Below are 57671 nucleotides of genomic sequence, written 5' to 3'. Positions count from 1 at the left end.
CATGTTCGTGCTGCTGGCTGCGCTGGCGTTCTTCCCGCAACTGGCCCTGTGGCTGCCGAATCTGTTCGGCTGATGCCGCTTCCCTTTACATTTTTTGAGGTTGTTTAGTCATGAAAGTTAGTTTCCAGCTTGATCTGGCCCAGGCATCCGAGCGGCTCGACGTCGATATCCAGACCTTGATCGTGGCCGGCTGGGCCGGCCGCGACATCGCCGCCATCGAGCATCACATCGAGGAATTACTGGCCTTGGGCGTGCCGCGCCCGAGCGCGGTGCCGCTGTACTACCGCATCGCCGACAATCAGTTGACCCAGTCCGAGCGGGTACAGATGGTCGGCCCCGCCTCGTCCGGCGAAGTCGAAACCTTCGTCTTTGCCGCCGGCGGCGAGCTGTATGTCAGCGTCGCTTCCGACCACACCGACCGCAAACTCGAAACCCATAGCGTGGCGCTGTCCAAGCAGGTGTGCGCCAAGCCGGTGGCAACCGTGGCCTGGCGCTTCGCCGACGTCGCCGACTATTGGGACGAGCTGGTGATCCGCGCCACCATCGAGGAAAACGGCGCCACCGTGCTGTATCAGGAAGGCACGCTGGCTTCGCTGCGCACGCCGCTCGACCTGATCGCCGGCTATGCCAACGGCGCCGCCATCCTGCCGGACGGTACCGGCATGACCGGCGGCACGGTGGCCGCGATCGGCGGCATCCGGCCAGCGACATCGTTTACGATGGAGTTGTTCGATCCGCGCCGCCAGCGCAGCATCCGCCATCGCTACGAGGTCGAGGTGTTGCCGGAAGTTGCCTGAGCGCGCGACAGGCAAGCGCGCATTTGCCATCATTGTCGTTTCAGCGGCGCGGGCGCAAGGATTGCCCCGCGCCGTATTTCTTCAGGGGATTCAAGCATGCAAACCATACGTGAACTCGCCGCCGACCTCGACGCCGGCCACACGACCAGCGTCAAACTGGTGGAACAGGCATTGACTCGCATCCGCGCCCACCGCGCGGCTGGCGGCGTCGCCTACGTCAGCGTCGATGAAGAGCAGGCGCTGGCGGGCGCCCGCGCCGCCGACGCCGCACGCCAGGCCGGTTATGTGCCTTCGCCGCTGGCCGGCTTGCCGGTATCGATCAAGGACTTGTTCGACGTCAAGGGACAGGTCACCGCCGCCGGCTCTAAGGCACTGGCCGATGCAGCGCCGGCCACCACCGACGCGCCTGCGGTCGCCCGCCTGCGCGCCGCCGGCGCCGTGCTGCTGGGCCGCACCAATATGAGCGAGTTCGCCTTTTCTGGCCTGGGCCTGAATCCGCACTACGGCACGCCGCAGAACCCCTTCGACGGCGCACGCGTGGCCGGCGGCTCGACCTCGGGCGGCGCCGTTTCGGTGGCGCTGGACATGGCGGCGGTTGCGCTTGGCACCGATACCGGCGGCTCGATCCGCATCCCCTCCGCGTTTTGCGGTCTGACCGGCTTCAAGCCGACCGCGCGCCGCGTGTCGCTGGCCGGCGCAGTGCCACTGTCGCGCACGCTCGACTCGGCCGGGCCGCTGGCGCGCTCGGTCGATTGCTGCGCCATCGTCGATGCCATCCTGTCGGGCGAAACTCTGGACACTCAGGCCTTGCCGCTGGCCGGATTGCGCTTCGGTGTGACCGAGGATTATGTCGGCGCGAACATGGATGACGCCGTGCGCACTGCCTTTGAACGCGCCTTGGACGCGCTGCAGGCGGCGGGCGCCCGCATTGAGCGCTTCTCCTTCCCCGAATTGCTGGAACTGCCCGGGATCAACAGCCGCGGCGGTTTCGCCGCTGGCGAATCCCATGCCTGGCACCGCAAGCTGATGGAACAAAAGGAAGCGCAATACGATCCGCGCGTCGCCAGCCGCATCCGCCGCGGCCTGGAACAGCATGCCGCCGATTACATTGACTTGCTGGATGCACGCCAGCGCGTGATTGCCGGCACCCGCCAACGCCTGCGCGGCTTCGACGCCTGGCTGATGCCCACGGTGCCGGTCATCGCGCCGCTGGTTGCGCCGCTGGAACAGGACGATGCCGCCTTCTTCTCGACCAACGGGCTGGTGCTGCGCAATCCCTCCGTCATCAACTTCCTTAACGGCTGCGCCTTATCCCTGCCCTGTCACCTCAGTGGCGAAGCCGCAGTCGGCTTGAGCGTCTGCGGCCTGGCGGGGCAGGATGCCAAGATGTTGCAGATCGGACGCTCGGTGGAATCGTTGTTGCGAAAAAAGCTAAGTTAACCTGAGAGTATTGGAGCCCCCTGGTTGCGCTTATTTCATCTGCGATATCCGGAATACTCCCACGTGTTAACGCAGGTCTCGCGAACGCGAGTATGCTCATCAGAGGCCGCCACCCCCGTGTCCGGCCCCCGTCATTGTCCAAGCTGAAGACGTCCGATGAAAACACTGCTCGCTCTCAACATCCTGTTGCTCGCCACGTCAGCCGCCTTTGGCGAAACCATCGGCGACGTCAGCACCACCTTCAAGTTGCTCAGTCCGAACGACAAGATCGTGGTCGACGTGTTCGACGATCCCGAAGTGGCCGGCATTTCCTGCTACCTGTCGCATGCCCGCACCGGCGGCTACAAGGGCGCCATGGGCCTGGCCGAGGATACGTCGGACGCCGCGGTCGCCTGCCGCCAGGTCGGGCCGATCTCGTTCAAGGGCAAGATCAAGGCGCAGGAGGAAGTCTTCAACGCCCGCTCGTCCTTTCTGTTCAAGCACGTGCGCGTGGTGCGGATGGCCGATACCAAGCGCAATACGCTGGTCTACCTCGTGTATTCCGACAGGATCATCGAAGGCAGCCCGAAGAACAGCGTGACCGCGGTGCCGGTCCCGGCCGACCAGCCGATTCCCCTCAAGTAATTCCGTCGATGCGTGGCTCCTATACGGAGCAAGGACGGGGTTGGCACGTCGATAGGGCGGCCGCTCTAAACAATTTAGAGTATGTGGAAATATCGACGATTTCCGCACGATTTACGACCGTCTTGAAAAATACTCCCTATCAATAAAGGGCCCATACCAGTTGCCGGCGCGAGAAGAAGGTGCGGCGCAGGCCGACGTCGGCGCGCAAGACCGTCATCCGCATGTCGAAGTCGCGACACGTTGAAGTACAAGGTCGGCGCCGACGCTGCGCGGACAAGGCTGCAGCGGGAGCGGCGACTTCAGGTACAGCACGCCGTCGCCGCTCTCGGTGACGGAGACTTGTGGCTGTGCAAACAGCCGCGCCGGATCGCGCAAAACATCGTCCTTCGCCCTCATCGCCCGCTCCTTCGCCCTGGTTGGCCTTATTTGGCGTCGATCAGTTTCCAGTCGCCCTTCTCGATCCTTACCAGCACCCGCGCCCGCGCGTCATGGCCGTAATGGTCGCTCGGGCTCATGTTGAAGACGCCGTGCGCACCCACCGTTTCCTGGCCGCTTTCGATGGCGTCGCGCAGCGCCTGACGGAATTCCGGCGTGCCCGGCTTGGCTTTCTTCAAGGCCGTCGGCACCGCCGCGGCAAACAGCTTGTAGGCATCCAGCATATGCGCGCCGAACGAGGACACGGTACCGGCACCGTATTTCTCTTCGTACTGGCGGGTGTACTCGATGCCGACCGCTTTCGAGGGATGGCTGTCCGGCAGTTGGCTGGCGACCACCACCGGCCCGACCGGCAACACCGCGCCTTCGATCGCCTTGCCGCCGACCCGGATGAACTCCTTGTTGGCGGCGCCGTGGGTCTGGTAGATGCGGCCCTTGTAGCCGCGCTCGACCAGCGCGGTTTGCGGTAGCGCCGCCGGCGTGCCAGAGCCGGCGATCAGGATTGCCGTCGGATTGGCCGCCACCAGTTTCACGACCTGGCCGGTGACGCTGGTATCGGTGCGGTTGTAGCGCTCGATGTCGCTCATCTTGATGCCGGCCGCTTCCGCCGCCTTGGTCATTTCGCGCAGCCAGCCCTCACCGTAGCCGTCGGCATAGCCGATGAAACCGAGGCTTTTGACGCCGTTTGCCTTCATGTGCTCGGCCAGCGCATGCGCCATCAGCGCATTGTGTTGCGGCGCGCTGAAGGTCCACACGCCCTTGGCCGGCGGCAGTTCAAGCGGCGCCAGGGCAATCTGCGGCGTCTTGGTTTCGCTGGCGACTTCGGCAATGGCCAGCGCGGTCGGAACGGCGGAGGAGCCGAAGAAAATGTCGGCGCGGTTTTCCGTGGAGGCCTTGCGCGCGTTCTTGTTGGCTTCGGTCGGGTTGGTGGCGTCGTCCAGCACGATGTAGTTGATCTTTTCGCCGGCGACGCTGGTGGGCAAAAGCGCCACCGTGTTTTTTTCCGGGATGCCGAGCGACGCTGCCGGACCGGTGGCCGAGACCGAGATGCCGACATTGATGTCGGCCCAGGCCGGCAATGCGCAGGCGCCGAACAGGGCAACGGCGACAACGCTAATATGGAACGGATGATTCATGCTTGTCTCCTTGAAGGATGGATGCGCTTTTTACCGGGAACGGTGGCGCTGTTTTGTCATGATGAAACCTTGCCAAACCTACTATGCACTTCCTTGGACTTTCCTTGAAGTACCTGCCGCCGGTGGCGGTTTAAAACGGGACGCGCTTGTTCGGTACCTCCTTTCCTTGCTAGTCACATCTGCACTCCCGCCGTCCCAGGCGGCGGCAGACCGGTTCAACCGTCAATCCTGGCCAGCTTGCGCAACAGCCGCAGGAGCGTTTTCCGCTCGCGCGCACTGAGATGCGACGACATCCTGGCATCGTGCTCCTGCACCAGCGCGCTGATCTGCGCCAGCGTCGTCAGCCCATCGGCCGTCAGGTTCAAGCCATAGGCCCGCTTGTCGCTCGGCGACGGCCGGCGCTCCACCAGCGCCATCCGTTCCAGTGCGTCGATCAGCAGCACGGCACCGGAACGCGCGATGCCGAGAACACTCGCCAGGTCGGTCAGCCGCAGGCCGGGATTTTTGCCGATGATCGTCAAAGCCGAAAAGCGCGGCGGCGTCATGTCCCACTCTCCCAGCGTGCGGATGAAGTCGTCGTAGATCGTGATCTGCGCGCGCCGGATGCCATAGCCGATCAGGCGGTCGAGCACGTCGTAGTCGACGCCCGCCACATGCGGATTGAAGCGGGCCGAGCCGTCGTCGCCTGGAAAAATGTCGGCCAGCCGATATTTGCGCATCGAAGTCATGCCGGGCGCCGGCCGCTTGGCTGCGGCCGCCGGCGCTTAGCGCCGCTCGACATGACTGGCCTGCAGCGATTGGCGGTCGAAGCCGGCCAGGCGCTTGTAGCGCAGTGCGATTTCTTCGCGCTCCGCCAGCGGAATCACCGCTTCGATGTCGGCAAATCCCTGTGGCGCGCGCTGCTCGGCGATCTGCATTACTTGCTCCGGCCCGTTCATGCGGTTGCGCAGCACGATGCCGGCGGTGCGCGGCAGGCGCTCCGCTTCGTACTCGCGCAATTCGTAACTGATTTCGCCGGTACCAGCCACGCAACGCGCCAGGCAGTCTGTCAGGTAGCGCGCGTCGAGAATGGCCTGCGCGCTGCCGTTGGAGCCGATCGGATACATCGGATGGGCGGCATCGCCCAGCAGGGTGACGCGGCCGAAGGTCCAGCGCGGCAGCGGGTCGCGGTCCACCAGCGGAAATTCGTAAATCGCCCGGGCGCCGTCGATCAGCGCCGGGATATCGATCCAGTCCCATTTCCAGTCGGCAAAGGCGGCGGCGAACAGCGACTTGTCGACCTTGCGGTTCCAGTCGGTGCTCGGCATGGCGCCGTCGCCGACGCGCAATTCGGCAATCCAGTTGATCAGCGAGCGGCCTGTGCGCCGCAACGGTTCCGAAATCGGGTAAGCAACAAATTTCTGGTCCTGATGTCCGGCCATGAACATGCTGCGACCATCCAGGTAAGGCGGTGCTTCGGTCGTCGCGCGCCACAGCATGCGTCCGGAAAAACGCGGCTCGTCGCCGATCGGATGCAGAAAGCGCCGCAGGGCGGAATGTATACCGTCGGCTCCGACCAGCACGTCGGCCGCGGCGGCGACCGCTTGGCCGTCACGGCGACGGCGCAACGTATATCGCACCTGCCGCTCGTCCTGCTCGAACGATTCGAAGGCATGGCCGGCATGGATCTTGTCGGCACCCAGGCGCTGCTGGGCGATGCGGTACAAGATCATGTGCAGTTCGCCGCGATGGACCGAGAACTGCGGCCAGTCGTAGCCGGCGGCACGGCCGCGCGGCTCGCTCCAGATCGGCTGGCCGAACTTGTTGTAATAGGCCAGCGTCGAGGTTTCGATGGCGCTGCCGGCCAGGTGTTCCTGCAGCCCGAGTTCCGTCAATTCCTTGACCGCGTGCGGCAGTAGATTGATACCGACTCCGAGCGGTTTGATTTGCTCTACCGCTTCACAGACTTCGACATCGATGCCGCGCTGATGCAGCATCAAGGCCAGGGTGAGGCCGCCGATTCCGGCGCCGGCCACTGCGACTTTCATGCGCTCCCTTTCCACGATTACGCCGCCGGATGGCGGCCCTGCCCGCCCCTGCTTCCTCTCGCGCCACCTTGATGGGCAAATGAAGCATGGATAATTGCTTACACTCTATAACAATTTAATGCGCAAGGGAATCTTGCCGGAAGAAGCCGCGAAAAGGACGCCTGCCACCGACGCCGCGAACATGCAGGCCGATGCATGCGGGCTTGCGCCTTGTGCCGCTGCAGCGCTTCGATGAAGCGCGTGCATAATTCGTCGCGCAGCGGCGGCTCCATCCTCGAGGCATGGGTGCCGCCGATATGCACCACGCTCAACGACTTGCGCAGTGCACCCCAGCCATAATCTTGGGGCGCCGAACAATCTGTCGCCCGACAAAAAACAGCGTGGTCGGCACGTCCAGCGGTGCCAGCTTCCACTGCCGCAGCGCCCCCAGGCGCAGCTTGTCGTTCAGGTGCCGGTGGAAGATAAAAGAGAATGCGGTCGGCCGCGCCATCACCATCGGCGCCATTGCGCCCAGCGGTGTGAATCACTGCCTGCGCATGAACAGCACCAGCATCCGGCGCAGCAGCGCGACCGGAATCAGCCCGGGATCGGCTAGCAGCGCGCGGTAGCGCTGGCTGGAGCGCGCCATGTTCTAGCGCCGGCTATCGAGCAAGCCGAGAAAACATACCTTGCGCCCGGTCGCCGTTCCTGTTCAAGCACGTGCGCGTGGTGCGGATGGCCGACACCAAGCGCAACACGCTGGTCTACCTCGTATATTCCGACAGGGTTATCGAAGGCAGTCCGAAAAACAGCGTGACCGCGGTGCCGGTCCCGGCCGGCCAGCCGATACCGCTCAAATAGGCAATGAGGAGAATTCTGCCGGCGATACCGCAAAAATTACCGGGTGGCCGCATCCAGCACCGTGTTGGCCGGTTTCATGCCGCCCTGGCTTCTTTCAGATAGTGGCGGGCGTAGCGCTGGTCCAGTTTCGCCAGCGGCAGCATGACGAAAAAATCGGCGCTATGGAAATCCGGATCCCAGGCCGGCTCGCCGCAGATCCAGGCCCCGCTGCGCAGATAGCCTTTCAGCAGCGGTGGCATTTTCGTCAATTGGCCGGTAGCGCGCTCATCCAGCGGAAACCGCAAATGCGGGATAACCCGGTATTCCGGCGGCGCCAGGTTGGCGGGCTCCAGTCCACGGTACAGCGCCGCCGCGTTGTGGCCGCCATCGGCCAGGCTGACGCTGGCGCAACCCATCAGGTAATCGCAGCGCTCCTTCTTCATCCAGCCGGCGAGACCAGCCCATAGCAGCATAATGACGCCGCCGCTGCGGTAATTCGGATGGATGCAAGCGCGCCCCGCTTCGGCAATGCGATCACGCAGGTTATCCAGCCGCCCGAGGTCAAATTCCTGCTCGGAATAAAAACGGCCGAGCTTGCGTGCTCCCTGCGGGCTCAGCAGGCGATAGGTGCCGACCACCTTCAGCGTATCGGCGTCACGCACGATCAGATGATCGCAATGGGCGTCGAACTCATCCTGGTCCAGCCGCTCGGGATTGGCCAGCGCCGCCAAACCCAGGCCTTCGATAAACACCTTGTAGCGCAGGCGCTGCACCTCGCGCAATTCCCTCGCTGTGCTGGCCAGCGACAGCGCCAGCCTGGGCGCGCGCGTGTCGTTGGCGTGGGCGACAGAGTCGGCACTGGCGGTAGCTATTCTCATGCTTCGTCCTTTTTCACGTAAAGACGAGCACATGCTGGCACCGTATTGCTGCCGGAAAATGACAGCGGCATGTCGATTTCATGACAGACTGCACTTCGCATCGCCCAATCTGCGCGCGCGCAATTCATCAACGGGTAACAATTCGGCAGCAAACTCCGCGCACAACCACTGTCGAGCGCATATACATGATCCGATTCCTGTCACCGCTATGGCCCCAGGCTTTTCTGAGCCTGATGCTGCTGCTCTCGCCGACCATCGCGGCCGGCAACTCGATCGTGATCGGCCAGGCAATCGACCTCTCCGGGCCCAACGCCAGCATCGGCCGCGATTACGTGGCCGGCATCAAGACCAGTTTCGATGCACTGAACGCCGCCGGCGGCATCAACGGCCGCCGCGTCCAGTACATCGTGCGTGACGACCGCGGCCTGCCGCAAACTGCGGCGCGGGCGGTGGCGGAACTGATCGAACGCGACCAGGTCGAGTATCTGTTCGGCGGCATCGGCGACGACGTGCTGCAAGCCGTGCTGCAGGATGCCGTATTCCGGCGCAGCGGACTGACGCTGTTTGCGCCGCTAGCCGGCGCCGCGATGCCGGCGGCCCCGGTACTGTTCTGGCGCCCCGGCTACCAGCGGGAAATTCGCCACCTATTCGCTCATTTCGCCAAGCTTGGCGCGATGGACGTCGGCATCGTCTATCAGCCCACCGCTTCGAACCGGGATACCTACAACAGCCTGTCGGCTGAAATCCACGAGCGCAAGATGAAGCTGAGCGCCACCCTCCAGATCGGAGCAGACACGGGGCAATCTGTGACGCAATTCGCCGCCGGGGCCGGCCGCATGGCAGCCGCCAAACCCGGCTTCGTGCTGGTGATTGCCGACACCATCAGCACCGCCTTGTTCCTGAAGGAATTCCGCAAGCACAGCCCACAGACTTTCGTCGCCGGCACGTCATTGGTCAATCTGGAAACGCTGCGCGAGCTGGCCGGCGCCCGCGCCGTCGAATGGACCGTGTTTTCCCAGGTCGTACCGAACCCGAACGCCGGCACTTCGCTGCTGCAGATCGAACATTTGAACATGATGAAGAAGTACCGCGACGAAAGCGTATCGTCGCTGACACTGGAAGGATTTGCCGCCGGGCGTTCATTGGCGCGCGCGATCCAGTCAGCACGGCAACCGGGGCGCGCAGCACTGCAGGAATGGTTCGCACAAAAACGCGAAATCGATCTCGGCGGCCTGACGATCCGCAGTTCCGGCGCTGACGAACCCTTGTCGACATATCTGGATGTCGCGCTGTTCCGCAAAGGCGGCGGGCTGGTTTTCTAGCGGCTTGACTTACTCGACCGAGTTGCTCAACCGAGGCGTACCGTGAAGTCGATATCGACCTCATCCCACGATTCCTGCTCTTTCTGCACCCACCAGGAAAAAGTCGGATGAAGGGCGACCCAGTCGCGCCGGATTTCGAGTTCGATACGGCTCTTCATTTTCAGGCGCAGCACAGCCGGATCGAGTTCGAGGCGCGCATGCTGGAGCATCACCGCCAGTCGCAGCGCCAGCACTGCCTTGGCGAAATCGGGCTCGGATAAGGCCTGCCCGATTTTGCGCAGGTTGCCCTTCTGCCCTAGCGCCAACAGGCTCATGGTGCGCTGCTCACGCGTGGTGAAGCCGGGGATGTCGGCATGCTCGATGAGGTACGCCGCGTGCTTGTGTTGCCCGCTCTGCGATACCGCAAGGCCGACCTCATGCAGCAATGCACCCCAATACAGCGGCCTTTGATAGGTGTCATCGGCCGGTTTCAGCAACCGGTAAAGCGCGCCGGCGGTTTGCGCCACCCGCTCAGCCCGGTCTTGATCGACGCCGAAGCGCTGCAGGAAATCGCGTGCCGCCTGCTCGCGGCGGTCGCGCCGCGTCGCGCGCAGTTGCAAATCCCACAGCACACCCATACGCAAACCGGCATCGACTGGCTGCAGCATTTCGATCCCCAATTCCTGCGCCAAGCCGATCAGGATCGCCAGACCGCCAACCAGCACCGCCATCCGTTCCGGCTTGATTCCAATCAGGCCGATCGTATCGATCCGGCCATGCTCGATCAGTTTCGATTTCAGGTGCAGCAGATTTTGATAATTGAGTTCACCGTTACCGATACTGTTCTTGGCGATTACCTCGCCAATCGCGCGCATGGTGCCGGAAGAACCGTAGGCGCGACTCCAGTATTCCGGTGCGAACAGTGCGGCGGCCTCCTCGAACTGCGAGCGGGCCGACAAAATCGCGGCGTCGAACGACGCCGCATCGATGCGGCCGCCGGCAAAGAAGGACAGACTTTGCCGGACGGTACCGATGCCGAACGATTCGACGCGTTCCACCTCGAGGCCGCAGCCGAGGATCAGTTCGGTCGAGCCACCGCCGATGTCCACCACCAGTCGCCGCTCCGCCGCGAGCGCCACCGAGCTGGCGACGCCGAGATAGATCAGACGCCCCTCTTCCTCACCGGAAATGATCTCGATCGGGTAGCCGATGGATTTTTCAGCGGCCGGCAAGAAGGCTTCGGCATTTTTTGCAATGCGAAGCGTATTGGTGGCGACCACGCGCACCGCCTGCAACTGATATGCGCTCAGTATGGCGGCGAACCGGTGCAGCGACTCCAAGCCAAGCTGCATTGCCGCTTCGCTCAAATAGCCGCGCTGGTCCAGCCCGGCCGCCAGCCGGATCGAATCGCGCGCGCTCTTGACCACGCGCATGCCATCCCGATCCTGCAGCCCGACGTGCAGGCGGAAACTGTTGGAGCCCAAATCGACTGCGGCAAACATGCATTCCCCTTGTTTTTCCGTAACCATTCGGAATATGCCAAACCGGCTTCGCCCCTGCAACGGAGCAGCAACCGCCGCACTGGCGGCCCGCATCGAGGCCGGCTTGCTGCAAGGCAGGAAAAACGGGGCGCTTGCGAACGGCAGACGGTTACATTAACGCGTAAGTATGACAGCACCATGACCGCTACCGCAGGACTCAATCCGGCGTCAGTCTGCGCAGCGACTGGCAAAGGAATTGTGTGTATGGCAATGCTGGGCTGACGAATTTGAAAGCAAGCAGCGGAGTGCGTTCGCCCCGAACGCTCGCTACACTGTCTTTACCATCATGAAATCGGGCAGGAACATCAGATGAACGCACGGGACAGAAAGACGAGCCTGGCGGCGGCAACGCTGACCGATCCGCGCTGGCGCCTGGTGGCGGAGAAAAACCCGCAGGCAGACGGCAGCTTTTACTATTCGGTGAAAACCACCGGCGTGTATTGCAAGCCTTCTTGCGGGGCACGCCTGCCGCGTCCGGAAAACATTGGTTTCCACGCCACTCGCGAGGATGCCGAACGGGCCGGTTTTCGGCCCTGCAAACGCTGCAAGCCGGACCAGCCGGCCCAGGCCGAGCGGTACGCAGCCATGGTTGCCGCGTCCTGCCGAATGATCGAAAAGGCGGAAACCATGCCCAACCTGGAACAACTGGCGAAGCATGCCGGCGTCAGCGCATACCACTTTCATCGGCTGTTCAAGCAAACCACCGGATTGACGCCGCGCCAGTATGCCATGGCGCAGCGGGAGACGCGGCTACGCGGCCAGCTCCACGCCAGCGGTACGGTAACCGAGGCCATCTTCGACGCCGGCTACAATTCAAACAGCCGTTTCTATGAAAACTCGAACCAGGTCTTGGGCATGACGCCCACCAGCTACCGCGCCGGCGGCGCCGATACGGAAATCCGGTTTGCCGTCGGCGAATGCGGACTGGGGTCGATTCTGGTTGCCCAAAGCGTGCGCGGTATCTGCGCGATTCTCCTGGGCGATGATCCGGATCAACTCGCGCGTGATCTGCAGGACCGCTTCCCGCACGCCAGATTGCTTGGCGGCGATCCCGAGTTCGAACAATTGGTGGCCAGGGTGATCGGCTTTGTGGAAGCCCCAGCCATCGGGCTGGATCTGCCGCTGGACGTGCGCGGGACCGCTTTCCAGCAGCGTGTCTGGCAGGTTCTGCGGACAATTCCTGCCGGACAGACCATCAGTTATACCGAACTGGCCAAACGCATCGGCGCGCCGCGTGCCGCGCGGGCCGTGGCCCAGGCATGCGGCGCCAACGCGCTGGCAGTCGCCATTCCATGCCATCGGGTCGTGCGCAACGACGGCGGCCTGTCCGGCTATCGCTGGGGCGTCGAGCGCAAACGCTCCTTGCTTGACACCGAAGCGCAGGCCGTGGCGAAAGAGAAAGAACCCGCATGAGCGTGAGCGACGGACGAAACGCCGCCGGGCCCACATGCGCGCCGCGCGGCACGACATCCAGCTTGTTCGATGAGGCGGAAAACAACCCTGCATGGGAGGAGCCGATATGCCCCGGCGCCGTCGTGTTGCGCCGGTTTGCGCTGGCGGACGAGGCAGCGATCCTGGCAGCGCTGCAAGCTATCCTGACGCTGGCACCATTGCGCCATATGGTGACGCCTGGAGGTTTTCGCATGTCGGTGGCGATGGCCAACTGCGGGACCCATGGCTGGGTTACGAATCGCAGTGGCTACCGCTACGATGCCGTCGACCCGGAAACCGGTTGGCCGTGGCCGCCCATGCCGGACATATTCCATGACCTCGCATGTCGGGCTGCCGCGCGCGCCGGCTTCGGCGGATTCGACCCCGATGCCTGTCTCATCAACCGTTACATTCCGGGCGCTCGCCTGTCGCTGCACCAGGACCGCAACGAACGGGATTTTGCACAACCCATTGTCTCGCTATCCCTCGGCATTCCAGCGGTCTTTCTGTTTGGCGGCCTGCGCCGTGAGGAAAAGCCGTCACGCATACCGCTTACGCATGGCGACATTGCCGTATGGGGCGGCCCCGCAAGGCTCCGCTATCACGGCGTGGCGCCGCTCAAAGACGCCCATCACCCGCTGATGGGCGCGCAACGCATCAATCTGACATTTCGAAAAGCCGCCTGATTTCCAGTGTGGCAATCTGCTGACAACCGTTGCGCCACAAGCGGAGCAATCTGCCCCACCGCACCAAACATCTGTGAACCCCTATCCCGAGTTTTTCCGCCGCTGCCGTTACGTCTTCAGCAACTTGGCGTACCGGTCGTGGTCTGCTTGAGCGGCCTCAACGATTCATTGATATCCGGTTTTCGGCGGCTGAATCCTGCGTAGTATGAGCCGCATGGATAGCGCAGACGAGCAGAGAATTGGATGTCATATGCAAAGCGTGATCGGCAAAAATTCTTCCCAGCTTGAACTGTTGCTGCGCCTGCTCGATGTGCTGGCGATCGTGGTGGCAAGCCAGTTGGCGAGCTTTCTGCATTTCAATGCGCCGTTGGTGGAAACCATGCCGATTCAAACCGGTCTGGTTTTTCTCTGTTGCGCGCTGGCATTTCTGATGCTGCCGCAATTGGGCCTGTACGATTCCTGGCGCGGCCGCTCGATGGGTGTCATGTTCGGGCGCATCGCCGCTTCCTGGGCCCTGGTCTTGCTGATCGGCCTGTTCTTCAGTTTCCTGATTCACCATGTCGGCTATGTCTCGCGGCTGTGGATTTTCTACTGGTACGGAATCGCCCTCTGCCTGCTGGTGGCAACGCGCATCGTCGTCTATTCGACGCTGCATTATCTGCGTAAAAAAGGCTGGAACAGCAAGCGCGTGGTGATTGTCGGCTACGGCCGCATCGGCCAGGAAATGCATCGCCGCGCTGTGCAGCAGGACTGGCTGGGCTACGAAGTCAAGGCAGTGCATGCCAGCGCCGAGAATGCGGCTTGTCTGACCGACCCCTCGATCCTGGAAATCGACACGCTGGAGAATATTCATGATTATGTGCAGGCCCAGCAGGTGGATGAAATCTGGATCACCCTGCCAGTCAGCGCATCCGACAAGCTGCAGTACCTGCAATACCTGCTGCGCAACGAACTGGTCGATATCCGCTGGATACCGGACACGCTCAGCATGCAGATCCTGAGCAACACGATGGTCGATTTCCTCGGCTTCCCGGCGGTTGACCTGAACCGGCCGATCTCCAGCGGGCTGAATGGCCTCATCAAGGATTCGTTCGACAAGGTGTTTTCGCTGGTGATGCTGATATTGATGACGCCGCTGTTCATCGTCATCGCGATCGGCATCAAATGGTCGTCGCCAGGCCCGGTGTTTTTTCGCCAACCGCGACACGGCCTGAACGGCAGGAAATTCAATGTCTACAAATTCCGCACCATGAAGCTGCATGATGAGCAGGGAACCGTTACCCAGGCGACCCAGCATGATACGCGCGTCACTCCACTCGGGCATTTCCTGCGCCGCACCAGTCTGGACGAACTGCCGCAGTTTTTCAATGTACTGATCGGCGACATGTCGGTGGTCGGCCCGCGCCCGCATGCGCTGCAGCACAACGAGCTGTACAAGGACCAGGTCGAGACCTACATGCTGCGCCACCGCGTCAAGCCCGGCATTACCGGCTGGGCGCAAATTCACGGCTATCGCGGCGAAACCGACACTCTGGAAAAAATGGCCAAGCGGGTGCAGTTCGACCTGTATTACATCAGGAACTGGTCGCTCTGGATGGACTTGCAGATCATCCTGTGGACTGCGTTTCGCGGCTGGACCGGAAGTAATGCCTACTAAACCGGGCCATCCGCAAGCCGGCTTTATCGCCGAATCGAGGTTGCAATGAGCATGTCATTGATTCCAGTGGTGCTGTGCGGCGGTTCTGGCACGCGGCTGTGGCCGCTGTCGCGTGAGAACTACCCGAAGCAGTTCCTACGCCTGCAAGGCGAGCACAGCCTGCTGCAGCAAACCCTGCAGCGCCTGCACGGCATCGACGATCTTGGCCGCCCGCTGCTGGTATGCAATGAATCGTCGCGCTTCATCGCCGCCGAGCAATTGCTGCAGATCGGTGTTGACGATGCACGCATCCTGCTTGAACCGATGCGCCGCAACACCGCGCCGGCGATTGCCGCTGCCGCCCTGCATGCGCAGGCCGATGGCGACGATCCGCTGCTGCTGGTGCTGCCGTCGGACCATGTGATCCTTGATCATGCAGCCTTCTGCGCCGCCGTTGCCAGCGCGCGGGCGGCGGCGCTGGAGGGGGATCTGGTGACCTTCGGCATTACGCCAGCCGGCCCGGAAACCGGGTATGGCTATATCCGGGTCGAGGGCGATGCCTGTGGCGCGCGTCCGATACGCGAGTTCGTCGAAAAACCAACGCTGGCGAAGGCCGCCGAATACGTCGCCAGTGGCGACTATTACTGGAACAGCGGCATGTTCCTGTTCCGAGCCAGTCGCTATTTGCAAGAGTTGGAAGAGCTGGAGCCGGCCATGTTGGCGGCCTGCCGCGAGGCGGTGGCGCGCGCGCGCGCCGATCTCGACTTCATCCGCCTCGACCGCGACAGTTACGCCGCCAGCCCCGACAAGGCGGTCGACTATGCGGTCATGGAGCATACCCGGCGCGCCTCGATGGTGATGCTGGATGCCGGCTGGAACGACATAGGCTCCTGGGCCTCGGTATGGCAGGCCGCGGTCAAGGATGGCGGCCTTAACGCCACCCAAGGCGACGTGGTGCTGCAGGACTGCGCGGGCTGCCTGGTGCATGGCACCAGCCGCCTGATCACCGCGGTCGGCTTGCGCAATACGGTGGTGATCGAAACCGCCGACGCGCTTCTCATCCTGGACGCCGAACGGGCCCAGGACACCAAAAAACTGGTCGAGGGCCTCACGCTCCAACAACGCGAGGAAACCATCCATCATCGGGAAGTGTTCCGACCGTGGGGCTCCTATGATTCGATCGGCGCCGGCGGGCGCTTTCACGTCAAGCGCATTACCGTCAAGCAGGGTGCCAAGCTATCGTTGCAGATGCATCATCATCGCGCCGAGCACTGGGTGGTGGTGTCCGGTACCGCCAGGATTACCAACGGCGACCGGGAATATCTACTGACCGAGAATCAGTCCACCTACATTCCGCTGGGCGTGGTTCATTCACTGGAAAACCCCGGCAAGATCCCACTCGAACTGATTGAAATCCAGTCTGGCGCCTATCTGGGGGAGGACGACATCGTGCGCCTGCAGGACCGCTACGGCCGACTCGACCTGCAGCCAAGGGAAACGGCTGCAACCGAGCGGGCAAAAACTTGACCCCAGCCAGGAACAAAAAACGCTAGCGCCGCCAAACTCCGAGGAGCTTGATCATGAAAAACGATTCCGTATCCGAAAATGACTCCTCCATATCGCCAACGATGCGCGTGGATTGGGTCGATTACGCCAAAGGCATTTGCATTTTCGCCGTGGTCACGTTTTACTCGTCCGGCTACGTCGAAGAAATGATGAACGCGCGCGGCTGGATGCACTACCTGGTGGATTTTGCCCAGCCGTTCCGCATGCCCGATTTTTTCATGTTATCCGGCCTGTTCATGGCGCGGGTCCTGGACCGGCCCTTGCGCTCCTACCTGAACACCAAGGTGGTCCATTTCTTTTATTTCTACGCACTGTGGGCCACGATCAAATTCGTGCTGGTCGATCTGCGCGGACAACTCGACCTCGGCGCATATCAAATCCTGCTCAACTACCTATACCTGTATATCCAGCCCGAAAGCCAGTTATGGTTCATCTACATGCTGCCGCTTTTCTTCATCGCCGTGCGGCTGGTCAGGCGCGTGCCGGCGGTACTGGTGTATGCCGCCGCCATCGCCTTCAAACTGTACGCACCTGACACGGGCTGGAAAATGATCGACCGCTTTGCGCTGTATTTCGTCTTTTTCTATACAGGCTATGTGTTCGCGCCGCAGTTGTTCCGCCTGGCCGCCTGGGCGCATTCGCATGTGCGCGCGACGCTCGGGATCCTGGCGGCTTGGGCGCTTGCCAACGGGCTACTGGTGCTGATGGAGGTCAACTGGATTCCGGCGGGCCACCTGGTCATGGGCCACTTCGGGGCATTCGCCATCTTCCTGCTCTCGGTGACGCTGGCCCGCCTGTCCTGGATGCGCTGGCTGGCTTACCTGGGCGAGCATTCGATCGTCGCCTATCTGGGGTTTGTCGTGCCGCTGTTCGCCATGCGCAAGCTGCTGTTGATTCATCAGCCCCAGATGGACATCGGCACGATTTCGCTGCTGGTTGGCATACTTTCGATTATTGGCGCCTTCCTGATTTACTGGTCGGTACGCAACACGCCGTTCCGCTTTTTGTTCAGCCGCCCGGCATGGGCATCCATCATGCCGCGTCGAAAGCTGATTCTGAAACCCGAAATCTAAAGGCGATCAGCACCGTCAGCGGGAACGTCGGTGGGCCGATTCCGCCACGCACAGGGCCTCTCGTCTCATTTTCCGGCCTGCGCAATGGCAACTTCCTCGCGCAGACCGAATACCTTGTCGTAGGCGGCCAACAGCTTCGGCGCTTCGTACTTCCACTCCAGTTCGTTTTGCACCCGCTTGCGGCCAAATTCACCCATGGCGCGGCGCCGCTGCGGGTCATCCAGCAGTTCCACGATCTTGCATGCCAGATCGACCGCATCGTTGCGCCTGGCATACAAGGAAGCGCCCTGCGCCGAAACCCGGCCCTCGACCAGGTCGAACTGGACGATCGGCTTTGCCAGCGCCATGTACTCCATGATCTTGTTCATGGTCGACTTGTCGTTCATGTCATTGGCGATATCCGGATTGACGCAGACATCGGCAGTATTCAGCATGTCCAGCAAGTCCGCATCCGGGACGCGCCCGGTGAAGGTGACGTAATCGGCGATGTCCAGGTCGGCCGCCAGTTGCCGCATTCGGCCGAGCGAGGTGCCCCCGCCCACCAGTCCGAAATGCACGTCCGAGCGTCCCATGACCCGGATGATGTGCCGCGCAGCCTGCAGCAGCAAGTCGATTCCTTCCTGGGCGCCCATCACGCCGACGTAGCCGACCAGGTAGTTCCGGCCGCATTTGAGTTCCGGCCTGGGCGGCGTGATGCGCATGCGCTCCAGCTGCGGGCCACTGCGCACCACGAATACCTTGCCGGGGTCCATGCCGCCACGTTCGATCGCGATCCGCCGATACGATTCGTTGGTGGCGATCGACACGTCCGCAGTCTGGAAAGTCCAGCGCTCGAAACGCACCATCAAGCGATAGAAGAAATCGCGCCGGCCGAACTTCGCCTCGTATAGCTCGGGATTGATATCGTGATGATCAAAGATGAATTTCTTGCGGAAGAAGAGCTTGAAGAAGCCGCCGATCAGAAACAGCAGGTCGGGCGGATTGCATGCCTGGATGACATCGAAGCCGCGCGTCAGCAACACGCGCCAGGCCAGGATGAAGGTCGACGACAGCGCCGCGCCGTATTCCAGCAGGTAGCCGCCGGCTCCCTGCGCCTCGACTGGCAGGCGATAACGGTAGATGTGGATGCCGCCCAGGCACTCATATTTTTTCTCGCAACCTTTGCCGGTCGGGCAGATGATCGACACCTGATAGCCATTTGCCGCGAGGGTGGTGGCCTCCTGCCACACGCGCCGGTCGAATGGAGATGGCAGGTTTTCGACCAGAATCAGTATCCGCTTTTCCGTGACTCCCTTCGGGTGCGGCAGGCCAGGCATCAGCGTATCCCGTAAAAATAGATGGCAGGAAACAGTATCCGCCCCAAGCCGCTGCGGCACAGCAGGGCAACCAGCCGTCGGTGCGCCGCATACAGGCGCAGGTAATACTCGGATGTGATGCTTTCGGCGGCGGTAAACACGCGCTGGAGTTCGGCCTGCAATTCATCCAGCGTATAACCGGCATGCGCGCCCAGCTCATTGCGAAATTCGCCGCGCCATTTGGCAACCCAGTCCGCGACGTTGAATTGCAGCTTCTCGGCCACAGACGTATTTCTGCTTCCAAGATACCCGATCAGGCGGTCGCGATTGGGAGTACCGATCAAATATCCGCCTCCGGGCTTGAGAACGCGATGCATTTCACGCAGCGCCGCCCGATGATCGGCGATGTGCTCCAGTGCGTGAAAGGAATAGACGAAATCAAAACTCTCATCGTCGAAATCCAGTTGCATCGCATCCCCTGCGCGCAAATCCGCAAGCGACGCCGCCCGCGGGTCGAAACTGGAAACAATGTCGATTCCGATGATTTCCGATCCGAGGCGCTGGGCCAGCACGGCAGCCTCGGTACCGTCGCCACACCCCACGACCAGCAAGCGCGCGGGTGCCACCTGCTGTCGTGCGAGAAGCATGTCCGCCAGCAACGACGTCTTCGGATCGTTAAAATCCACGGCCGGAAAATCACCAGCAAATGCCGTCATAATTCGCTCCGCTTGGCATACCGACGATGCGCACCAGGTCCACCACCACCTGCCCCACCTTTAGCCGCGCCGGCACTGCGCCGAATTCCGGCGCGCTATTGCCAATGACGATGGTCTCTGCAAAATCCAGGACTTCATCCAGCGAGTCCACCATCAGGCGCGAGATGTGTGGAATCCGGTTCAGGATGTAATCCTGGTTGGCTCCGGTCAGCGCGGCCAGGCTGACGTTGCGGTCATACAGCTTCAACTGGTAGCCCTTGCCAAGTAGATGCTCGATCACCGAAACCAGCGGCGATTCGCGCAGATCGTCGGTCCCGGCCTTGAATGAAAACCCCAGCACACCGATCCTGCTTTTTCCCTTATCGACGATCATCTTGATGCCGTTCCTCACCTGCCGCTCGTTGGACGGCAGGATCGCATTCAAGAGCGGCACTTCCAGATCGAGGTTTCTTGCCTTGTAGGTCAGCGCCCGCACATCCTTGGGCAGGCAGGAGCCGCCAAAGGCGAAGCCGGGTTTCATGTAGTACGGCGACAGGTTCAGTTTGGTGTCCTGGCAAAATATTTCCATCACCCTGTGGCCATCGATGCCGACCGCCTTGCAGATGGTTCCGATCTCATTGGCAAATGCCACCTTCAGCGCGTGCCAGGCGTTGTCGGAATATTTCACCATCTCCGCGGTTTCGACATCGGTGCGGATCAGCGGCGCCTGCATGTCCTGGTACAAGGCCAGCAGCAGGTCGCCGGAGCGGCTGTCGGTCTCGCCGATCACGGTTTTCGGCGGATGGCGGTAATCGAATACTGCCGTGCCTTCGCGCAGGAATTCCGGATTGGCGCAGACGCCGAAATCGACCCCGGCCTTTTTCCCCGAAAAGGCTTCCAGCGCCGGAATCACGGTCGCCCGCATGGAGCCGGGCAGCATGGTGCTGCGAATCACGACCACATGAAACTGCGCCTTATCCTTGAGTGCGCCGCCGATTTCCTGACACACCCGAGCGACATAAGTCAGGTCGAGATTGCCGTTCAGTTGCGATGGCGTACCGACGCATACCAGCGAAAGATCGGTTTGCATGACGGCATCGCGCGCATCCACGCTGGCGCGCAGCAGGTGTTTTTTCACCGCGCCTGCGATCATGTCGCCGATGCCCTCCTCGATGATCGGCGCCCTCCCCTGGTTGATCAGATCGACCTTGGTGCAATTCGGGTCGACCCCGATCACCACATGCCCGTCCGCCGCCAGGCACCCGGCCGAAACCGCCCCGACGTAGCCCAAGCCGAAAATACTGATGTCCATACAACCTCGCTTCCTGTCTGTCGGCATACCTTAGACCGATAGAAAAGAGCGTCTTTGATTTCCAGCAAGGGAGGCCGGATATTGGCTGGATGAGTGTCGCGCTGGATTTACGAAACTTTCACATACTCATCATACATAAATCTTATTTCGCCCATTAGCACTCGGTTTTATTTATATACTCCATTAATCATCGAATCTGGATTGGAGTCGCGCGTGTCGGTTTCGCTGGATTCCGGCTTCAATCCGATGTAACGGAAAATCGCCTCGCCTCAATCGCAGAGCAGCCTGAAACCGCGCGCGCCTGCGAGGGTCGCGGCGGCCGCCTCATCGGTCGGCGCAATTCCGATCCAAAAGCAGGTCACACGCGTGGCGCCGTGCTCGATCGCGCCGCGCCAGACGATCGATGGCGACGGCTGCCTCTCATCCAAGCGCTGCGAGATCCACCCCAGCGGCGGCGTTTCCTGGCCGCGCGCCACCTGCGGCGCATAGTCGCAATCCGGCATCGCCATCCAGACTTGCGCATCGCCGCACGACACGCAGGCGGTGCGCCCGCTCAATCGCACCTCGCAGCCGGCGGCGAAATGCCAACTGAATTCCAATTGGTGAGCGCCCCCGCATTCGAAGCTGTCTTCCACGCGCAACAATCGCCGGTGCTTGTCGAAACTGATTTTCCGCCGATGCAGAACCGGGTCCGGCAGGCGCAAGTAGCCATCATGGCTGCCGACGAAAACGTCTTCCCCCTCGCCGCTGGACCATTGCTCGCAGCGTGCCTGCGCCTGGCGCAACCACATGAAGTTGCCGCCCTGTTCCGATTGATCACGCCCATCGATGCGCACCGTGTTGTGCGCCGCGGTCCCGCGGAAGTAGGCGCGCCAGCGTGGATGCGTGTGATAGGCATAGGTACCGGGATCGATCAGCAACGGCGCGCCGGCCACCGACATGGTGAACGCCAGCGCATCGGCATGGCCGTGCGCGGCGATGGATAGATAGCCGAGCGGGCCGGCGTCGGCGACGATCCGAATTTCGCTCGGGGTATCGAAGTCGCAACCCAGCAAGTAGTAGCCGCCGTCGGGAAACGCCCGCCGTGGCGGCGCCGCCAATGCAACGGCCGGCAGCGCGTCGAACGCGCGCGCTCCGGCCTGGCCCAGCAGCCAGTGGCTCTTGTTGTCGAAGGTGCCGGCCTTGGCCTTGAAATCGCCACGATCGAACAGCACCGCGCCGCTCGCCAGCAGCGAACGGTAGGCATCGAACCGCGGCCATGGCGACAGCCGCAGCAGCAACGCGTCGTCGGCGTCGCCGATCATTGGCACGTTGCCGCCGGCGTCCATCAGCGCGCAAATGAATTCCAGCATCGCCTGCAGCCGATCCCAGTAGCCGCCGGAGAACTCCACGCCGTTGGCGCGCCCGCACAAGGCACACAGCAGCATCATGTCGGCCACTTCGTGCTGATACCAGATCGCCTGTTCGCGGTTGACTCCATCCGGCGCGTTCTGCAGCAGCGCCTGCCGTTCCAGGCCGCGCCGGGCCGATTCGCGCCAGGTCGCGCTGGCCGGCCACAACGGCCAGACCACGGCACCGATGAACAGGCCCATGTATTCGCCGAACAGGTGGTTGTTGGCCGATGAGTGCAGCGACAGATGGCCGTCGATGAAATGGCAATGCTGATAGATCGAATCCAGCCAGCGCCGCTTGAAGTCGCGCCCTTCAGCATCCATGAACAAGCCGGCATGTTCGCCGCCCAGCAGATGCCAGGCCACCGTCCAGTTCAGCAGCCGAATTGCATTTTCCAGCGAGCTGGCCCAGTTCTGACCATCCGGGTAGTGCGTCTGTTCCAGCCAGGATTCCAGCAACCGGCGACAGCCGAGGGCATAGCGCTGCTCGCCGGACAGATGAAAGGCCTGGGCCAGCGTCACCAGTTCGTAGTGGCGATTGATCTCCCACAAATACTTGATGTCGCCCACCAGATGCTCATCGCGATAGTCCAGGCTCTTGCCAAAGCCCTGTGGCGCAGCGATGCCGCTCTTCGGATCGCGGTTCCACGACGGCGGGAAACCAAGCGCAACATCGCGCAAGGCAAATACTGTAAAAAGACCGGATAAGATGCGGTCCGCCGCTTGCCGGTATGCACCCACATCGAAGCCGGCCGGCGAGCCCTCGATCCACGGCTGGCCGCAGTTCCCGTGCGGTGTCGGCGGCCGCCGCGCCAGTCCGATCCCATGGCGCTCGAGCCTTGCCTGCAGCGCCTGGCGCAGGCGCCAGAGGACTTCGGCTGCGGTCATGGTGCGCAGCCGGTTGATCTTCCATGACAGCTTCACCCGATATCCTCCGCCGCCGCTTGCCGTGCGCCGCCAGTGCGCTTCATCCTGCTCGCCGCAGCACCACTTCGTACAGGCCGGAAAAATCCCGTGCCAGCCGGGCCAACGTGTATTGCTCCAACACCCTGGCGCGAGCCGCATGCGCCATCCGCTCCAGCAACGCGCGGTCATCATCCATGGCCGCGATCGCCGCCGCCAGCGCAACGGCGTCGCGCGGCGGCACGAATAATCCGTGCACTCCGTGCCGGATCACATCCGGAATCGCGCCGACGGCGCAGGTGATGGCGGGCGTCCCGGCCGCCATCGCCTCCAGCAGCGAATACGGCAGCCCTTCGCTATAGCTGGGAAACACCAGCAGGTCCGCGGCACGCCATAATTCGTTTTTCTGGTTTCCAAAAAGCGGGCCGCGGAACACGACGCTATCTTCCAAGCCCAACTCGGCGCTGCGCGCGCGCAGCGCCGGCTCGTCCGCACCGCTGCCGGCAATTTCCAGATGCAGGCGACGCCCGGCACGACGCAGGCTGGCAAGCGCATCCAGCGTTTCAAACAGGCCCTTCGCGCGCACCAGCCGGCCGACGTACACCAGCCGCAACGGCCGCCGAGGGTCGGGCGGCTGTATCGTCCCCAGGAGCCCGGAGGGGTCGATCGCATTCGGGATGTGCGCCAGCCGGATACCGGGAGCAAACGCTGCGTAAGCCCTATATTCGGCCAGCGACAGTACCGACACCGCATCGCTGGCGCCCAACACCCGGCGCAGCAGCCAGGTCAGCGCGGCGCTATGCGGAAAGAACTGGTCCGGCGTCGGCCCGCCGTGGATCTGGCTGACGACCTTGGCGCGCAACAGCTTGGCTACCGCCAGATAGAGCATGTCGCGCCAATACGCCTTGTGATCCAGGCCGGTATTGATATGCAGGATGTCGGGCCGCTGGCGAAAACCCAGGTACAACAACGCAAACGGCGACACCGCAAGACGGGTCAGTTTTTGCAGGCTGCTTTCGACCCTGCCTTCGCTGCCGACGCAGAAATGCAGCAACTCGTACTTCTGCGCCAAGCCGGAACCCAGCAGCAGGTTTGCGTGCGTGCTGAAGCCGCTGACCGCACTCAGCGGCGGACTCAGGATGACGATCTTCGGCTTGTCCATGGGGTACCCTTCACGCCCGCGACAATTGTGCCAACTCGGCTCCGAGCCGCTCCGAAGCGGCGGCGCTGCCATCGTCATCGACGAAGATACGGTGCCACAATTCCAGCGTCAGCAACAACCAGATGCCCTGTTCCCGATCGACCTTCCGCTCGAGGTGCTCGCGCACGACCTTCCTGACCATCTCGGGCTGGAAGTAGCCACGCTCGAAAAACCGCTCTGAGAGCAGCACCTGTGAAATCAGGCCGGCCAGCGGGCCGCCGAACCAGCGCCCCAGCGGCACCGTAAAACCGACCTTGCGGCGATAAATCGTCTCGCGCGGCAGGTAGCGTTCCGCCAGTTTTTTCAACAGTATTTTTTTTTGCAGTCCAGCCACCTTGTAGCGCGCCGGCAAACCGGCAGCGAATTCTGCCACCCGGTGATCCAGGAAAGGCACCCTGGCTTCGATTCCCGCCGCCATGCTCATGCGATCGCCCTTGACCAGGATATCGTCCACCAACCGGCTGTGAATGTCGCAATACAGGAAGCGGTTCAATGCGCTCTGTCGGTCGTTGCAACCGGTCATGATGGCCGAGAACCTGCTCTCCAGACCGCCGTCGCCAACCTCCTTCAGAAAATCCGGATGCAGCAATTGCCGTTGCAAGCTGGTATCGAAGCCGCCGAACCAGGAGGCGAAGCGCTGCGTTTCCGAAGACAATCCCAGAATTTCGAGAATGCTACGCAGGCGCCGTCCCTGGAACGGCATGGCGGCACCCGCGCTGCGCAGGCCCGCATGGCGCATGCTGACCGGCAGCCATTCCAGCAGCCCGGCAAAGGAGTCGAATACGTATTTGGAATACCCGCCGAATTGCTCATCGGCACCTTCGCCGGTCAGCATCACGCTGACATGCTGTTTTGCCGCCTGGCACATGTAATAGGTGGGGATCGCCGGCGGCTCCCCCATCGGCTCGTCGTACAGCCAGCACAGGCGCGCAAAATCGGCGATGAAATCGTCGGATCCAACCACCACCTCATGATGCTCCGTGCCGTAGCGTTCGGCGATTTTCCGCGCGTGATGCAGTTCGCTGAATTCGGCAATATCGAAACCGACGGCGAAGGTCTTGATCGGCTCGCGCTGGCCGTTCTCACGCCGCATGGTCTCCATCAGCGCCACCACCATGCTGGAATCGACGCCGCCCGACAATTGCACCCCAAGCGGCACATCCGACATCAATTGCATGTCGACCGTGCGCCGCAACAGGGCATCGAGCTCCGCCAGCGCCTGGCTTTCGGGCAGATCGCGCGCTTCGTAGCGCACATCCCAGTAACGAACCGGCTGCGGTTCCGGCTCGCCGCAAAAAAACTCCAATAGACAGCCTTCCGGCAGCTTTTGAATTTTTTCGAACAGCGTGTCCGGGCGCGAGGCGTAGCGGGTGACGACATATTGCGCAATCGCCGGCCGATATACTTTCTTGCTGGCACTGATCTCGGGAAAGCACAGCAATGCCTTGATCTCGCTGGCAAAAACCAGGGTTCTGCCATCGCTCCACCAATACAAAGGCTTGACACCCATATGGTCGCGGCACAGCATCAGCGCGTGCTTTACGCAGTCGTACACGCCGAACGCGAACAAGCCTTGCAACCGCCGCGCCAGCCCGGCACCGCCCCAGACTTGATAGCCGTGCACCAGCACTTCGGTGTCGCTGTGCGTCTTGAAGCGGCAGCCGGCTCTCTCCAGTTCTGCCCGCAATTCCCGGTAGTTGTAAATCTCGCCGTTGAAGGTGACCCAGACGCTGCCATCGCCATTCGACATCGGCTGCTGTCCGGTCGCCAGGTCGATGATGGCCAGCCGCCGGTGTCCCAGCCAGCATGCATCGTCACTGGCGCGCCACTCCCCGCTGCCATCCGGTCCGCGATGCGCCAGCGCCAGCAGCGCCCGCCGTGCGGTTTCCGGACTCAAGCGCGGCGCGGCGCTGTCGAGGCGTACATGCCCGGCGATTCCGCACATAACGATCCTTTCCGACCGGCCCGATATCCGCCGGCTAACGATGAAATGAAAATTCCGGTGGCCGGCTGCCAGGAAACCGCCTCCGCTATGGCTGATATTTGGCTTCGCTCGCACCGAGGTACCGGCTGATATCCAGGTGCTGCACCAGCATCTGGTGCTTGCCGCGCCGGGTACGCGGAATCTCGTCCACCTCAGCCACCTCCGCCGTGCAGCCGCCCTGCGTTTTCGCTTCCAGCGCCCGGGCAATCCGCTGCCGGCGCCCGGCCGATAGTGGTAGCACGGTGACCACTTTGATCAGAAAATGGCCCGGCCTGGTCTGTTCGTACTGCATGGCGTCCACCCCGGCCAGCGCCAGATCGCCGATATGGGCAGCGCTCAGGGAATTGATGGAAATCAGCCGATGATCGCGGCAGACGATAAACTCCTGCCGCCGGCCTTCGATCCGCTCGACCACCGGGTATCCGGGAAGCAGCGGGTTGGGCCGCGCGCTCAAGACCGCCATGTCGCCTGTGCGATAGCGCACGAACGGCATCACCTGGTTGTCAAATCCGGTACCGACGATTTCACCCAGCACCCCTGGTTTGGTAATCGGCCTGCCATCGTTGTCGGCCAACTCGAAATATCCGTATTGGGGCCAGAAGAAGCAGCGATCATCATCCGGCAGCGAAGCCGCCATCAGCACCCGCTCCGAATGCCCATAGTGCCGCAGCACCGGACAGGAAAACACGCTGCGGATCAGCGCCATGTGATGATCGAATACATTTTCGGAAAACAGCATGATGCCCTTGATCCGGGCCGATACATCCGGCGCCGGCTGCTCTTTCAGCCAGCGCGCCAGCGGATAGATGGTGGATGGGAAGGCCTGGATGTAAGTCGGTTTCCAGACACGCATGGCGTCGATGTATTCCGGCATGTAGGCTCGTTCCAGGTGGTCGGAACTGAGGATCAATTGCCGCTTGATCGGTTCGTACATCCAGAGTCGGCCGCCAGGCTTGCCGGCGCCGGGCACGCCACGCCCGCGCAGCGCCAGCACGACGTCACCTTCCTCCAGGCCGACGCGCCGGTGGAAGCTGTCCATGAAAGCATATTCCTTGGCACGCGAAACGCCCTTGTGCAGGTAGAACATCATCGGCACAGCGGTCGAGCCGCCGGTAAACGTCTTCAGGGCAGCGCGTGCGGAGATTCCGCCGGACATGAAATGTGGCAGGTCATGCACCAGTTCATGCTTGGAAAGCATCGGCAATTCATGCAGGACCGCAAGCGGTTGGTCGAGCTGCCCCAGGAGATAGCGATATTGCCGGTACGCCGGTACGGTCGTCAGCGCCCAGCGCAAGGTCGCTATCAGCTTGCGGATGCCGAGCCGCTCGAGTTGTGCCGGATCCTGTATCTGCGCCTCGCAAAAAAAACGCTGATAATTCGGCCCCCGGCGCAACGCCGGCGGAATCCACGAATACGCCCGGCCAATCGAGCTCTTGACCCACTGCGGAGAAGCAATGTAGGGAGCCAGCAGCGGATGTAGAAAATCTTCCAGCGTCATTTCTTGTCAATTCCGGAATCAACCAGTTGCCATTTGCAGGCGCGCGACAAGGAACCAGGAACCACGCCGGCTGATGCTGCAACATGCGCCGCCAGTGCACCGATTTCGACGTTCCGGCGGCTCCCCCCTGCACTGCTGCGATATGCGCGATGTTTCATGACTTTTCCGGCGCCCCCAGATAGTTGGAAATGTCCAGATGCTGCACCAGCAAACGGTGCTTGCCGCGCAGAGTGCGGGGAATCTCTGCCACTTCCACCACCTCGGCGGTGCAGCCGCCCTGGGTCTTGGCTTCCATTGCCAGCACGATCCTGCTGCGCGCCTCGGCCGACAACGGCTGCGAGGTAGTCACCTTGATCAGAAAGTGACCGGGTACGGACTGCTCGAACTGCATCGTATCGACCGCGGCCAGATCCGCCGAATGGGCCGCCCCCATGCCGCACACTGCAATCAGACGATTGTTCTTGCACACCAGGAATTCCTGCCTCCTGCCTTCGACGCTGTCGACCACCGGGTAGCCGGGCAATGATGGATGCGGCTGGTCGCCCAGGATCGCCATATCGCCGGTCCGATAGCGGATGAACGGCATGACCTGATTGTCAAAGCCGGTACCGACGATTTCTCCCATTACACCCGGCGTCGTAATTGTTCGGCCGTCCTCATCCACCAGTTCGAAATGGCCGTACTGCGGCCAGAAAAAGCAGCGCTCGTCATCCGGCATGGAGGACGCCATCAGCACCCGTTCCGAATGGCCGTAATGCTTCAGTACCGGGCAGAAAAATACATCCTTCAGCAGCTTGATGTGGTGGTCGAATACATTTTCGGAGTACAGCATGATGCCTTTGATCCGGCCAGTGACGTCGGGGGCCGGGTTTTCCTTCAGCCAGCGCGCCAACGGGTAAATCGTCGACGGGTAGGCCTGGATATAGGTCGGCCGCCAGATCCGCATCGCCTCGATGTACTGGTTCATGTAGCGCCGTTCCAGGTGATCCGAACTCAGGATCAATTGGCGCTTGATCGGCTCGTACATCCAGATGCTTCCGCCGGCGCGCTTCGCTGTCGGCACGCTGCGCCCGCGCAACGCCAGGATCACGTCCGACCCGGACAGTCCTACATAATCATGGAACATCTTCATGAATGCATATTCCTTGGGTCGCGACACACCCATCTGCAGATAGAACACCATCGGCGTCGATGTCGAGCCGCCGGTCGCGGTCTTCAGCCGCAAACCGGGAGAAATAGCGTCCGACAAAAAACTTCCCAGGTCATGCTTGATATCTTCCTTGGAGATCAGCGGCAGTTCGCGCAAGACCTCGTACGGCGAATCGAGATCGTGTCTCAGATAGCGGTATTGCCGATACGCCGGAACGGACTCCAGCGCCCAATGCAAGGTCGCACCCAGTTTGCGCGCCGCCAGCCTGCGAATCTCCCCTTCATCCCGCAGCGCCGCCTCGGCCAGGAAAAGCTTGTAGCGCGGCCCGCGGGCCAGTGAAACCGAAAAGAGCGAGTAGACCCGACCCACAGAGCTTTTAACCCATTGGGGCGACGCGAAATACGACCCCAGCAGTGGATACAGGAAATCTTCAAACGCCATGATTCGCACCCTGAAACCCCGGACAGATCTCGTACATCCGGTGCTTCAAGCGTATCCGCCGTGGGGCCGCCTGTCTTGGATTTTGATCAAGCAAGCAACAGATACCGAAACCCCAGGAATCGGATCAAACGGTTTTCGGCCGGATGCGGCGAACCCTGGCGACCTGCTGTGGCGGCATGCAACACTAGAGCACGAAGGAACGGGATACATGATCGAACACCGTTACCTGACCAGTGGTCGAGAGATGATGGACTCCCAGCAGCCCTTTCTTGAAGAAGGGATTGATCTCAGAAAACAATTTTTCGGAATAAATAGATTCGGATAGTTCGGTGATTTCATACATCAACAACCCCTGTCCGTACTGATCGTAGCCTTGGCGCTGCGCCAGCCGGAAAATCTTGCCGTCATCGAACAGCATGCCGGCGTTCCGCCCTCCCTCTGAGTCAATTCGTACCGGGTTCTGCGGATGGGTTTTCCATTCCGTCGCCAGCGGTGAACTGGCCGAAAACAGATAGAGTTCCGAGCAATAATCGTTCAAGCCGGATTTATCTATGCTGGTCAGCATCCACCATATTCCTGCGCGCTCGAAAATCATCGTATCGGCGGCCGAGACGTTGTCCATGGCGATCGATGCCAGCTCCCATTGCAATGGGAATCCGGTGCAGCGATACACTCTGATCTGTCGTGACCCGCTGCATTCCGGGCACATGTACAGGGAGCCGGCGTAATTGAACAGGAATGGGAAAGACAGATGAAACGGCTCGCGGATACATTCGCCGATCTTATGCGCTTTGGCTTCGGATACTTCCAGCACGGAGATATGCGCGCGATCGGTCTTGTAAACATAATCCTCGACAAAACAATAGGTTTTGCCGTCATGCACATACAGAAATGGATCGGCCCAAAAATGCCCCCGCGGCGCCTTGGCGCTGATGCTGTTCCATAAAACCGCCTTTTTCCAGCCGGACGAGATAAACGAAATCTCCCATTTCTTGCGGTAATTCGCGATTCGAAACACTGTTCGCGTACCTATTCGACCGGCAATTTTGAACAGATAGTGCAGGCTCTGGAAAAAAGCCGGTAAACGAAATACGGCACCGGAATACGGTTGGTGCACCTCAATTTCCGGCAACTGTCCGCTGGCGGCTATTCGCTTCAGCAACTGTTGCAGGTGTGGGTTTATCTTCCGGTACAAGCTGGCCTGGTTCAAGGAAAATAGAAATTTGGTGGAAAAAAATCCGCTCAGCAGGACGTTCCTGACCTTCTCTCCGGTCAGGTTTTGAATCACGAAACCGGTTTTCGGATGCTTGTAATAGCACTCCCAAAAGCCGGCCGGACCGCCGCGATAACTCTCGTTTCCTGCGCTGGAAATCGAAATAATTCCGAGCCGGCTGGCGTGCAATATCTCGCCTTGCATGAGTTCCGAACCATAGGTGATCAGCAAATCCAGATCGAGATCCCTGACGCGCCTAACCTGTTCCGAAGAAAATTGGTGAACAAACCACGATCGGCAAAAATCCGATTCAATGGTGATTTGCCGATCGATTTTCTTGCTTAGGTCAAAGGTATCGAAATGCGCCCGATGCAATGAGTTGAAGTGCAGGATCACTTTCTCGACCATCACGATTAGTCGAAACAGAAGTACCGAAGCCAAATAGCCCGCGTTCTTGAATCGGGTCAAACTGCGCAGCTTTTCCATGAGCGGGGCTGAGCGCGCTTTGAACACAACCAGATGGGAGATTTGCACATCGGACTGTTGCTGAGCCCAGCAAACCAGTTCATGAATATATTTGTTGCAAAACCTGTCATCGAGAAGCAGACCTACCTTTAGCGCACGCATGGAATCGTCCCGGCAATAACCTGATCTGAAGAATCATCGGCCAGCGTCAACCCAAAAAATCCCCCTGGCGATCCGATGGCTACCTATTGTCCGCCTGCGGAAAAAAGTTTAGGCAGATTCAGGTTCCAAAATTTGCGTGAAATCAATCTCAACGCAATTGTCATCGGCGCAGCCACAAACCTGTGATGAGCTCCTGCTCCAGTCGCGACCACCGGACTGTTTCAATGTCCCGACAAGCACCGCAGGGCGTGTCCACTGAAAGCTTCGTAGATTGGCACTCACGAACCAAGCCGAGCGCGATTGAGATGAATCAATTCCCGCATGGCGGGCTTGTATAGAGTCGTAGTTCTGATTTGCCTTGGGTAAGGCTTCGCCGATGCAGCAGCCTGCGGTCCGCTCTGCTTCTCGGCAAATGCGATTGAGGCAGACTTCAAATCAATGCCAGAAATACAACGATCTGTTGAAAATGGTATCTCCGCACCGTGACACACAACAGCGATAACCGATCCGTGCTCCTTTTTACAGGAGCCATCGCACTGGCGATCCTTGTCGGAATCGTCGCCGCAGCCGCTGGCGAAATGCCCGCCGTGCTGTCGCTGGTACTGCTGTTCGTTCTGGCGGCTTCCGTCAGCAACTACAAGACGGGAATCCTGATTGCCATCGTGCTCCTTCCGCTCACCGCGACCCAGGAAATTCCACGCGAACTGTTCGGGGTCAAGGGCCTGAATCCCCTGAATGGCACGCTGGCCTTGTCGATCCTGTCGCTGATGATGGCCAAGACCGTGCTGCGTGGGGCCATCCTCATTCCGGCATGGCCGCGGCATTTCTGGTGGTATGTGGGCACGATGACGCTGGCGGGAATTTACGGGGCCATGCACGCGTCCTCGATTCCCCCCTACTACACGCTGCTGAAAGTGATCGACTTCAATTCCGCTTCCGGCTACTTTCGGGATGCCCTGTTCAAGCCGGCCATCATCCTGCTGACGGCCTTCATGCTGTCGGTCGCGGTGGCCAATACGCGCCGCGCCCGCGGATACATGATCCCGCTGTTCCTCTCGATGCTCTCGCTGCCGTTGATGGTCATCGGCTACGTATTGATTTCCGGCGTATCCCTCGCCACGCTGGCGGCCAGCGAACACAGGAATTTCCTTTCCGCACTAGGCATCCACGCCAACGAACTCGGCTTTCTGTTCAACATGGTGTTTGCGCTGGTGCTGTTTTCCTTTTTCAGCGTCACCAACCGCCTGGCCAGATGGCTACTCGGGGCAATGGCGATCATGGTGCTGATCGCCATCATGTTGACCTTTTCCCGCGGGGCGTTTCTTGGCGTGATCACGGTCGTCAGTTACCTTTTGTTTACGCAAAGGCGCTTCCGTACGGCGCTGGCGATTTTGATGCTGGTCGCCATGAGCACTTTCGTCATGCCCGAAGCGGTTGTCGAGCGCGCATCGACGGGTGTCCATAGCGGCGACGTCAAGGGTATCAGCGCCGGACGGGTAGACCAAATCTGGGGTCCGCTGCTGCCGGAGGTGTTATCCAGCCCCCTGATCGGACATGGGCTGAGTTCCATCTTGTGGTCCGACGCCGCGATACACCGCCGGATTTTGCCCGTCGGCCATCCTCACAGCGCCTATCTGGGGGCGCTGCTGGATTTCGGCATTCTCGGATCTATCGTGATTTTTCTTTTCTTCCGGCATATGTGGCGGCTTTTCGCACGCATCGGAAAATTTCACCCCGATCCGGTCTGGCGCGGGTTTTTCAGGGGAGCGACCGCCTGCATTCTCGTCATGCTGGTTCAGGGGCTGACCGACGACCGCTTCACGCCCACCTTGCCGCAGACTTTTCTCTGGTTGTCCTACGGCATCGGCGTCGGCTTGGCCGCGCGCGCGAGGAAGGATGCGCGGGATGCGGCCAGGCTGAGACAGGGGCTCGACAACATCCCGTTCCGTTTCCCGATAACGCCATGAAAATCTGCTTCGTCGGACTGGAAAACCTGCCGGTTCTTGCGCCGGAGTTCAACCGGCACGGAATCGGCGGCGAACAAGTCCAGCATACCCTGCTGGCGCGCGCCCTGGCGCAACGCGGACATAGGGTCAGCATGGTGGTCTATGACTACGGCCAGGACGAAGGCGCTGTCTGGAATGGCGTGACGACGCACAAGGCCTATCGGCAGGGTGCCGGCATTCCGGTTTTCCGTTTCATCCACCCGCGCTGGAGCGGCCTCTGGTCGGCGCTTCTCCGGGCCGACGCGGATGTCTACTACCTCAGTTGCGCCGGCATGCAGTTGGGGCTGGCCGCCCTGTTTTGCCAGCGCTACCGGCGCAAGCTAGTGTTTCGGGTCGCCCACGATACCGATTGCGAGCCGCAGCATCTTCTGATTCCGTATTGGCGCGACAAAAAGCTGTACGAATATGGCTTGCGGCATGCGAACGGCATCCTGGTCCAGAGCGTCACGCAGCAGCAGGCCATGCTGCGCAATTACGGCCTGCGCAGCGAAGTGGCGGAGATGCTGGTCGATGCTCCCGAAAAATCATTCAGCCGCGACATCAACGTGCTGTGGGTCAATAACCTGCGCCAGTTCAAGAGGCCGGATCTTTTCCTGGCGCTAGCGGGACGGCTTCCGCAGTTCCAGTTTCATATGGTCGGCGGGCCGCAGCCGGGCTTCGACGGCCTGTTTCAAGCAATCCGGCACGAGGCTGTGAAATTGGCCAATTTCACTTTCCACGGCCGTGTCCCCTACCACGAAATGGACGCAAAATATGGTCGTGCGCACGTATTCGTTAATACCTCCGATAGCGAGGGGTTTCCCAATTCCTATCTCCAGGCGTGGATTCGTGGCACCCCGGTAGTCGCATTTTTTGATCCAGACAATGTCATCAAAAGGGAAAGCCTGGGCGCCGCCGTATCAAGCTTGGACGAGATGGAAAAGGCGGTGACGGAACTGGTGAGCAACCCCATTGCCTGGTCCAGCGTGAGTACCCGCTGTCGGACATATATGGCGCGCGTTTACGACGAAAGCCGCATTCTTTCACCATACAACGCAATGTTTCAACGGATTGGTTAAATGGAAAACAAGCGCATCAACCTGCTGTTCATAGTCAATTCACTTTGCGTTGGCGGCGCAGAGAAACATCTGGTCACATTGCTCAATAATTTGGACACCCAACGATTTCGGATGTCTCTAGCCTATCTAAAGAACGATTCGACTCAATTACCGCAGATTGATCTTCAGAAACTGGAAGGGCGAGTAATTGGCTGTGACGCGTCAAGAAAAATCGACCTGTCGGTAGCCCGCCGTCTCGCGAGACAGGTGGAGGAGGAAAAGACAGACATTATTGTTTGCGTGAACACCTATTCATTACTCTACGGCTGGCTTGCGCGTAGCGGTTCGACATTGCGTCCACGGGTGGTCGATATTTTTCACACCACTGACATGGGTACATTGAAAAACAAGCTGCAAATGCTGTTTTATCGGCCACTATTCGGCATCAGCGATATGCTGATTTACGTATGTGAAAACCAGAGAAGATACTGGAGAACCAGAATATTGAGAGCCAGGAACGATACCGTTATTCACAATGGCATCGACGTCAGCTACTTTGAAGATCATTACAGCGCGGAGCAAAAACATCAGGTTCGAAGCACCTATGGGTTTTCCGATAGCGCCTGTATCGTGGGTCTATGCGCTGCCATGCGGCCGGAGAAAGCACATGGCGACATGTTGCAGGCGGTCGCCGCCCTCAGGGCGGCCAACGTCGACATCAAATGCCTGTTGATCGGCGACGGGCCGGAGCGCCTCAATATAGAAAGGCAAATCGACGCAATGGGGCTCGCCGAGCACGTCCGGATTACCGGATATCTGGCCGATGTCCGGCTCGCGGTCTCGGCTTGCGACATCATGGCCATCGTCTCTCATTACATTGAAACATTCTCCCTGGCGACGCTGGAGGCGATGGCCTTGGGAAAGCCAGTGATCATGACCAGAATTGGCGGCGCATCAGAACAGGTCACCCATGGCAAAAATGGCTATCTTTATGAGCCAGGCGATATCGCAGGTCTCACGAAAGGATTGAAGCTGCTGATGGATTCAAGCCGGCGCCGCGAGATGGGCGGTCACGCGCGTTCAAGCGTTTCCGACCGATTTGCGCTTTCGACCATGATTGCCGCGTACGACCGGCTGTTTTTCGGCATGGCACACCCGAGACACCCGCGCATCCAGACTGAGGCCCCGGATGCCGCGTAACGAAAGCCTGCGCAGAAGTGCGGTCACGCTGGCGCTGGCGGGGGGAATCGAGTATGGACTGCAACTGGCCATGCCGATTATCCTGGTACGCTTTCTCGACATTAACGGGTTTGCCCAGTATCGCCTGCTCTGGTTGCTTGCCGGGACGGTGCTGGGAATCGCGCCGGCCTTCATGCCGCAAGCCCTGTTCTATTTCCTGCCGAGGACGCCGCACGAAGAAAAAGGTCAGATTATCGGCAATACACTGGCCTATCTGTTCGCCGCCGGCGGCATCGTAGCCATTGCGACCAGCGGCTGGAGCCCCTTGCTGCCGCCCTTGGCAATCGAATTATTCTTTCAGACTCACGGCCTCTCCGCGCTATTCCTGGGATTGTGGGTAATGGCCTCGGTGCTCGATGTATTGCCAACCGCCGACGGACGGGCACCATGGCAAGCCAGCTCGACCATCGCTTTATCCCTCCTCAGGACCTTGCTGCTCGCAGCCGCCGCGCTTCTTGGCGCCGGCATCGTATGGATTGTGATAGCGCTGACGGCAGTCGCGATTGTGAAACTGCTACTGCTTGGCTGGTACGTTCGTGCCAATCATCGGGAAGAAAAAATTACCTGGAGCATAGGCTCCCTGAGAAAGCAATTGGCATACTCGCTGCCATTTGCCTTCGGCAATGCCTTATTCCTGATGCGGCTGCAAGCCGACCAATGGGTGGTGGCCAGCATGCTGAGCGCCGCGCTATATGCAATGTTTTCGATTGCTTCCGTGGTTACGCCGGTGGCGACCCTGGTTCGCATGCCGGTATACAACGCCATGATGCCGCGCCTGAACAGCGCACATGCGCTTGGCAACCTGCCTGAAATTGCCCGCCTGATTGCAAAGAGCAATGGCGCCACTGCCATGCTGCTGATACCAATTGCAGGTGGGCTGTTCGCGACCGCGCCGGAATTGATCCGGCTGGTGTACACCAGCCGCTATCAGGACGCGGCGCCGATCATGCAGGTGTATCTGGTTGGCATGATGATGAATGCATTCGCGGTCGGCCACGTGCTGCCAGCCATTGAAAGGGGCCGCTTCGCAGTGCTCAACAATGGCTGCTGCCTGATCATTTCGGTCGCCCTGAGCATCATCGGCGTCAACCGATGGGGCCCGATCGGGGCTGCGTTCGGCAGCGTGTTTACCTTCTCCATCAGCGAACTGTGGTCGGTACATGTTGTCGCGCATTCCCTCGGCATGCGCATGCATCAATTGCTCGACTGGGGCGCACTGTGGCCGACCGTGCTGGCCACCGGCTTCGCCATGACGGGAGTGGCCGTTCTGGACGGCCGCATCAACGGCAATCTCGTCTTGGTGCTATTGACCAAGGGCGGGATTTATCTTGCTCTATGTGCTTCCTGTTTCTTTCTGGCAGGTGGGAAAAAGCATATTGGATTATTGAGCGGCCAGCGTCAATGAGGAGACCCAGGCTTCTCAAGAAAAGGCCACGCCTGCATGCTGCAGCGTGGCCCGATTAATTTGCAACAATGGCGATCAATGACCTATGGCAGCGCAGCTGCCAGCGGTTGGCGTGGAGTACCGCCGCCGCCGATCGAGGTCGGGCTGTTGTTGTTGACCACATACAGCGCCTGTGCCAGTTTCTGGACGTCGCGTGACCACGGGGTGTTGTCATTCACCCGCTGCTCCAGCTTGTAGCCATAGTCCGCCTGGAACTGCGTGCGCACCGATCCGTCCGGTCCGTTCTCGACGTTGAAGGCAAAGCTCGGCCCCCAGGTGTCGTCCACGATATAGGCACCGTAGTTTTGCAGGGTCCAGGCCAACTGCTTGCCCGGCTCCGTCTCCAGACCCAGGTTGCCGATGTTGGTGGAGGCTGGGATCGCCAGCAGTGCCCCCATTTTCATCGCACTGTTCGTGTTGTTGCTGGCCGTTCCGTAAAACCCGACCGCATAGCTGTCGGCGGCGATTGCCGGCCAACGGTAGCAATCCGAACGCGTGCTGCATTTGTACAGAGTTTGCTTGGCGTACACGTTGACCTTCAGCGCGTGGCGCGGACCTTGCTGACCAGGCCGCAATTCCCCTACCCGAATCGAGCCGCCAATCGCCGACATGCCGGAGCCGCCGTGCGAGCCGGTGATGCCGTCGCCATAGATGTCAACCGCAGGGAAGGTCACCAGTGCGGTCGCCGCCGCGCCAGCCGTGCAGCGCGTGAAGGGTTGAGCGTGAATCAGCGTGCGGCCATCGGCTTTCAGGAAAACCGCCGAGCCATTTGCATTGTTGTTCGGCACCACGTAATCCGAGGGAATCGGCACCTGCGTCAGTGCCCCGCCAGTGGCGCCGCAGCGGTTGGCACCGCTCCAACCGGCGCTGCTGTAATTGATCGTGGTATTCGGCGCAGACGGCTTCAGGACAATGATCTCGTCATCAATCTGCGGCATCGGCGCCCACACATCGTTGCCCGGAACCGCCGGCAAATTCGCCGCCACATACTGCGCCCCGCTGCCAATCGGCATGTTCCAGATGCTGTTGACTGCAAACGGCTGCTTCAGTACGTCACGATTCCCGGATGGCGTTGGAGAGGTAGGCGTGGTTGGACTTGAAGCGTTTCCGGTGTTGACCTGTTCTTGGGCGCTCACATTCGGATTCGTTGTTGATGTCCCCGCCGTAGTGCCGTCGCCCCCGCCTCCACAGGCGGCGAGAAATACGGTAGTACTGGCAGCTAGCAAAATGTGCCGCCGCAATAGAATCGTTGATTTAGTCAAAACTGTTTCCCCACAAAAAATTTGGATGAAAGCCAAACGCTTTAAAAAGCACGACGTTGGTCACGCTCCGAGCAAGTCTGACTTTGATGTGGGGCAACGGTTCCGGGTGAAAACGATTTTTGCGGGAAATAATTCCTTATAAAAAAATCTATGGATAAACTAATAATCGAGCGGACATTGCCGCTCGACCAAGAAATTTACCGGTATTTGGTTGAATACCGGTCACGGTGAGATTGGCATCTTGTTTATATCGGTAGCGTTACTCGTAATAATTTACGGCAATCAATTCCCACCGCAGCGACAAGCGCCGTCAAACAAGTACCAGCCTGATTACTGCAGCGCAGCTGCCAGCGGTTGGCGTGGAGTACCGCCGCCGCCGATCGAGGTCGGGCTGTTGTTGTTGACCACATACAGCGCCTGTGCCAGTTTCTGGACGTCGCGTGACCACGGGGTGTTGTCATTCACCCGCTGCTCCAGCTTGTAGCCATAGTCCGCCTGGAACTGCGTGCGCACCGATCCGTCCGGTCCGTTCTCGACGTTGAAGGCAAAGCTCGGCCCCCAGGTGTCGTCCACGATATAGGCACCGTAGTTTTGCAGGGTCCAGGCCAACTGCTTGCCCGGCTCCGTCTCCAGACCCAGGTTGCCGATGTTGGTGGAGGCTGGGATCGCCAGCAGTGCCCCCATTTTCATCGCACTGTTCGTGTTGTTGCTGGCCGTTCCGTAAAACCCGACCGCATAGCTGTCGGCGGCGATTGCCGGCCAACGGTAGCAATCCGAACGCGTGCTGCATTTGTACAGAGTTTGCTTGGCGTACACGTTGACCTTCAGCGCGTGGCGCGGACCTTGCTGACCAGGCCGCAATTCCCCTACCCGAATCGAGCCGCCAATCGCCGACATGCCGGAGCCGCCGTGCGAGCCGGTGATGCCGTCGCCATAGATGTCAACCGCAGGGAAGGTCACCAGTGCGGTCGCCGCCGCGCCAGCCGTGCAGCGCGTGAAGGGTTGAGCGTGAATCAGCGTGCGGCCATCGGCTTTCAGGAAAACCGCCGAGCCATTTGCATTGTTGTTCGGCACCACGTAATCCGAGGGAATCGGCACCTGCGTCAGTGCCCCGCCAGTGGCGCCGCAGCGGTTGGCACCGCTCCAACCGGCGCTGCTGTAATTGATCGTGGTATTCGGCGCAGACGGCTTCAGGACAATGATCTCGTCATCAATCTGCGGCATCGGCGCCCACACATCGTTGCCCGGAACCGCCGGCAAATTCGCCGCCACATACTGCGCCCCGCTGCCAATCGGCATGTTCCAGATGCTGTTGACTGCAAACGGCTGCTTCAGTACGTCACGACTCGGGGCCGGGGCCGGAGCTGGAGCTGGAGCTGGAGCTGGTGCTGGTGCTGGTGCTGGTGCTGGTGCTGGTGCTGGTGCTGGTGCTGGTGCTGGTGCTGGTGCTGGTGCTGGTGCTGGTGCTGGTGCTGGTGCTGGTGCTGGTGCTGGTGCTGGAGTCGGGGTCGGCTTTGGTTTCCGGTTCCACGTTGTTGTCGATTTCCCATCCAGTACCGGAGTTGGCGTCGGCTGCAGGTCCGACGGCGGGGAGGACACCTGCGCAGCGGAAGAAGATGTGCTCGAATCGCTTGCCGATGCCTGGGTGTCAGCGGTGATTTGTTCTGTACCCGCCACCATCATGGTATCAGGGTATTGGGCGCTCTCAGTGCCGCCCCCGCCTCCGCAAGCAGCAAGGAGTATGGTCATGCTGGCGGCGAGCATGGAACGTGTTCGTAATTGAGTAGTTGATGTAAGCAAAACGATTCCTCAAGTTCAAAAAGGTCTGTGACGAAAGCATAATTTTGCAAAGCACAATCTTCGTTATGCCTTGTGCTCGTCTGACCTTGATGCGCGGAAACAAGTTCCAAGAGGAAAAGTTCTGTCGTTAAAAACTCCGAAAAAATGAAGAATGTGAAATGATAGGCAATTAGTAGATACGCAATATTCAATCAATCTATTAGTTGCCTGTCATTCGATCATGATTCCAAATTAGCTATAGCAATTTATTTCACAGAAACAATAGTTAACTACACGCAACAGATGTGCGTCCGGAATATTATAATAAATACCTAATTCCTGCGCTGATTGCATTTGAATAAACGCAATAAGTGATGCCTTAAAAAAACAATGAAGGCAAGCACCCTTGTCAATCTTGTCGTTATGTGCAAAAAGCCGGAATCTGGAAATCTCCGCCCGGTCGTTTTTTAAAATAGTCGCCTCGGGCGAATTCGAGCTTGCGGAATCTGAGACATTCCGAGACCACAGTGCTAGCGCAAGGATGATGAGGTTTCTATCAGCGCAGTTGCCTCCCCTCCAGCCGCAACAGCTCCATAGTTCCCATATTCGTATCCATAGTCGTAGCCGGCTGGCCTTGCTTTCAAGTCATTAAACAGGACGCCTTTGGCGACCAGACCCGATTGCCGCAAACGGTTGAGTGATTCCTTGACCTCCCCGTTTGTCGTAATTCCGGCTCGAGTAATGATATAAATCGCTCCCGCATGGGCGCCAATTATCAGACTATCGGCGGCAGCAAGAATCGGCGCGGTGTCGATCAAAATCAGATCGTAGCTGCTGGACAGGAACTGCAACATTTCTCCAAAACGCGGACGCAATAGCAGTTCGGATGGATTGGGTGGAAGGGGTCCGGTCGAAATGAAATCCATGTTTTCCATGACACTGCGATGAATTACTTGCGCCGCGCCCGCAGCCCCCGAGAGAATGTCGGACAAGCCGTTCTGCCTGGGGAGCCCAAAATACTGGTGCAGGTGGCCATCGCGCAGATCGGCATCGATCAGCAATATCCTTTTTCCGCCGGTTGCGATAATCGCCGATAGGTTGACCGACACGAAGGATTTTCCAAGACCCGGCGTAGCGCCAGTCATCAATACGATATTGTTTCTCGACTGCTGCGTGGAGAACTGCAGCGCAGTCCGAAAATTTCGCAGGCTTTCAATTGCGATATCGGTCGCAGACAGGTTCGCCAGAAGCGGTATCCTCAACGATTTACCGTTAATCCGCTTGTGCAGGATACGCTGCGTTTTACTATGAGGAATGGTGGCATAGACAGGAATTCCGAGTATTTTTTCAATTTCCTGCGGATCGTCGATCTTTCCGAAGAAGGATTTTTTCATGAAGGCGCTCAACAATCCCAGAAACAACCCGATCAGCACCGCTCCCGAAATAACCAGAGGCCGCTTCGGCTGGATCGGTTTTTCGGGCACCATGGGTGTATCGACCAGACGCACGTTGCTGACCTTGCCAACGGTGGCCAGCCGCAACTGCTGCGCGGTATTCAATAACGCGGTATAGAGATCAGTATTGACCTTGACGTCGCGCGACAGGCGTAGCGAGTTTTGCTCCAGCATCGGCAAGGTTTTGATGTGACCGGCTATGTCATTGATTTCACCGTTGATTTCCTTTAGTTGGCTATCGATCCCTTTGACTGCCGGATGATCTGGAGTAAACAGGGCCAATAGCTCGGTGCGCTTCTGCCGTAGTTCCGAGCGTTTCAGCTTGGCAGCCGAGAACTGTGTCAACGTCTGCTTGGCTTCTTCATTCAAATCAATCGTGCCATGCGCATTGCGGAACTGGTTGTATTGATTTTCCGACTGCTCAAGCTGCTGCTTGAGTTCGGGCAATTGCTTGTCCAGGAAAGCAAGCGACTTTTCGGCCTCCTCTGTCTTGCGCGCGAGATTCTGCCGCATGTATTCATTCCCGATTTCCGTCAGGACGTCGCTAACGGCTTTCGGATTCGACCCCTTGAGCGTGACCCCGATCACCCCGGACGTCTGGGCACCCAATTCTTCGACGGTCATCGCCTTCTGTATGGATTCAATGGTAGTCAACCTTGAATTTCGAGTGAGCAGGAACTGAGCGCCTGGCTCGGCCACCAGGTTTCCCAAAATCAACTGGATGTGACCAGCTTCGGTATCCATGTCCAGCGTTTCCCCAATCTTGCCCAATAGATCAATCTCCTTCTCATCCTGCGTCAGACGGTATTGACCATCATTGCCGATGGTGACCACGAATTCCTTGTTCAATAGTCCATCCGAGACGTTAAAGACACTGACCTCCATTTTTTCCTTGCCCCACACGTAGCCACCGTAGCCGAATATTCCCGGCGCGAAGGATGTCTTGGTATGCCTGGAAATCCAGCCACCTATCAACGGAAAATACTTCGGCTGGACGTTGATGTACAACCGCAACTTATCTACCGCTCGTGAAGTCACCAGACGCGAGCGCAAAAGTTCTATTTCGGAAGATGCCGCGGTTTTGGTTTCGAACATCGAAGACATTTCTCCGAGGATGTTCTTGGAGGCATTCGGGCTATCTTCCTCAACGTGAATCAGCATGTTTGCCTGGTATACCGGCTTGGCCAGAAATGCATAGCCGACCCCCAGCAAGCTGACCGTTAGCGCAATGCTCAAAATCAACCAGAGATTGTCGCGGATGATATTCAGATAGGTCGCCATTCCCACCCCGTCATCCTCCGGCAAATAGGGCTGGGCGCCTTGTTGCATATAGTTTGGCAACAGGGCTTGTTGCTGGAGCGGGAGATTGTTCATCATGGAGTTACCTGAAACCTAGATAGCGGTTTGAAGAAAAATCCGCGCCGAATACCGGCAATTGCGCATTCGCGCCGGCACGGGCGAAGCTACTCATACCGTCTCGCACGGGTTGCCGGCGAAGGCTGCGATCGGCGACATCGCAGCATGGATGCGGGCGGAGATAGACCGGGCACACAGGTTGGCACATATGGCTCCGAACACACGGAAGCGATCATCTGTTACCAATGTTATTTACCGGAGCTGATAGCGGACCCGGCAACAACAAGCTGATCACGCGATTCCAGTTCGCCAGCGGATGCGCATCCACGTACACCACATCCTTGCGCTGCAACTCGAAATTTTCCGCGAGTGCAAAGGCCACTGGCGAGCGGGCATCCAGGTGGTACACGAGCGGTTCCATGTCGGCAGCACTGCGCACCACGTACACATGACGCGCACCGGCGGTAATGGTGCTCAAGCCGCCCGCTTCGCCCAGCGCATCATTCAGCGTCAGGCGGCCGTCGTTCATCATCAGCGCGCGCGGCGCCGTAACCTCACCCAGCACAAACACCTTGCCCTCGTCACGCGGAGCCACCCGCACCACGTCGCCATTTTCGAGAACAATCGAATTGGGATCGACGCCCCTCGCGACCAGTTGCGGCAAGTTGACGTGATAGGTCTTGCCGCCACGGGTGACCTCGATGGCGCCACGATCCGCAGTTGGCAAGGTACCGCCGGAACGGCTCAGTGCTTCCGGCAAGGTCATCGAAACATCATTGATCGATTGCAGCCCCGGGCTCTTGACCTCGCCGGTAACATACACGCGCTTGCTGCGATAAGCCTGGACCCGTATCGTTATATCGGGGTTCTTGATAAAACGTGCCAACTGGCTCCCAAGCTGGCTGCGCAATTCGTCCACCGTCAGACCCTCTGCCTTCAAGGAGCCGACAAACGGAAATTGCAGCATGCCGTTCTGGTCGACCACGAAGCCGGCAGGCAAGGACGAAGTGCTGGCATTGTCGATACCGATAATTCCAGTGGCCGGCATCGACATCACCGCAGCCGCCAGCTCCGGGTGGTTCCAGACCACGATCGCCAGGATATCGCCGGCCGCCAACCGGTATGCCGCGGGCTTGCCCATCAAGCCGCTGATGTCGGCACTAGCCTCCTGCTGGCGGCGCTCCTTTTCTTCCTTCATTAATTGTGGGGTAATCGCTTGAAGGGTGGCTTTGACTTCAGGCCGCTCCGGCTCAGGCATCGTCCCGGTGTCCATGTGCATGCCGGGAGCGATGGCCGCACAGGCCCCCAGCAGCGGCAGCAGGATAACGAGGCTCCAATTTTTCAGACTGACAGTCGAAGGAAATTTCATGAGTCGCTCCTGCTGCTGGTTATTGTTGAAAGCGCGCGGGAATCCGCAACTGGGCGCCAGATGGGCTTTGCCGCAGCCGCTATATCCTGATCACAACTCTACGTGACCAGGCCGGGCCGGATTTGACCTGGATCATGCGCCATACACGTATGTCGCGCGGGAACCATTTTCATTTTGGAACTGATTGCAGCAACTGGTGGGGGAGCAGGTTGACCCGAAGCAACCGCATCATGGGTGCGGCAGGGGACGAATCCGGTTGGCAGTTTTGGAAGCGCCCGCAAAAGAAAACCCGCGCCGAAGCGCGGGTCTTTTTGATGTTCTGGTGGACGGTACTGGGATCGAACCAGTGACCCCTGCCGTGTGAAGGCAGTGCTCTACCGCTGAGCTAACCGTCCGGGGCGGTGCGCATTATCGCACAAAATGATGTTTTTCCGAAAGTCCGACGCAGCAAATTTGGATCAGGATTCCAGCAAAGTGCGCCATACGGATTTTCCTTTCACCTGAGCGTCCAGGCCGGCGAGGATGGTTTCGTGCTCCCGCACTTCGTCGGCGCTGGCGGCCAGCACGATGATCGCAGCCAGCGGCGCATCGGCCGCCGGGCCGGCACTGCCAGCCGACGAGTCGGCTGCCATCAGGTCGATCGTCAGACTGTTCTGGCCGCGCGTCATCGCCAGATAGACCTCGGCCAGCAGTTCGGCGTCCAGCAGCGCGCCGTGCAGTGTCCGGTGGGCATTGGATATGCCGTAACGGTCGCAGAGCGCATCCAGCGAATTGCGGCGGCCCGGGTGCAATTCCTTGGCCTGCAGCAAGGTATCAATGACCGGCCCGGTTTCACTGGTGAAACCGGCGTGATTCAAGCGTTCCAGTTCGGCATCCAGGAAAGCCAGATCGAACGGCGCGTTATGGATGATCAGTTCGGCGCCGCGCACGTAGTCCAGCAGCGCAGGCGCAATTTCCGGAAATTTCGGCTTGTTGGAGAGGAATTCGGTGGTTAACCCGTGCACCGCCAGCGCACCTTCTTCCGAATCGCGTTCCGGATTCAGGTAAGTATGGAAATTGTTGCCGGTCAGACGGCGGTTAATCAACTCGACACAGCCGATTTCAATGATGCGGTCGCCAGAGCGCGGATTCAGGCCGGTGGTTTCTGTGTCGAGAACAATCTGTCGCATGGTTGATGGCAAAAACAATGGTTGGCCCAGCGGCATTTTAGCTGATCGCCGATTTGCCGGCGGCGCCACGGATCGCTGCCGTGCTTGAGCAAAATCACTGCGCCGTAATCGATTTTCGGTAAGGTTGTCCATGGTCGCCAACCCAGCGCGACGACAAATGACAGGCACCCGGATCAGGCAATGCTTCCCTGGACAAAAATTACGCATCTCGGCGACACCAGCCTGATGGGGCCGGCAGCGCTCGTGATCTGCCTGTGGCTGCTGGCGGCGCACCGCCATCGGCTGCTGTACTGGTGGTGCGTGCTGCTGACGTTCGCCACCCTGCTGGTGGTCGGCAGCAAGATTGCCTTCATCGGCTGGGGCGTCGGCATTCCCGCCCTGGACTTCACCGGCATCAGCGGTCATACGACCTTCGCGATGGCGGTGTTGCCGGTGGTCGCTTTCCTGGTATTACAGCACCGTCCGGCCTCGCTGCGGGCGAGCGGCGTGCTGCTGGCATTGACGCTTGGCTTGCTGGTCGGCATCTCGCGGCTGGTACTCGAGTTCCATTCCGTTGCGGAAGTGGTTGCCGGCTACCTGCTGGGGGCGATGGTCAGTATCGGCTTCATCTGGATTTCCGGAGTGGCGCATCGGACGCCGCTAAGCCAGGTGCTGCTGGCTGCCAGCCTGGCGGCGCTACTGACGGCATCCTCGATGCAGGCGGCGCCAACACAATACTGGCTTACCCGGGCGGCGCTGTACGTCTCAGGTCATGAGCAACCGTTCGTGCGCAGTCGGCCGCTCAACTTCGCGGCCGACAATCGGCGTGCGATCCGTCTCGCGAATGTTTGCTACCAGCCGGAGATGCGTGCCGACCCGCGCCGCCAATCGGCGGGAAACTATTGAGAACGCCAGGGGCGATTTATCAACACATACTCCCTACACAATCATCAATTTCCGCTCGCAATATTTCATCATTTTTGCAATACTCCAGTATTATTACAATAACCACCAGGGAAACGCCTGTGATTTTGGTGCCTATCGGCGCACGATCGAGCAGCTCAGGAAACCGATTGCACGCCGCGATTCGCCAGCATGTCGGCACATTCGTTGCCGGCATGGCCAGTATGGCCCCGGACCCAGCGCCAGTCGATCCGGTGCCGCAGTTGCGCCGCATCCAGCGCCTGCCATAAATCGACGTTCTTGACCGGCGCCCTGGCCGCGGTTTTCCAGCCGCGCGCTTTCCAGCCGTGGATCCATTCGCTGATCCCCTTCTGCACGTACTGGCTATCGGTATACAAGACCACTTCGCACGGACGGGTCAACGCCGTCAATGCCTCGATCACCGCCTTCAGTTCCATCCGGTTATTAGTCGTATTGCGTTCGCCGCCAAACAATTCCTTCTTCAAGTCGCCAGCCACCAGCAAGGCGCCCCAGCCGCCCGGGCCGGGATTGCCCTTGCAGGCACCATCGGTGAATATCTCAATTTTTTCCATGTGGTTTCGTGTGGTCGTTCGTGTAATGGTTCATATGAGCGCTCAAGTGCTGAACGCTGTTGGCCGCCGGCACCGCATGCCGCGCCCGCGGCGCCTGGCGCGACCAGACCGGACCGATCAGCCGCATGCCTTGCACGCGCTTGATGGCCTGCACGATGTAGATCGCGCCGAAATACGGCCACCAGCGATCGCCCGCCTTTTCCATGAAGCGATAGCGGTGCAGCCACTTGTCGCTCAGGCAAGGCGGCGCATAGCAGCCGAAATGGCCGCGGTTGACTTCCATGTTCAACAGCTTCAGCCAATCCTTCAAGCGCGGCAAATGAATGAACTCGCCGTTTTGCGGCAGGAAATGGTTGCCGCTGATGCGCCCGGCGACTTGCCGCAGGCCCCACAAACTGGCGGGATTGAAGCCGCAAATGATGACTTGCCCTTCCGGAATCAATACCCGCTCGACCTCGCGCAACACCTGGTGCGGCTCGCTGGCGAATTCAAGCACGTGCGGCAAGACCACCAGATCCAGGCTTTGCGAGGCAAACGGCAACTCGGCAACGTCGTGCACCACCACGATGCGGGTACTATCCTGCGCCAGTTCGCCCGCCGGCAGATGCGTGCCGCTGACCCAGCGGTGCGGCATCCGATTGGCCTGCAAAGCGTCCAGTTGCGGCAGACCGACCTGCACCGCGTTGAAGCCGAAAATGTCGGCAGTCAGCGCATCCAGGCGTGCCTGCTCCCAGGCCTGCACGTAGGTGCCGGGCGCGGTTTTGAGCCAGGCCCCGAGCGCTATAATCGGCTTTTCGGAAGACGGATGATCCATGCCTGACTTATCGAGTACAACATTGAGCGTATTGGGAGTGCCGGCGTTCAGCGACAACTACCTGTGGCTGATCCATGACGGCGTCCAAGCGGTGGCTGTCGATCCCGGCGACGCGGCGCCGATCCTCTCCGCGCTGGACGCGCATCGGCTCTCGCTTGCCGCTATTTTACTGACACATCACCACGCTGACCATGTCGGCGGCGTGCCGGCGCTGCTGCGGCGCTTCCCGGTGCCGGTGTTCGGCCCGCGCGCGGAAGGGATTGCCGGCGTCACCCAGCCGCTGGCGGAAGGCGATCTCGTGACACTGCCCCGGCCGGCACTGCAATTCTCGGTGCTAGATGTGCCGGGCCACACCCGCGGACATATTGCCTACTTCGCCGCCGCACAGCGCTGGCTGTTCTGCGGCGACACCTTGTTCGCCGGCGGCTGCGGCCGCCTGTTCGAAGGCACACCGGCGCAAATGATTGCTTCCCTGGCCAAGCTGGCCGCGCTGCCGGACGACACCGAGGTCTATTGCGCCCACGAATATACCCTGTCCAACCTGCGCTTCGCGCAGCACGTCGACCCGCACAATGCGGCACTGAGCGCGCGCATCGCCAGCGAGCAGACCAAACGCGACCAGGGCCGGCCGACCGTCCCCTCCAGCATCGGCCTGGAAAAACAGACTAATCCATTCCTGCGCTTTCGGGAACCGGCGATCGTCGAACAACTGCTTGCCGCCGGCCGGTTGGACCATCCGGAACCCGTAGCCGCCTTCGCCGCATTGCGCGAATGGAAGAACTCCTTCCGTTGATTTCAATCAACTATTTGCACGGAATCAAGGGCTTAGCGTTGCCATCGAATTGTAATCGTGCTTGACTGCGGGAAAGTGTGTTACTTACACTCTCCCAATTCCCTTATTCCAAGCGCCGGCCGATGGCCGCCGGCCACGCGAAAAACGCCCATGTCCCAGCCGATACGACGAACACTCACCCTTGCCGGACTGCTACTCTTCAGCGCCGTCCCCTTGGCGCAAGCCAACGACATCTCCTACTTCTCTCCCGCGTTCAACATGTTCGATCCGAGCAACCCGAACACGGTAATCTTTCGCATGGAAGAAATCGACGTCTGGCAGCGGATTCGCGACGGCTTCGCCATACCCGACCTGGAAAATCCGTTGGTGACCACGCAAACCGAGTGGTACAGCTCGCGCCCCGACTATATACAGCGCACCACCACCCGTGCCTCGCTGTATCTGTTCCATGTGGTGCAGGAACTGGAAAAGCGGCACATGCCAACCGAACTGGCCTTGCTGCCGTTCATCGAATCGGCCTTCAATCCGCATGCCTACTCGAGCGCCAAGGCGGCCGGCATGTGGCAATTCATTCCCTCCACCGGGCTTGACTTCAACCTGAAGCAGAACATGTTCCGCGACGAGCGGCGCGACGTGCTGGCCTCGACCGATGCCGCCCTCACCTACCTGCAGAAGCTGTACGGCATGTTCGGCGACTGGCAACTGGCGCTGGCAGCCTACAACTGGGGCGAGGGCTCGGTGCAACGCGCGATCAACAAGAACCGCGCTGCCGGCCTGCCGACCGATTTCAACAGCTTGTCGCCGCTGATGCCGGCTGAAACCCGCAATTACGTGCCGAAGCTGCAGGCGGTGAAGAACATCATCGCCGCCCCGGCGCTGTACAACATCGCGCTGCCGAAGGTGGAAAACCAGCCTTACTTCGTCACCATCGACAAGACCCACGACATCGACCTGAAGCTGGCCGCGCAACTGGCCGAACTCTCGCTCGACGAATTCAAGGCATTGAATCCGCAGTTCAACCGGCCGCTCATTACCGGCGGCGCCGACACCCGGATTTTGCTGCCGGAGAGCAACGCCAAGAAGTTCAAGGCCAACCTTGGCAAATGGACCCAGGCGCTGTCCTCCTGGACCGCGCATACGGTACAAAGCGCGCGCGAAAGGATCGAAACCATCGCCGCCAAATTCAACACCACGCCCGAAGCATTGCGCGAAGCCAACCGCATCCCGCCCAAGATGCGGCTGAAGGCCGGCTCCACCATCCTGGTGCCGAAAACCGCCGAATCGATGAACAAGGACATCTCGGTCGAGTTGCTGGAAACCGCCAAACTGGCGATCGAACCGGACGTTCCGGACCGCCGGCGCGTTGCCGTCAAGGCCAGCAGGAAGGACACGCTTGCCGGCACCCACCGCAAAGTGGCCAGCGCCGTGCACGGCAAAAAAACCGTGGTCACCGCCCGCGCCAAAACCGGCAGCAAGACCACGGTCGCCGCCAAGGCGCCGAGCCGCAGCGTCAAGAAAGCGCCGCCACGGATCACGCTGGCGTCGGAGCGCTGAGTTCAGCCTGTCGTTCCCGCGCAGGCGCGAGTGATGGATGGCGGATCCACCAGCGCCGTTCTCGATTTCAGAGATATGCGATGACAATGGCGCCGCATTAAACCTCCACCTCCGCATACTCGGCCGCGGCCAACAAGCGGCGTGTATAAGCTTCGGTTGGATTGGAAAGCACTGCGTCGACGCTGCCGTTTTCCACCACCTTGCCATCCTTCATCACCAGCACCCGGTGCGCCATTGCCCGAATCACGGCCAGGTCATGGCTGATGAACAGATAAGCCATGCCGTATTTACGCTGCAGTGCGCCGAGCAATTGCAGTACCTGCAACTGCACCGAGACATCCAGCGACGAGGTCGGCTCGTCCAGCAGGATCAGCTCCGGCTTTAACACCAGCGCGCGCGCAATCGCGATGCGCTGCCGCTGGCCGCCCGAAAATTCGTGCGGATAGCGCGTCATCATCGCCGCCTCCAGCCCCACCTCCTCCAATGCCGCCGCCACCGCCACGCGCCGCTGGCCGGAGTCCAATTGCGGCCGATGGATTTCCAGGCCCTCGCCGACGATCTGCTCGATAGTACGGCGCGGCGACAGCGAGGCAAACGGGTCCTGGAAGACCACCTGCATGCGCGCCCGCAAGGGTCGCAGCGCCGCGCCCGGCATGTTCGCCAGGTCCTGTCCCTCAAAACTGACGCGGCCGCTGACGGTCGCCGCCGACAGCCGCAGCAAGGCCATGCCCAGTGTCGATTTGCCAGAACCGGATTCGCCGACGATGCCCAGCGTCTCGCCCCGCTTCAATTCCAGATCGACCTTGTCGACGGCGACGAATTGCGTGCGCGCCAGCCAGCCGCGCTTGATGGCAAAGGTGCAGCGCAGTTGTTCGACCGCCAGTAGTGGCGAAGCGCTCGCAGGCACCTGGCCGACGATGCGCTGCGGATGGCTGGCCAGCAACTGGCGCGTATACGCTTCCCGCGGCTGTGCAAACAATTCGGCGGTCGGCGCGATTTCGACCAGGCGGCCACGCTCCATCACGCCGACGCGGTCGGCGAAATGCCGTACCAGGTTGAGGTCGTGCGTGATCATCAGCACCGCCATGTTTTCTTGGCGCTGCAACTGGTCCAGCAGTTCCAGGATCTGCACCTGGATCGTGACGTCGAGCGCGGTGGTCGGCTCGTCGGCGATCAACAGCTTCGGTTTGCAGGCCAGCGCCATCGCGATCATCGCGCGCTGGCGTTGGCCGCCGGAGAGCTGGTGCGGATACGACTGCGCGCGCCGCGCCGGCTCCGGAATCCCGGTTTTTTCCAGCAGGTCGACCGTGCGCTGCGCCGCCGCCTTCGCGCTCAGGCCTTCATGCAGCATCAGCACTTCGGCGATCTGGTTGCCGATGGTAAACAGCGGATTCAATGCCGTCATCGGTTCCTGAAAGATCATCGCCACGTCCTTGCCGCGCAACGCGCGCAGCGCGCCTTCCGGCTGTTGCAGGACATCGGCGCCGTCCAGCAGGATGCGACCCTCATAGCGCGCATCCTGGTTCAGGCGCAGCAGCGACAGCGCGGTCACGGTCTTACCCGAGCCCGATTCGCCGACCAGCGCCAGCTTCTCGCCGGCGGCGATCGAGAAACTGACATCGTCGACCACGGTGGCCGCGCCGAACGCGACCCGCAGATGTTGAATCTCTAGCAATTGCTGCCCCCGGCTCATGCCTTCCTCCGCACATCCAGCGCATTGCGCAGCGCGTCGCCGATATTGGTCAGCAGCAGCAAGGTGACGGTCAGCACCACGAAAGTGGACAGCGCGATCCACCACGCATCGAGGTTATTCTTGCCCTGCGCCAGCAATTCGCCCAGGCTCGGCGTCGACGGCGGCACGCCGAGGCCGAGGAAATCGAGGCTGGTCAGCGCCAGGATCGCGCCGCTCATGCGGAACGGCAGAAAGGTCACAACCGAGGTCAGGCTGTTGGGCAGCACGTGGCGCCAGATGATCTGGCGATTGGTCAGGCCCAGCGCGCGCGCCGCCTGCACGTATTCGAGATTGCGGTTGCGCAGGAAATCGGCGCGCACATAATCGGACAGACCCATCCAGCCGAACAGCGACAGCAGCACCAGCAAGAGCAGGATGCTGGGCTCGAAGATCGAGGCGAAGATGATCAGCAGGTACAACTCCGGCATCGAACCCCAGATTTCCATGAAGCGCTGGAAGAACAGGTCGGTCTTGCCGGCGAAATAGCCTTGCACCGCGCCGGTGACGATGCCCAGCGCCACGCCGGTGATGGTCAGCGCCAGGCCGAACAGGATCGAGATGCGGAAGCCATACAGCAGCCGGGCCACCACATCGCGGCCGCGGTCGTCGGTGCCGAGCCAGTTGTCGGCCGAAGGGGGCGCCGGATTCGGCTCCTTGGCGAAGTAATTCAGCGTGTTGTAGGAATAACGGTTGGGCGGATAAATCGCCCAGTTGCCATCGCGCTTGAACTGATCCTGGATGAAGGGATCGAGGTAATCGGCCGGCGAATCGAAATCGCCGCCGAAGGCCTTTTCCGAATAGGTCTGGAACACCGGGAACACCAACTCGCCGTGGTAGCGCGCTACCAGCGGCTTGTCGTTCGACAGCAGCTCGGCCATCAGCGACAGCGCGAACAGCGCGACGAACAGCAGCAGGCTCCAGTAGCCGCGCCGGCTCTGGCGGAACCGCAGCCAGACGCGGCGCCCGGGCGAAATCGACGGCGCCGCTTCCTTCGGCTCGACGAGGATGGTGTCGGCCGGCGTCATCGGGCCAGACTCTCGAATTGCACGCGCGGATCGGCCCAGACGTAGCACAGGTCGCCCAGCAGCTTGACCACCAGCCCGATCAGGGTGAACAGGTACAACGTGCCCATCACCACCGGATAATCGCGCCGCACCACCGACTCATACGACAACAGGCCCAGGCCATCGAGCGAGAACAGGGTTTCAATCAGCAGGCTGCCGGCGAAGAAGGCGCCGATGAAGGCGGCCGGAAAACCGGTCACCAGCGGGATCAGTGCATTGCGGAACACGTGCTTGTACAGCACCACGTTGTCGCTCAAACCCTTGGCACGCGCGGTCAGCACGTACTGCTTGCGGATTTCTTCGAGGAAGGTGTTCTTGGTCAGCATCGTCATCACCGCGAACGAACCCGCCACCGAGGCCAGTATCGGCAGCGTGATGTGCCATAAATAATCGGTGACCTTGCCGAGAGCCGACAGCGTCTCCCAGTTATCCGAAGTCAGCCCGCGCAGCGGAAACCACTGGAAGAAGCTGCCGCCGCCGAACATCACCAGCAGGAATACGCCCAGCACGAAGCCGGGAATCGAGTAGCCGACCAGCACCACCAGGCTGGTGGCAGCATCGAAGCGGCTGCCCTCGCGCGTGGCCTTGGCGATACCAAGCGGCACCGAGATGAAATAGGTCAGGAAAAAAGTCCACAGTCCGATCGTGATGGACACCGGCATCTTCGACTTGACCAGTTGCCAGACATCGCCGTGGTGATAGAAACTTTTTCCCAGATCGAAGGTGGCGAAGCCCTTCAGCATTTGCCAGAAGCGCTCCGACACCGGCTTATCGAAGCCGTACAGCGCCTTGATCTCGGCCACCCGCTCGGCGTCGATGCCCTGCCGCCCGCGATACTGCGAGGCGCCGCCACCCGAAGCTTCGCCGGCGCCGACCTGGCCTTTCTTCAGTTCGATCAGCGCCTGCTCGACCGGGCCGCCGGGCACGAATTGGATCACCGCGAAGGTGATCGCCACCACGCCGAGCAAGGTGGGCAGCATCAGCAGGATGCGTTTTAGGATGTAGAGCCAGAGGTTCATGGTTGAGAAAATGGGAGGGGTTAGTTAGATTGTTGGGAAACGCGATCGATGGCATTAATTTAATATACTCCCAATACCATAGTATGATTTCCACATATAAAACATTGTAAAATTACACATACCCACGCCAATACGCAAAGCCGCAGTTTAATCAGGGTCAGAGTTTTTTTCGCAGCGCCCCATCGCGAAAATTACTCTGACCCTGATTAAACGAGCCACGGAGTAGATGCCTCAAACCAGCGCCGTTTTTACCTCATCACTCCGAATCCGTGAAAGCAGGGTCTGAGTAATTTTCGCGGAACAGCACCGCGAAAATTACTCAGACCCTGGTTTCACTGCGCTTGTGGTGATGCGCCCACCACAGCAGCCACTCGCCGCCCTTATCGCGCCTTCTCCTGCCACCACACCGAAATCACATACGGGTCGGCCTGATAGTACAGCGGCAGCTTGGCCGGTATGCCGAAGCGATTGCGGTAGGCAACGCGGTGGGTCGACGAGTACCAGTGCGGCACCACCAGAAACTTGTGCAGCAGCACCCGGTCCAGGGCGCGCGCGGCGGCGTCGAGGTCGGCGCGGGTGGTGGCGGCGACCAGCGCATCGACCAGCTTGTCGACCGCCGGGTCCTTCAGGCCCCAGGCGTTGTTCGAGCCCTTCTCGTCGGCCGCCTTGGAGCCGAACATGTCGTACATCTCGTTGCCGGGCGTGGTGACGTCGGGAAAGCGGATGCTGGTCATGTCGAAATCGAATTCCTCCATCCGCTTTTGCACCAGCGCATAGTCGGCGGTGCGCTGGGTCACCGCAATGCCGAGCTTTTGCAGGTTGCGCACATAGACGCTGATGACGCGCGACATGGCCGACTGGTCGTCCAGGATCTCGAACGCGAACGGCTCGCCCTTGGCATTGCGCAGCGTGCCGTCGCGATAAGTCCAGCCGGCCTGCTCGAACAGCGCGCGCGCGGCCAGCAGGTTGGCGCGCAGCGAATGCGGTGGATCGGTGCGCGGCGGCACCGGCGCCGGACCGAACACGGCCGGATCGAGTTGCGTGCGCAACGGCTCCAGCAGTTTCAGCTCGGCCGCCGACGGCAGGCCGGTGGCCGCCATCTCGCTGTTGTTGAAGAAGGAATAGATGCGCGTGTACTGGTTGTAGAACAGCTGCCGGTTCATCCATTCGAAATCCAGCGCCAGTCCGAGCGCCTGCCGCACCCGGACATCCTTGAACTGGTCGCGCCGCAAGTTCATCACGAAACCCTGCATGCCGGCGCCGTTGGAATGCGCCAGCGTGCGCTTGACGATTTCGCCGCTCCTGAATTTCGGACCGTTATAGCTGCGCGCCCAGTTCTTCGCGCTGTACTCGACCACCACATCGAACTCGCCGGCCTTGAACGCTTCCAGCTTGGCGACATCGTCCTTGTAGAAACGGTAGATGATGCGGCCGAAGTTGAAGCTGCCGCGCCGCGCCGGCACCGCGTCGCCCCAATAGTTCGGATCGCGCCGGTAGCTGATCGAACGGCCGACGTCGTACTGCTCGATCAGGTACGGCCCGCTGGCGATCGGCGCTTCCAGCTGGATGTTGTCGAAGCTGGTGTTGGCGCCCCATTTGCGCGAAAACACCGGCACGCCGCCCACGATCAGCGGCAATTCGTGGTTCAGCGACTTGAAGTCGAAGCGCACGCTGCGCTCGCCAGTTACCACGCACTGCTTGACGTCGGCGAAGATCGACTTGAATTGCGGCGCGCCCTTGGCCACCAGCATATCGAACGAATGCTTGACGTCCGCCGCGGTCACCGGGTCGCCGTTGGAAAAGCGCGCCTTCGGGTTCAGGCGGAAGCTCATCGACATGCGGTCCGGCGCCAGTTCCATGTCTTCCGCCAGCAGGCCGTACATGGTGGCGGTTTCATCCATCGAGCCGACCGCCAGCGTTTCGAACATCAGCGAGGCGACCCCGGCAGCGGCCACGCCCTTCAGCGAAAACGGGTTGAACTTGTCGAAGCTGGTGCGGCGGTCCGGATTGGCCAGGTAAAGTTCGCCGCCCTTCTGCGCATCGGGATTCACATAATCGAAATGCGTGAAGCCGGCCGGATACTTGGGGGCGTCGTACAGCGCAAAGGCATGGGCGGCGAAGGCGCTGCCCGCCGGCAGCTGGCAGGCGGACAGCAACAGGAAAAACACGAGTTTGCGCATGCGTGGGCGGGAAGGATGAATGGATTCGCAGCTATTCTACCCAAGCGGCGCGTCACTTCGAGCGCCGCGACGATTTATACTCTGCTGCCGAACCACAGCATGGCAATTGCACGGAACCGACGTCCGCTGCCTGCCCGATCGTTGGCCGGCAGTTGCCCGCCAACGGCCGGCCCCGTACAATTCTCGCCGCGGCGCCGCGGCGCTCACCATCGGCTTCCACCTGCTCACCTGGAGTACTCCATGGCATTTCTGCAAGGCAAAAAAATCCTGATTACCGGCCTGCTGTCGAACCGGTCCATCGCCTATGGCATCGCCCAGGCCTGCAAGCGCGAAGGCGCGGAGCTGGCGTTTACCTATGTCGGCGAGCGCTTCAAGCAGCGCATCACCGATTTCGCCAAGGAATTCGGCAGCGACCTGATTTTCGACTGCGACGTCGGCAGCGACGAGCAGATCGATGCTCTGTTCGCCGATCTCGGCAAGTCTTGGGATCAGCTCGACGGCCTGGTGCATTCGATCGGCTTCGCGCCGCGCGAGGCGATCACCGGCGACTTCCTGGAAGGCCTGTCACGCGAATCCTTCAAGATCGCGCACGATATTTCCGCCTACAGCTTTCCGGCGATGGCCAAAGCCGCGCTGCCGCTGCTGCGCCCGAATTCCGCGCTATTGACGCTGACCTACATGGGGTCGGTGCGCGCCGCCCCGAACTACAACACGATGGGCCTGGCCAAGGCTTCGCTGGAAGCCAGCGTGCGCTATCTGGCGGAATCGCTGGGACCGAAAGGCATTCGTGTCAACGGCATTTCGGCCGGCCCGATCAAGACCCTGGCCGCCTCCGGCATCAAGGATTTCGGCAAGCTGCTCGGGGTCGTCGCCGAGCATGCGCCGCTGCGGCGCAACGTCACGATCGAGGAAGTCGGCAACACGGCGGCCTTTTTGCTGTCCGAACTGGCCTCCGGCATCACCAGCGAAATCACCTATGTCGACGGCGGTTTTTCCAATGTGCTGTACGGCCCGGGATTGGCCGAGTAGCCATATCAGCGCGGCGACGGCGATGTGTGTCCGACATCGCTTTTCGCAACGCAGCAAAACAATTCGACATTGGGCTCTTTTTACCTGTAGAATGCGGCCTGCGCAATGCAACACGCATGGCGCTTTGCCGCATCGCGAACCGTTCGCATTAACGATAAAGCCCTCCCGCCTTCTGGTGTTGAACTTCAAACACCGTCCCGGCGCAAAGCTTTTGTGCCGAAATCTCTCTGAGCTTATCCAGTAAGTTTTCTTAGCTGTTTCGTTGGTTGGCGTTGCATTCCTTTTGTTGCCGTCGCTTCATCGATGAAGCTGGACGGCGCTGCTTTCACGAAAGAAATCAATGACTTTTGAATCCCTTGGCCTGCACCCGTCCGTCCTCAAGGCGCTGACCGACGCAGGCTATACCGAACCCACCGGCGTCCAGGCGCAAGCCATTCCGGCCGCCATCGAAGGGCGCGACCTGTTGGTCTCGTCGCGTACCGGCTCCGGCAAGACTGCCGCCTTCATGCTGCCCGCGCTGCATAAATTCGCCTCGGCCGAACAGCCGGCCGTCGCCGGCAAGACGCCGAACCAGGAAGCGCAGTCGGCGCGCGGCCGCGGCGAGCGCCCACGCTTCCGTCCGGCGCAGCCGAAGATGCTGGTGTTGACGCCAACGCGCGAACTGGCGCTGCAGGTCACCACCGCCACCACCAAATACGGTGCCTATCTGCGCCGCATCAAGGCAATCTCGATCCTGGGCGGCATGCCGTACCCGAAACAGATGCAATTGCTGGCGAAAAATCCGGAAATCCTGGTG

The 57671-nt window shown here is 60.4% G+C and carries 47 protein-coding genes, 1 tRNA gene and 1 pseudogene (2 of these 49 only partly in view); 22 read left to right on the top strand and 27 right to left on the bottom strand.

What is annotated here, in order from left to right:
• From ACK2VC_RS15000 to ACK2VC_RS14985, 4 genes are all read left to right on the top strand, one after another.
• A protein-coding gene (locus ACK2VC_RS15000; RefSeq protein WP_486731186.1) for a TRAP transporter large permease crosses the window boundary here: on the top strand, positions 1–73 show its 3' portion. 1211 nt of this gene lie to the left of the window's left edge; 73 of the gene's 1284 nt are visible here — the last part of the coding sequence; its start codon lies off the left edge, out of view; its stop codon occupies positions 71–73.
• 37 nt (positions 74–110) lie between these two features.
• Positions 111–797 carry a DUF2848 domain-containing protein gene (locus tag ACK2VC_RS14995; protein ID WP_486731185.1) on the top strand — a complete coding sequence of 229 codons (687 nt, stop codon included), beginning with the start codon at positions 111–113 and terminating at the stop codon, positions 795–797.
• Positions 798–893: 96 nt separating this feature from the next.
• Positions 894–2237 carry an amidase gene (locus ACK2VC_RS14990; RefSeq protein WP_486731184.1) on the top strand — a complete coding sequence of 448 codons (1344 nt, stop codon included), beginning with the start codon at positions 894–896 and terminating at the stop codon, positions 2235–2237.
• Positions 2238–2393: 156 nt separating this feature from the next.
• Entirely contained in the window at positions 2394–2861 is a 468-nt protein-coding gene (locus ACK2VC_RS14985; protein ID WP_486731183.1) for a CreA family protein, read from the top strand.
• A 422-nt stretch (positions 2862–3283) separates the two neighbouring features.
• Here ACK2VC_RS14985 and ACK2VC_RS14980 read toward each other — a convergent pair whose 3' ends face one another.
• From ACK2VC_RS14980 to ACK2VC_RS14965, 4 genes are all read right to left on the bottom strand, one after another.
• Positions 3284–4432: an ABC transporter substrate-binding protein gene (locus ACK2VC_RS14980; protein WP_486731182.1), complete on the bottom strand. Its 1149-nt coding sequence runs from the start codon at positions 4430–4432 to the stop codon at positions 3284–3286.
• A 215-nt stretch (positions 4433–4647) separates the two neighbouring features.
• On the bottom strand, positions 4648–5160 hold the full coding sequence (locus ACK2VC_RS14975) for a MarR family winged helix-turn-helix transcriptional regulator (protein WP_486731181.1): 513 nt from the start codon (positions 5158–5160) through the stop codon (positions 4648–4650).
• 36 nt (positions 5161–5196) lie between these two features.
• The gene (locus ACK2VC_RS14970; protein ID WP_486731180.1) at positions 5197–6459 is read right to left on the bottom strand and encodes a flavin-dependent oxidoreductase; all 1263 of its coding nucleotides are present in this window, start codon (positions 6457–6459) and stop codon (positions 5197–5199) included.
• Between the two features lie 307 nt (positions 6460–6766).
• A complete protein-coding gene (locus ACK2VC_RS14965) occupies positions 6767–6964 on the bottom strand; it encodes a hypothetical protein (protein WP_486731179.1) in 198 nt (65 codons plus the stop codon).
• Positions 6965–7140: 176 nt separating this feature from the next.
• Here ACK2VC_RS14965 and ACK2VC_RS14960 point away from each other — a divergent pair.
• Positions 7141–7299: pseudogene (locus ACK2VC_RS14960) on the top strand (CreA family protein); the annotation flags it as partial.
• A 74-nt stretch (positions 7300–7373) separates the two neighbouring features.
• Here ACK2VC_RS14960 and ACK2VC_RS14955 read toward each other — a convergent pair.
• On the bottom strand, positions 7374–8156 hold the full coding sequence (locus ACK2VC_RS14955; protein WP_486731178.1) for a GNAT family N-acetyltransferase: 783 nt from the start codon (positions 8154–8156) through the stop codon (positions 7374–7376).
• 185 nt (positions 8157–8341) lie between these two features.
• On the opposite strand from ACK2VC_RS14955, the gene ACK2VC_RS14950 reads away from it, so the two are divergent.
• The gene (locus tag ACK2VC_RS14950) at positions 8342–9478 is read left to right on the top strand and encodes an ABC transporter substrate-binding protein (RefSeq protein WP_486731177.1); all 1137 of its coding nucleotides are present in this window, start codon (positions 8342–8344) and stop codon (positions 9476–9478) included.
• 26 nt (positions 9479–9504) lie between these two features.
• Here ACK2VC_RS14950 and ACK2VC_RS14945 read toward each other — a convergent pair whose 3' ends face one another.
• Complete coding sequence (locus ACK2VC_RS14945) at positions 9505–10959, bottom strand: Ppx/GppA phosphatase family protein (protein ID WP_486731176.1); 1455 nt, start codon at positions 10957–10959, stop codon at positions 9505–9507.
• Between the two features lie 348 nt (positions 10960–11307).
• On the opposite strand from ACK2VC_RS14945, the gene ada reads away from it, so the two are divergent.
• From ada to ACK2VC_RS14920, 5 genes are all read left to right on the top strand, one after another.
• Positions 11308–12411 carry a bifunctional DNA-binding transcriptional regulator/O6-methylguanine-DNA methyltransferase Ada gene (gene ada / locus ACK2VC_RS14940; RefSeq protein ID WP_486731175.1) on the top strand — a complete coding sequence of 368 codons (1104 nt, stop codon included), beginning with the start codon at positions 11308–11310 and terminating at the stop codon, positions 12409–12411.
• Entirely contained in the window at positions 12408–13115 is a 708-nt protein-coding gene (gene alkB / locus ACK2VC_RS14935) for a DNA oxidative demethylase AlkB (RefSeq protein ID WP_486731174.1), read from the top strand. Before ada ends, alkB begins: the two co-directional genes overlap by 4 nt.
• 250 nt (positions 13116–13365) lie before the next feature.
• Positions 13366–14772 carry an undecaprenyl-phosphate glucose phosphotransferase gene (locus ACK2VC_RS14930; RefSeq protein ID WP_486731173.1) on the top strand — a complete coding sequence of 469 codons (1407 nt, stop codon included), beginning with the start codon at positions 13366–13368 and terminating at the stop codon, positions 14770–14772.
• Between the two features lie 51 nt (positions 14773–14823).
• Complete coding sequence (locus tag ACK2VC_RS14925) at positions 14824–16278, top strand: mannose-1-phosphate guanylyltransferase/mannose-6-phosphate isomerase (protein ID WP_486731172.1); 1455 nt, start codon at positions 14824–14826, stop codon at positions 16276–16278.
• A gap of 53 nt (positions 16279–16331) precedes the next feature.
• Positions 16332–17390 (top strand): acyltransferase family protein, encoded by a 1059-nt coding sequence (locus ACK2VC_RS14920; RefSeq protein WP_486731171.1) that lies wholly within the window; start codon positions 16332–16334, stop codon positions 17388–17390.
• 65 nt (positions 17391–17455) lie between these two features.
• Here the strand turns inward: ACK2VC_RS14920 and ACK2VC_RS14915 are convergent, their stop codons facing one another.
• The 9 genes from ACK2VC_RS14915 to ACK2VC_RS14875 all read right to left on the bottom strand — a co-directional run bounded on the left by ACK2VC_RS14915 (position 17456) and on the right by ACK2VC_RS14875 (position 31100).
• A complete protein-coding gene (locus ACK2VC_RS14915; protein WP_486731170.1) occupies positions 17456–18706 on the bottom strand; it encodes a glycosyltransferase family 4 protein in 1251 nt (416 codons plus the stop codon).
• Positions 18706–19401 carry a class I SAM-dependent methyltransferase gene (locus ACK2VC_RS14910; RefSeq protein ID WP_486731169.1) on the bottom strand — a complete coding sequence of 232 codons (696 nt, stop codon included), beginning with the start codon at positions 19399–19401 and terminating at the stop codon, positions 18706–18708. The genes ACK2VC_RS14915 and ACK2VC_RS14910 overlap by 1 nt, the downstream gene beginning before the upstream one ends.
• The gene (locus ACK2VC_RS14905) at positions 19382–20692 is read right to left on the bottom strand and encodes a nucleotide sugar dehydrogenase (protein WP_486731168.1); all 1311 of its coding nucleotides are present in this window, start codon (positions 20690–20692) and stop codon (positions 19382–19384) included. The genes ACK2VC_RS14910 and ACK2VC_RS14905 overlap by 20 nt, the downstream gene beginning before the upstream one ends.
• A 269-nt stretch (positions 20693–20961) precedes the next feature.
• Positions 20962–23007, bottom strand: a complete 2046-nt coding sequence (locus ACK2VC_RS14900) for a heparinase II/III family protein (RefSeq protein ID WP_486731167.1) — start codon at positions 23005–23007, stop codon at positions 20962–20964.
• Between the two features lie 43 nt (positions 23008–23050).
• Positions 23051–24148, bottom strand: a complete 1098-nt coding sequence (locus ACK2VC_RS14895; RefSeq protein ID WP_486731166.1) for a glycosyltransferase family 4 protein — start codon at positions 24146–24148, stop codon at positions 23051–23053.
• Positions 24149–24158: 10 nt separating this feature from the next.
• Complete coding sequence (gene asnB / locus ACK2VC_RS14890; protein ID WP_486731165.1) at positions 24159–26132, bottom strand: asparagine synthase (glutamine-hydrolyzing); 1974 nt, start codon at positions 26130–26132, stop codon at positions 24159–24161.
• A gap of 85 nt (positions 26133–26217) precedes the next feature.
• Positions 26218–27669, bottom strand: a complete 1452-nt coding sequence (locus tag ACK2VC_RS14885; RefSeq protein ID WP_486731164.1) for a phenylacetate--CoA ligase family protein — start codon at positions 27667–27669, stop codon at positions 26218–26220.
• 154 nt (positions 27670–27823) lie between these two features.
• Positions 27824–29260, bottom strand: a complete 1437-nt coding sequence (locus ACK2VC_RS14880; protein WP_486731163.1) for a phenylacetate--CoA ligase family protein — start codon at positions 29258–29260, stop codon at positions 27824–27826.
• Between the two features lie 184 nt (positions 29261–29444).
• A complete protein-coding gene (locus ACK2VC_RS14875) occupies positions 29445–31100 on the bottom strand; it encodes a glucosamine inositolphosphorylceramide transferase family protein (RefSeq protein WP_486731162.1) in 1656 nt (551 codons plus the stop codon).
• Between the two features lie 482 nt (positions 31101–31582).
• Here ACK2VC_RS14875 and ACK2VC_RS14870 point away from each other — a divergent pair, with 482 nt between their 5' ends.
• From ACK2VC_RS14870 to ACK2VC_RS14855, 4 genes are read left to right on the top strand one after another with little or no spacing between them, the layout of a single operon-like run.
• The gene (locus ACK2VC_RS14870) at positions 31583–33067 is read left to right on the top strand and encodes an O-antigen ligase family protein (RefSeq protein WP_486731161.1); all 1485 of its coding nucleotides are present in this window, start codon (positions 31583–31585) and stop codon (positions 33065–33067) included.
• The gene (locus tag ACK2VC_RS14865; protein ID WP_486731160.1) at positions 33064–34164 is read left to right on the top strand and encodes a glycosyltransferase family 4 protein; all 1101 of its coding nucleotides are present in this window, start codon (positions 33064–33066) and stop codon (positions 34162–34164) included. Before ACK2VC_RS14870 ends, ACK2VC_RS14865 begins: the two co-directional genes overlap by 4 nt.
• Complete coding sequence (locus ACK2VC_RS14860; RefSeq protein WP_486731159.1) at positions 34165–35343, top strand: glycosyltransferase; 1179 nt, start codon at positions 34165–34167, stop codon at positions 35341–35343.
• The gene (locus ACK2VC_RS14855) at positions 35333–36787 is read left to right on the top strand and encodes a lipopolysaccharide biosynthesis protein (RefSeq protein ID WP_486731158.1); all 1455 of its coding nucleotides are present in this window, start codon (positions 35333–35335) and stop codon (positions 36785–36787) included. The genes ACK2VC_RS14860 and ACK2VC_RS14855 overlap by 11 nt, the downstream gene beginning before the upstream one ends.
• 83 nt (positions 36788–36870) lie before the next feature.
• On the opposite strand, the gene ACK2VC_RS14850 is transcribed toward ACK2VC_RS14855, so the two are convergent.
• A complete protein-coding gene (locus tag ACK2VC_RS14850; protein WP_486731157.1) occupies positions 36871–37839 on the bottom strand; it encodes a hypothetical protein in 969 nt (322 codons plus the stop codon).
• Between ACK2VC_RS14850 and ACK2VC_RS14845 the strand changes: the two genes are divergently transcribed.
• Entirely contained in the window at positions 37838–38230 is a 393-nt protein-coding gene (locus ACK2VC_RS14845) for a hypothetical protein (protein WP_486731156.1), read from the top strand. The two genes, ACK2VC_RS14850 and ACK2VC_RS14845, sit on opposite strands and share 2 nt — an antisense overlap.
• Before the next feature lie 188 nt (positions 38231–38418).
• On the opposite strand, the gene ACK2VC_RS14840 is transcribed toward ACK2VC_RS14845, so the two are convergent.
• Positions 38419–39387, bottom strand: coding sequence for a hypothetical protein (locus ACK2VC_RS14840; RefSeq protein WP_486731155.1), 969 nt, complete (start codon positions 39385–39387; stop codon positions 38419–38421).
• Positions 39388–39473: 86 nt separating this feature from the next.
• On the opposite strand from ACK2VC_RS14840, the gene ACK2VC_RS14835 reads away from it, so the two are divergent.
• Complete coding sequence (locus tag ACK2VC_RS14835) at positions 39474–39746, top strand: hypothetical protein (protein ID WP_486731154.1); 273 nt, start codon at positions 39474–39476, stop codon at positions 39744–39746.
• 651 nt (positions 39747–40397) lie between these two features.
• Here ACK2VC_RS14835 and ACK2VC_RS14830 read toward each other — a convergent pair.
• From ACK2VC_RS14830 to dnaQ, 4 genes are all read right to left on the bottom strand, one after another.
• Positions 40398–42698 carry a polysaccharide biosynthesis tyrosine autokinase gene (locus ACK2VC_RS14830; RefSeq protein ID WP_486731153.1) on the bottom strand — a complete coding sequence of 767 codons (2301 nt, stop codon included), beginning with the start codon at positions 42696–42698 and terminating at the stop codon, positions 40398–40400.
• A 211-nt stretch (positions 42699–42909) separates the two neighbouring features.
• Complete coding sequence (locus tag ACK2VC_RS14825) at positions 42910–44046, bottom strand: polysaccharide biosynthesis/export family protein (protein ID WP_486731152.1); 1137 nt, start codon at positions 44044–44046, stop codon at positions 42910–42912.
• A gap of 320 nt (positions 44047–44366) precedes the next feature.
• Positions 44367–44441: transfer RNA gene (locus ACK2VC_RS14820), tRNA-Val, on the bottom strand.
• Between the two features lie 63 nt (positions 44442–44504).
• Entirely contained in the window at positions 44505–45215 is a 711-nt protein-coding gene (gene dnaQ, locus ACK2VC_RS14815) for a DNA polymerase III subunit epsilon (RefSeq protein ID WP_486731151.1), read from the bottom strand.
• 180 nt (positions 45216–45395) lie between these two features.
• Between dnaQ and ACK2VC_RS14810 the strand changes: the two genes are divergently transcribed.
• The gene (locus ACK2VC_RS14810; protein WP_486731150.1) at positions 45396–46100 is read left to right on the top strand and encodes a phosphatase PAP2 family protein; all 705 of its coding nucleotides are present in this window, start codon (positions 45396–45398) and stop codon (positions 46098–46100) included.
• 155 nt (positions 46101–46255) lie between these two features.
• On the opposite strand, the gene rnhA is transcribed toward ACK2VC_RS14810, so the two are convergent.
• Positions 46256–46690, bottom strand: a complete 435-nt coding sequence (gene rnhA, locus ACK2VC_RS14805) for a ribonuclease HI (protein ID WP_486731149.1) — start codon at positions 46688–46690, stop codon at positions 46256–46258.
• On the bottom strand, positions 46677–47504 hold the full coding sequence (locus ACK2VC_RS14800) for a class I SAM-dependent methyltransferase (RefSeq protein WP_486731148.1): 828 nt from the start codon (positions 47502–47504) through the stop codon (positions 46677–46679). Before ACK2VC_RS14800 ends, rnhA begins: the two co-directional genes overlap by 14 nt.
• Between ACK2VC_RS14800 and gloB the strand changes: the two genes are divergently transcribed.
• Together gloB and ACK2VC_RS14790 are read left to right on the top strand one after the other, a co-directional pair.
• Positions 47503–48297 (top strand): hydroxyacylglutathione hydrolase, encoded by a 795-nt coding sequence (gloB, locus tag ACK2VC_RS14795; RefSeq protein ID WP_486731147.1) that lies wholly within the window; start codon positions 47503–47505, stop codon positions 48295–48297. The genes ACK2VC_RS14800 and gloB overlap by 2 nt on opposite strands.
• Positions 48298–48447: 150 nt before the next feature.
• On the top strand, positions 48448–49851 hold the full coding sequence (locus tag ACK2VC_RS14790) for a transglycosylase SLT domain-containing protein (RefSeq protein WP_486731146.1): 1404 nt from the start codon (positions 48448–48450) through the stop codon (positions 49849–49851).
• A 97-nt stretch (positions 49852–49948) separates the two neighbouring features.
• On the opposite strand, the gene ACK2VC_RS14785 is transcribed toward ACK2VC_RS14790, so the two are convergent.
• The 4 genes from ACK2VC_RS14785 to ACK2VC_RS14770 all read right to left on the bottom strand — a co-directional run bounded on the left by ACK2VC_RS14785 (position 49949) and on the right by ACK2VC_RS14770 (position 55846).
• On the bottom strand, positions 49949–51544 hold the full coding sequence (locus ACK2VC_RS14785; protein ID WP_486731145.1) for an ABC transporter ATP-binding protein: 1596 nt from the start codon (positions 51542–51544) through the stop codon (positions 49949–49951).
• Positions 51541–52608, bottom strand: coding sequence for an ABC transporter permease (locus tag ACK2VC_RS14780; protein ID WP_486731144.1), 1068 nt, complete (start codon positions 52606–52608; stop codon positions 51541–51543). Before ACK2VC_RS14780 ends, ACK2VC_RS14785 begins: the two co-directional genes overlap by 4 nt.
• Complete coding sequence (locus ACK2VC_RS14775; RefSeq protein WP_486731143.1) at positions 52605–53666, bottom strand: microcin C ABC transporter permease YejB; 1062 nt, start codon at positions 53664–53666, stop codon at positions 52605–52607. Before ACK2VC_RS14775 ends, ACK2VC_RS14780 begins: the two co-directional genes overlap by 4 nt.
• A 380-nt stretch (positions 53667–54046) precedes the next feature.
• Complete coding sequence (locus ACK2VC_RS14770) at positions 54047–55846, bottom strand: extracellular solute-binding protein (protein ID WP_486731142.1); 1800 nt, start codon at positions 55844–55846, stop codon at positions 54047–54049.
• 240 nt (positions 55847–56086) lie between these two features.
• Between ACK2VC_RS14770 and fabI the strand changes: the two genes are divergently transcribed.
• Both fabI and ACK2VC_RS14760 read left to right on the top strand, forming a co-directional pair.
• Positions 56087–56875 carry an enoyl-ACP reductase FabI gene (fabI, locus tag ACK2VC_RS14765; protein WP_486731141.1) on the top strand — a complete coding sequence of 263 codons (789 nt, stop codon included), beginning with the start codon at positions 56087–56089 and terminating at the stop codon, positions 56873–56875.
• A 340-nt stretch (positions 56876–57215) separates the two neighbouring features.
• Positions 57216–57671: the start of a DEAD/DEAH box helicase gene (locus ACK2VC_RS14760; RefSeq protein ID WP_486731140.1), read on the top strand. It continues 939 nt past the right edge of the window; 456 of the gene's 1395 nt are visible here — the first part of the coding sequence; the start codon lies at positions 57216–57218; its stop codon lies off the right edge, out of view.

The sequence above is a fragment of the Herbaspirillum sp. WTB6 genome (genome assembly GCF_057457785.1).
This window is presented reverse-complemented; position numbering and strand designations above follow the sequence as displayed.

Excerpts from the sequence above, each read along its gene's own strand:
- ACK2VC_RS14855 (WP_486731158.1), top strand. The coding sequence starts at position 35,333 with ATGCCGCGTAACGAAAGCCTGCGCAGAAGTGCGGTCACGCTGGCGCTG.
- ACK2VC_RS14860 (WP_486731159.1), top strand. The coding sequence starts at position 34,165 with ATGGAAAACAAGCGCATCAACCTGCTGTTCATAGTCAATTCACTTTGC.
- rnhA (WP_486731149.1), bottom strand. The coding sequence starts at position 46,690 with ATGGAAAAAATTGAGATATTCACCGATGGTGCCTGCAAGGGCAATCCC.
- alkB (WP_486731174.1), top strand. The coding sequence starts at position 12,408 with ATGAGCGTGAGCGACGGACGAAACGCCGCCGGGCCCACATGCGCGCCG.
- ACK2VC_RS14915 (WP_486731170.1), bottom strand. The coding sequence starts at position 18,706 with ATGCCTGGCCTGCCGCACCCGAAGGGAGTCACGGAAAAGCGGATACTG.
- ACK2VC_RS14980 (WP_486731182.1), bottom strand. The coding sequence starts at position 4,432 with ATGAATCATCCGTTCCATATTAGCGTTGTCGCCGTTGCCCTGTTCGGC.
- ACK2VC_RS14790 (WP_486731146.1), top strand. The coding sequence starts at position 48,448 with ATGTCCCAGCCGATACGACGAACACTCACCCTTGCCGGACTGCTACTC.
- ACK2VC_RS14955 (WP_486731178.1), bottom strand. The coding sequence starts at position 8,156 with ATGAGAATAGCTACCGCCAGTGCCGACTCTGTCGCCCACGCCAACGAC.
- ACK2VC_RS14845 (WP_486731156.1), top strand. The coding sequence starts at position 37,838 with ATGTTCCAGATGCTGTTGACTGCAAACGGCTGCTTCAGTACGTCACGA.
- asnB (WP_486731165.1), bottom strand. The coding sequence starts at position 26,132 with ATGTGCGGAATCGCCGGGCATGTACGCCTCGACAGCGCCGCGCCGCGC.
- ACK2VC_RS14995 (WP_486731185.1), top strand. The coding sequence starts at position 111 with ATGAAAGTTAGTTTCCAGCTTGATCTGGCCCAGGCATCCGAGCGGCTC.
- ACK2VC_RS14920 (WP_486731171.1), top strand. The coding sequence starts at position 16,332 with ATGAAAAACGATTCCGTATCCGAAAATGACTCCTCCATATCGCCAACG.
- ACK2VC_RS14780 (WP_486731144.1), bottom strand. The coding sequence starts at position 52,608 with ATGACGCCGGCCGACACCATCCTCGTCGAGCCGAAGGAAGCGGCGCCG.
- ACK2VC_RS14865 (WP_486731160.1), top strand. The coding sequence starts at position 33,064 with ATGAAAATCTGCTTCGTCGGACTGGAAAACCTGCCGGTTCTTGCGCCG.
- ACK2VC_RS14825 (WP_486731152.1), bottom strand. The coding sequence starts at position 44,046 with ATGAAATTTCCTTCGACTGTCAGTCTGAAAAATTGGAGCCTCGTTATC.
- ACK2VC_RS14985 (WP_486731183.1), top strand. The coding sequence starts at position 2,394 with ATGAAAACACTGCTCGCTCTCAACATCCTGTTGCTCGCCACGTCAGCC.
- ACK2VC_RS14785 (WP_486731145.1), bottom strand. The coding sequence starts at position 51,544 with ATGAGCCGGGGGCAGCAATTGCTAGAGATTCAACATCTGCGGGTCGCG.
- dnaQ (WP_486731151.1), bottom strand. The coding sequence starts at position 45,215 with ATGCGACAGATTGTTCTCGACACAGAAACCACCGGCCTGAATCCGCGC.
- ACK2VC_RS14875 (WP_486731162.1), bottom strand. The coding sequence starts at position 31,100 with ATGCGTGCGCTAAAGGTAGGTCTGCTTCTCGATGACAGGTTTTGCAAC.
- ACK2VC_RS14975 (WP_486731181.1), bottom strand. The coding sequence starts at position 5,160 with ATGACTTCGATGCGCAAATATCGGCTGGCCGACATTTTTCCAGGCGAC.
- ACK2VC_RS14990 (WP_486731184.1), top strand. The coding sequence starts at position 894 with ATGCAAACCATACGTGAACTCGCCGCCGACCTCGACGCCGGCCACACG.
- ACK2VC_RS14775 (WP_486731143.1), bottom strand. The coding sequence starts at position 53,666 with ATGAACCTCTGGCTCTACATCCTAAAACGCATCCTGCTGATGCTGCCC.
- fabI (WP_486731141.1), top strand. The coding sequence starts at position 56,087 with ATGGCATTTCTGCAAGGCAAAAAAATCCTGATTACCGGCCTGCTGTCG.
- ACK2VC_RS14880 (WP_486731163.1), bottom strand. The coding sequence starts at position 29,260 with ATGGCGTTTGAAGATTTCCTGTATCCACTGCTGGGGTCGTATTTCGCG.
- ACK2VC_RS14970 (WP_486731180.1), bottom strand. The coding sequence starts at position 6,459 with ATGAAAGTCGCAGTGGCCGGCGCCGGAATCGGCGGCCTCACCCTGGCC.
- ACK2VC_RS14945 (WP_486731176.1), bottom strand. The coding sequence starts at position 10,959 with ATGTTTGCCGCAGTCGATTTGGGCTCCAACAGTTTCCGCCTGCACGTC.
- ACK2VC_RS14905 (WP_486731168.1), bottom strand. The coding sequence starts at position 20,692 with ATGGACATCAGTATTTTCGGCTTGGGCTACGTCGGGGCGGTTTCGGCC.
- ACK2VC_RS14770 (WP_486731142.1), bottom strand. The coding sequence starts at position 55,846 with ATGCGCAAACTCGTGTTTTTCCTGTTGCTGTCCGCCTGCCAGCTGCCG.
- ACK2VC_RS14800 (WP_486731148.1), bottom strand. The coding sequence starts at position 47,504 with ATGGATCATCCGTCTTCCGAAAAGCCGATTATAGCGCTCGGGGCCTGG.
- ACK2VC_RS14895 (WP_486731166.1), bottom strand. The coding sequence starts at position 24,148 with ATGGACAAGCCGAAGATCGTCATCCTGAGTCCGCCGCTGAGTGCGGTC.
- ACK2VC_RS14885 (WP_486731164.1), bottom strand. The coding sequence starts at position 27,669 with ATGACGCTGGAAGATTTTCTACATCCGCTGCTGGCTCCCTACATTGCT.
- ACK2VC_RS14925 (WP_486731172.1), top strand. The coding sequence starts at position 14,824 with ATGTCATTGATTCCAGTGGTGCTGTGCGGCGGTTCTGGCACGCGGCTG.
- ACK2VC_RS14850 (WP_486731157.1), bottom strand. The coding sequence starts at position 37,839 with ATGCCGATTGGCAGCGGGGCGCAGTATGTGGCGGCGAATTTGCCGGCG.
- ACK2VC_RS14830 (WP_486731153.1), bottom strand. The coding sequence starts at position 42,698 with ATGATGAACAATCTCCCGCTCCAGCAACAAGCCCTGTTGCCAAACTAT.
- ACK2VC_RS14950 (WP_486731177.1), top strand. The coding sequence starts at position 8,342 with ATGATCCGATTCCTGTCACCGCTATGGCCCCAGGCTTTTCTGAGCCTG.
- ACK2VC_RS14810 (WP_486731150.1), top strand. The coding sequence starts at position 45,396 with ATGCTTCCCTGGACAAAAATTACGCATCTCGGCGACACCAGCCTGATG.
- ACK2VC_RS14965 (WP_486731179.1), bottom strand. The coding sequence starts at position 6,964 with ATGGCGCCGATGGTGATGGCGCGGCCGACCGCATTCTCTTTTATCTTC.
- ACK2VC_RS14840 (WP_486731155.1), bottom strand. The coding sequence starts at position 39,387 with ATGCCGATTGGCAGCGGGGCGCAGTATGTGGCGGCGAATTTGCCGGCG.
- ACK2VC_RS14930 (WP_486731173.1), top strand. The coding sequence starts at position 13,366 with ATGCAAAGCGTGATCGGCAAAAATTCTTCCCAGCTTGAACTGTTGCTG.
- ada (WP_486731175.1), top strand. The coding sequence starts at position 11,308 with ATGAACGCACGGGACAGAAAGACGAGCCTGGCGGCGGCAACGCTGACC.
- ACK2VC_RS14910 (WP_486731169.1), bottom strand. The coding sequence starts at position 19,401 with ATGACGGCATTTGCTGGTGATTTTCCGGCCGTGGATTTTAACGATCCG.
- gloB (WP_486731147.1), top strand. The coding sequence starts at position 47,503 with ATGCCTGACTTATCGAGTACAACATTGAGCGTATTGGGAGTGCCGGCG.